Raw genomic sequence first — 57,671 nt, 5'->3', positions numbered from 1 at the left:
AACAATGGAGAAAGCGTACTGGATTAAAGACGGTAAAGTGAAGTCCGGAACATATGAAGAATTGCAAGAAAAACACATGATTGGTATGGAAGAATTCTTAAAGGGTGGCCGAGATTACTTTCCTCGTCCATATAATCCTTTCTTTGACAATACTTTAGAGGAAGTCGATCATCTTTCTGTGGCAGATAGATTAAAAGCAGTAAAACCATTGGTAAGTAAAGATGTCTATAGTATACTAGAATCTACTTGGAGTGAATATACTAGTACGGATGACTTGGATCAACCTGGCTTGGCGCAAGCTTATCGATGGGCTGCCCTCACAGGTCATGATATGAATCAGTTTCAAGACACGTTTGAATTATTTAGTATTGAAACCGGTACTAAATCGCTAATCGAATCTATCGCCAATGATAGTAAAGCAGACTTGCAACTATCTACTCCTGTATCAGTAATTGAAAAGACAGATAAGGGTTATAAAGTGACTACCAGAAATGGAAGCGATTTCACAGCCAAATCTGTGATTGTTGCAGTACCAGTAAATGTAATTAATAATATTGAATTTAAGCCAGCTTTACCGGCTGAATTACGCCAATTCTCATCCGAAAAACAATCAAGCAGAGGGATAAAAGTATGGGCAAAAGTACGTGGACTTACGAGTTCAGTGAAATTGAAAGCGGGCCCAGAATATCCAGTGAACAGTGCTCATGCAGAATATATAGACGGAGATGAAGCTATCCTAATGGGCTTCGGTAACGATTCAACTCTGAATATGGAAGATCCTAAAGAAGTTGAGAAAGCATTTCGTCATTGGCTACCTGATATTGAAGTAATTGAAAGTGCTGGACATAATTGGGTAAAGGATGAGTTTTCTCAAGGAACATGGGGAGTATTAAAGAAAAATCAGTTATCAAAATATGTTAAAGAAGTTCCTAACACGGAAAACGGATTGTTCTTGGCTGGATCAGATTTCGCCAAAGGCTGGGTTGGTTATATGGATGGAGCTATTGAGACTGGAATAACTACTAGTAAACGTGTAGAAAAATATCTGCAAGAACAGGAACTAGCTTTGGCAAAAAATTAAATTAGATTGTCATGTAATATTAACTAAGGGAGCAAATAAATGAAAACGGTTTTATTATTACCTACAATCAGAATAATTTGTCTCCCTATAACATTTTAAGATCCAAAAGGTCTACTAAACTCTAAGGTTTAGTAGACCTTTTGATATTGCAGTATAATCCATCTATTAATAGTGTAATCATAGTGATGTTATGTGATGACTATGAAAGTTTTTGATATTCATTAATTAATTCATCTAATTCCATGCTGGATTCAATGACCACTGTAGAATTCAAATCATTATAATCACTCAATGAAATCATTATCTCTCTATATTCTTCAATTTTTTCTAATAAAGCCTCTTTAACCACGATAATTTTCCCCCTATTTTATTCACTCACGACCTATTAAGTGTGAGTTAATTAAGCTATAATTAATATAACATATATATTAATTCAAAAAAACATTTTTTGTTAATCCCCAACTCATAGCATAACCGATACTGTTTATTCAGCTAGCTTCCATTTAATCATGGTGTTTGGAGATATGAAATTTGTTATTATATATGCAGTCAATGTGTTTTACATTAAGGGGGGAAATAATTGGAAGAATATTCTCAAATAGAGATTGGTAAAAAAATTAGAGATATGCGATTGAATAAAAGTATTTCTATTAACAAGGTAAGTAAAAAAACTGGATTAACTCCTAGTTTTATTAGTCAATTTGAAAGAGGACTCACAAATGCTTCCATCGATTCTATTATTAAATTAGTTGATGCAATTGATGTTAAATTGACTATGCTTTTTAGTGACAATGTTAATCAGGAGAGCCAAAGTAAAAAACCAGTCATTATTCGAAAAAGCGAAAGACCTTCTTTATCCTCTGGATCAACAAATAATATGCTAGAATATTTACTGACACACCCTGATAGCAAATTAGAGGTATACCTTTCTAAGCTAAACCCTGGTGCATCAACTTCTAGTAAGTTTTCTAACAATGGAGTGGATGAATTTTTATTAATTCTAGAAGGGAAATTGGAAATTGAAGTGGAGAATGTAAATTATGTTCTAAGTGAAGGAGATACCATGACAATGGATGGTTCGCTATCAAAATCTTGGGAAAATAGTAGTGATTCTGTAACAACAATTCTATGGATATATAACAGAGCGTAATCCGCATTTCCCTGACGATACCCCAAAAAAACAATATGTAAAAAGTAGCTGATAAAGACGGATTCGGTAAGTCCTTTAAAGAAGAGACAGAACAATTTGATAAGCATATTCAACAAAAAAAGGAAAAACAGAATAATAAAGAACAGAAGGTAGAAAAAGAGAGCAAAAAAGATAGAGGTCTTTCATTATAAGTATTCCTTCCAGAAATTTTACAACCACCAGTTCGGTGGTTTTTTCTTTATAAGGCCTTCTTTAGTGATTCAAAGCATTGATATGGTGCACGAGATACAACTTAGAAGAAACCAAAGTTTCTTAAATAAGTGATAAAAACCCATTAGTGGGAGTGTAAACTAAACTGTGTAAGTAGAGAGCGTACAATTCTTACTTACACAGTTAATATTACAATCTCACTTCTTCATAATTCTTTCGTGTAATACCGTAACTCCCATTTATCGTTATTTCCCCGCGAACTACTTGATCCATTGCGACAGAGAACGCTGAATTATTAATACCGACCAATACAAGCTGCCCTCCCCTTTTTAAGAGTTTCGCAGCATTTGCTGGCACACTAGGATGAGCGAAGCAATCATTCACTGCATCATAACCTGAAAATGCCTCATCATTTAAATTGTCTTCCGGACTCATAAAAGTCTTTTTTGCTCCAATTTCTAGAGCTAAATGCAGCCGCTCCGCATCCATACTCGTTCCCAAAATATCTGCTTGCTGATTCCCTTTTCCAATTAAAATAGCTAAGACACCTAAATCAATTGGTCCTGGACCAACAACTGATCCTTTTATTCTCGAGTTCTGGTATTTTAATGGCAGCAGTATAGCTCACCGCTAATGTTTCTGAAATTGCTGTCACTTCATCAGAAATAGCATCTTCAATAACAATACAATTATCTGCCTTTTCTATCATATATTTCGCTAATCCACCCGCTTCACGAAATCGATAGCGTAAAGATTCAATAGGTACTTTCACTATTTTGTATGAGCTATTATCACAGCGATTTGTCTCACCCTTTTTACAGAAGTCACAAACGCCACAGCTTATCTAAGGATCAATCACGATTCGCTTAGAAAGGAAATCTTCTGATACATCTTGTCCAACCTCAATAATCGTTCCTGTTACTTCATGCCCTAATACTAAAGGATATGTAACCCATTCATAGCCCTTAGCGCCTTCATACATATGCAAATCACTGCCACATATACCGACAGCATTGACTTTGATTACACATTCATCTGGCTTTAATTCAGGCAGCTCCTGTTCTACAAAAGAAACATCATGTTTCTGATCTGATTTTTTAACAAATGCAATATTCTTCAAGACTCTCGCTCCTCTGACATTTTCATCATTGTACTGAGCTTTATCAATAATTGAATTTTATTTTCTAAATATCTATCAACATCAATTGCTTTCCAATCATAAAAACCTCTACCTGTTTTTATTCCTACCGCTTCATCTGCAACATGATTTTTCAGTATTTCTAGAGGCTCTTCCGTATTCTCCAGTGTCGGGTAAACATATTAATTAATTGCAAGATGTGTGTCTAATCCATTGATATCTCGCTGCTCAACTGGACCTGTAAATGGCAAACGCATTCCAATACTCCATTTCGAGATTGTATCGACATCTGCTGGATATTTTAATTAGACCTAATAAATAGAACGTGTGATAAATTGCATGAGCCAAAATTGGTATTGGGAGCCACTTGCCATTTATAATTGTATATAAACAGCAATAGTGCGGAAGGAAAAGGTTAATTTATATCGAATACATTTAAGAAGGAGTGGAAAAAATGCAATCAGTTATTGGCAATCTATGTTGCGGAGTTTGCCACCAAATAATTAATTTTAATGAGAATGTAGTTATCGATGAACTTTATACAGTGGTACACCTAAAATGTTTCCATCTTACCAGTGAGCGTACAATAGATAGCGGTAAATACGGGTACATAGCAAATAAGTACCTTATTTAGCCAATCATTATTGGATCGTTAGAATTTAATTCTATTGTTTGGTTTACATGGTTAGGTTGGGATCGTTATGAAAATGCTTGGCGGGTGTTATTTGGGTTGAGCAATAAGAAGGAAAATGATTTTATTTTGTTGGGAAAAGGTCTTGTCCATTTTGATATGCTCCCCCTAAGGTAGACAGATTAAAATATAAAAATCTGTTTTCCTTGAGGGAGTTTTTTATTTCCAAAAGAATATAAAACTAAGGCTGCTTAAACATTTTAATTATTTCCCCTGTCTACTTGAAATGGGGAAATCCATAGCCAGCGAGGTCTTTTTGGTTTTTATTTTATAGTCATATGCAATCTATTTTTTAGATTTACAGTCACATTATATATTTCATAATATTTACTTGACTATTCTAAATTAACTACTACTGTAATATCTTCTACTAATTCCTTAATAGCAAAAGCAGGACCTTCTTTTCCTAGACCACTCTCTTTTACTCCTCCATATGGCATTTGATCTATACGATAGCAACATGTATCGTTAATAATCACACCACCAACTTCTAATAAATAAGGTATTTTATATGTTAGTGCTAGATCTTTCGTATATATTCCAGCTTGTAAACCATATTTTGAATCATTTACCATATCAATTGCTTCTTCAATCGTATCATAAGGAATAACGGAAACAACTGGGGCAAATGTTTCCTCACGTAATACTTTCATGTCACCTGTCACATTAGTGAGTACCGTTGGATAAAAAATGTTGCCTTCACGTTTTCCACCAATTTCAATATTTGCACCTTGTAATTCTGCCTCTTTAACCCACGATTCAATACGTGCAACTTCTTTTCCACTAATCATCGGTCCTACATTCGTTTCAGGATCTAGTGGATCACCAACTTTTAATAAAGATACTTGGTGTAAGAACATTTCTAGAAATCTTTCCCTAATGGATTCCTGTACATAGATTCTTTGGACAGAAATACAAATTTGACCTGCATTGGCAAAAGCCATCTTTGCTAATTTACTAGCAGCTGCTTCAATATCACCATCATGATGAACGATTGTTGCAGAATTAGCGCCAAGTTCCAATGTTGCTTTTCTAAACCCAATGGTTTTTTGAATATGTTTGCCAACTTCTGGTGAGCCAGTAAAAGTATAATGTGCTATTCTCTCATCTTGTAGTAACTGTTCACCAACAACACTTCCACTGCCGACTAAACAGTGTAGATAACCCTTTGGAACACCCGCTTCAACTAAAATTTCACTTAGTTTTATAGTAGTGGTGGCTGTATCAGATGCTGGCTTAATAATAACTGGATTACCTGCTGCTAAAGCAGGTGCTACCTTATGTGACACAAGATTCAGCGGAAAATTAAATGGAGTTATTGCTACAACTACTCCAACTGGTTTCTTAACAGTATAAATAAATCGTCCTTCTGCATTATAATTGGGAATGATCTCCCCTACTAGTCTCTTGCTTTCTTCAGCAGCCATTTGGAAGGTTGAAACAGATCTTCTAACCTCTGTCCTCGCTTCAGTAATAGGTTTTCCTCCCTCTTGGGCAATAATTTTAGCTATTTCTTCAAGCTTTTCAAGAAGCAGTTCAGCAGTTTTCATTAAAACCTTATAACGTTGCTGCGGTGGAAAATTCTCTTTTTTATATGCTTTAAAAGCCCCCTCCACTGCTTTATCTACCATTTTTTCGTCAGCTTTTGATATTTCGGTAAAAAGTTCATTTGTATATTTGTTATAAATTTTATGGGTTTGATCAGTATCAATCCATTCCCCATCTATTAATAGCTTTTCTTTTACAAGACTAACAGTCATTCTCATTCCTCCATTCAAGTATCCTTTTCGTGGTTGTTACAACTAATAGATTATCTAAATTTAGTAATGGAAAATCTTACACCTTCTTTAATAAAGCTTGCTTTACAGTTTTAACAATACTATTAGGAGAAATTTCATATTTTTCTAGCATAGCGTCATTAGGGCCCGATTCTGAATTTCGGTCCTTCACCCCAACCCGAAGCATTGGCACAGGCTTTTCTTCTACAAGCACTTCAGCAACAGCACTACCTAATCCACCATAGATACTATGTTCCTCGGCAGTGACAATTAATCCAGTTTCTTCTGCAGATTTAATAATTGCATCTTTATCTAAAGGTTTTATTGTTGGCATATGGACTACTCTTGCTGAAATTCCTTCTTTCTCTAAAAGCTCTGCTGCTTCTAAAGAGCGGGATGTTTGCGTACCAGTCGATATAATAGTTACATCGGAACCCTCTTTTACTCTAATTGCTTTTCCTAATTGGAATTCATAGTGTTCATCAAAAATAACTGGATATGAATCTCTCGCGATACGCATGTAAACTGGACCTTGGTACTGGTGGGCAAACTCCATCATCTTCTCTACTTCTGTACTATCTGCCGGGGCAAGAACCACCATATTAGCTAGTGTACGAAAAATAGCAATATCTTCTAGGGATTGGTGAGTTTTACCTGTCAGACCAGTGAGGAGGCCACTGTATCCTCCAACCATTTTCACATTAAGATTCGGTTGAGCAATTTGAACCTGGATTTGATCTAATGAACGCTTAGATAGAAATGCTGCAAAAGTCGAAGCCCAAGGCTGAATACCAGTTGATGCTAATCCTGCTGCAACACTCATCATATTTTGTTCCGCAATTCCCATTTGTAAAAACTTAGAAGAATTTCCTTTAGCGACTATATCCACCTTCGTTGAATTTGCTAAATCTCCATCTAACACATATACATTTTCATCCTTTAAGGATAACTCCAATAACTTCTCACCAAATATATCTCGCATAGACTTTTTGGCATTTGATAATACTGTGCTCATCATAAAGCCTCCTTTTCAAGTTCATTAATCGCTCGTTGTAACTCTTCATCTGTTGGTACCCTTGAATGCCATAGATAGTCATTTTCCATAAAGGAAACTCCCTTGCCTTTAACTGTATTCGCAATAATAATGGATGGTTGATTCTTTACCGACTTTATTTTTTCAAATGCCTGTGAAATCTCTTTATGACTATGTCCATCAATATAAACTACATTCCAACCAAATGCTCTCCAACGACCTTCAGGATTAAATATAGGAATCTCTCTTTCATTCCCTTTTCCAGGCCAGCCAAACTGTTGCAATTTATTATAATCAAGAATAGCTACAAGATTATCAAGTTTACATTTAGATGCAAGATCAGCAGCTTCCCAAACTTGACCTTCTTGGGATTCTCCATCACCAAGGACACAATAAGTTTTAAATGATTTTCCTTTTAGTTTTGCTCCTAAGGCTATACCAACCGCAGCGGAGATACCCATTCCAAGTGAACCTGTAGACATGTCTAATCCAGGTAAAGTTTTCATATCGGGGTGTCCCTGCAGCCTTGAGTTTAAAGCATCGAATGTCTTCAATTCATCAATTGGACAATACTCCCTTAAAGCCATAACAGAATACAGCGCTACTGCTGAATGACCTTTAGACAATACAAATCTATCTCGATCTTCTGCCTTTGGATCTTCGGCATTTACATTCATTTCATTAAAATATAAATTCACTAATATATCTACAGCAGACATCGGACCACCAATATGTCCTGCTCCTGCATGGTGAACGGTTTCCACTATTAACTTTCTTGCTTCAACTGATTTCTTTTGCAAAAAATCCAACTTTTCTTCTGTAAGTAAATTACTCATACTTTTTCCTCCTTTAGGTAAGCGCTTAACCAATGCGCAAAAAAATTTATTTTTATTATTTTGAGTTTGCCTTTTCATCGAAAAGGCAAACTCAATTTATTAAGCATTTACCAACCATCCCCCATCGACATACAATGTTTGTCCTGTCATAAACCGTGAAGCTTCAGAGGCCAGATAGATTGCCGCACCTTTTAAATCTTCTTCATTACCAGTTCTTTTCATTGGTGTCCGAATCATCATCCAATCCCGCTTTTTATCATCTTCAAAAACTGGAGTTGTCATCTTAGTGGAGAAATACCCAGGTCCAATTGCATTCACATTAATGCCATCTTCCGCAAATTCTACAGCCAATGCTTTTGTTAATTGAGAAACTCCACCCTTGCTTGCTGCATAAGCGGCCATATCTTTAAATCCTAATACACTTGAAAGGGAGGCAATATTGATAATTCTGCCAGATTTTTGTTTTTTCATGTAAGGAATGACAACTTGTGATGCTAACATCGTTCCTTTTAAGTTGACATTTATAACGTAGTCCCAATCATCTTCACTAAATTCTAAGAAAGAATTTCTTTTATTCAATCCCGCTGCGTTTACAAGAATATCAATTGAACCAAACTTATCATTTACTCTTTCAACAAATGATTTAAAGTCAGTTTGATTCTGAATATCAATAGCTTCGTAATAGCTTTCACTTGAGAAGCTTTCAATCTCCTTACAAGTCTCGATTAATTCTTTCTCATTTCTACTAGTAATCGAAACATTTGCCCCAGCTTCCGCTAATCCAAGAGCAATGAACTTCCCTAATCCACGTGCTCCTCCTGTTACAATTGCGTTTTTCCCATGTAAGTCAAAAAGTCTCATAATAACATTCTCCTTCTCTATTTATGCTAGTTGTAATATTGGTTTAAGCGTTTTCTGTGATAACGCATCTAAAAAAGCTTGACTTGCTTGGTTTAACGGATAAATACGTATAATTTTTGAAATTTCATTCTTGTATTGTTTAATCAATTCTAAAGAACGTCCATATTCATCACTTTTACAACTATACGTTGTTAATAGATTAACTTCATTTCTAACCAATATATTTAAGGGAAGATTAATATCCTTTTCATATAAAGCAACAAAAACAAATTTCCCACCTTTTTTTACACGCTGAATACCAGCTTCTACCCCTTTTTGGGAACCAGAACATTCAAAAAATACATCTACCTTTCTTTCTACAGGTGCTGATTCTGTTTCAACATACGTATCGAATTCAAATGATTCGGCATGTACTAGTCGATTTTCCTTATCTTGTGGAAGCCCAGCAATTGTTACCTTTGCTCCATTATGCTTGCAAATTAAACCTACTAAAAAACCTATTATCCCTGCACCTTGGATCCATACGTGATCCCCTTTTTTCACATGAGTGATTACTTCAACTGCATGTACGGCAACAGATACAGGTTCAGTTAAAGCGGCAAGTTCAGAAGGAACTTCCTCTACTACTGGTTGCAGAAGGTTTGCTTTACATCTAACAAACTGCGCCATTCCACCGTCCATATGAAGTCCAAGAACCTTAAAATTTTCACAAATATTCGATCGGTTGTTTTGGCAATTTTCACATTCCCCGCAGAAATTAATAGCTTCTGCTACTACACGTCTTTGAATTAGATGTTCATTTTCTTTTTCAAAAGTTTCTACTACTATTCCAACTACTTCATGTCCTAGAATGCGAGGCGCCTTTACGAATTCATATCCTTTTGAATTTTTATAAGCATGAAGGTCACTACCACAAACACCACAATACTCCACTTTTAACAAAACTTCCCCTGATGACAATTCTGGTGTTGGAACCTCTGCTACATTTAGATGCATTGTTTCCGATGTCTTAACAGCTGCTAACATCTACCTCTCTCCTCTTCTAGTGGTTAATAATTACTTCATTAGTTGCGGTAAGAATAAAGATAATTGAGGTACATAAGAAATAATTAGTAATACAATAAGTAAAGCTCCAATTATGGTAAATATATATTTAAACGTCTTCTCAAATGGTATATTGGCAACCTTACTGGCAATAAATAAGTTCATACCTAGAGGAGGTGTTACCAATCCTAAGCTTAAATTCACACTCATGATAACCCCGAAATGTACTGGGTCAATACCTACTTGTAATATAATTGGTAATAATAAAGGAACAAAGATAACAACCGCGGCAATCGTTTCCATAAACATTCCAACTATTAATAGGAAGATATTAATTAATAATAAGACAAAGATCGGATTATCTGTGATCCCTGTAATCGAATCTGCAATAAGTTGCGGAATTTGTTTCATTGATAACACTCTTCCAAAAAATGAAGCGGTACCAATGAATATTAGAATAGTACCCGATGTTAATGCCGATTTCATAAATACTTCAGGTAATTCCTTTATCTTTATTTCCTTATGTACAAACACCCCAATTATTAAACTATAAACTGCTGCTAGAACTGCTGCTTCAGTCGGAGTGACAATACCACCATAAATTCCACCTAAGATTAAAACCGGTGCAAATAAAGAATATTTTGCTCCATTCAAACCTTTCCAAAAACTAGGTTTATCACTGGTGCTTTCCTTAGCTACTTCACTAAATTTTTCCTTTTTTACTACTAAATAGTTCACGACTACAAGTGCAATAGCAATCACAAATCCTGGTAGTATACCAGCAATAAACAATTCACTAATAGAAACATTCGCCATTACACCGTATAAAATAAATACAATACTTGGAGGTATAATTGGTCCTAATGCTCCCGCACTTGCTGAAAGTGACGCTGCATAAGATGGTGCATACCCATTTTTAATCATATAGGGTATCATGATACCCCCAATAGCCGCAACCGTTGCTGCACCAGAACCTGATATCGCGGCAAAAATCAAACTAGCAAAAATGGTAATAATACCTAAACTTCCTTTAATACTATCAAACATTCCATTAAGGAATTCCACTAATTTTCTAGCAATTCCACCCGAACTCATCAAATCTCCCGCGAGTATAAAGAAAGGTATTGCTAATAATGGAAAGGAATCTGTCGATCCAAATAATGTCTGCGTAACAAATGACAATGGTATCGTACCATCAATCAACACTAATACTAGAGCCGATATAAATAGGGAAAATGCTAACGGTACATTTAGGAAAATGCATACTAGCAGAACCCCAATTATGATTAATGCTATTGATAGAGTTGACATGTTGAGGCCTCCTTATATAATAACATCATGGTTTTCTGCTTCTTCCTTTTTAAAGATATTAAAGATTAACCTTATAGACATCAATGCAAATCCTATAGGTATGCCTAAATAAAATATTCCAAGCAGGAATCCCGTTACTTGGGATCTATTCCCTTGATCCAGTAAATTTAGAGCGTAGTCAAGAGCTAAATACGTAACAAAGATATTAAAACCTAACCAAACTACGATACCGATTTTTTGTACAATTTTTCTAAATCCTTCTGGGTATATGGACATAATAGAATCAATTTTGATATGTGCCCTTTCAAATGCAGCATAACTTGCCGCTATATAAACAAACCATATAAATAAATATCTAGATAGTTCTTCTGTCCATACAAAAGAGTAATTAAAAAAGTATCTAGCAATTACTTCCATCGTTAAAAATACTAGCATCACAAATAGGAGTAGTCCGGAAAAATATGCTTCTAGTGGCTTTTTCCTTTTTTTCATTAATACCCCTCCTTTCTTTTAGGTAAATAGGCTTTCCAATAACGGGCAGCCTATTTACCTTTCTTGAAGATTATTTGTTTAAGAATTCAAGAACTTGTTGGTAGACCTCTTCATCCAATATATCCATGTTATTTTCTGCCACCGCTTTTGTTTGTTCACTAAACATGGCTATTTCCTCGTCACTTAGTTCATGTACTTCAACGCCTGCCTCTTTCATTGTATCGATAGCTACCTTTTCATCATCGATAGACAATTGTCTAGCAAATTTAATATGCTCCTCTGCCGCCTTGTCAACTGCTGCCTTTTGTTCATCTGTTAGTCCTTCATAGAATCCCTTATTTACCATTAACACGTGAGGTAATGCAACATGTCGTGTAACCGTTAAATAGTTTAATGGCTCATATAGTCGGTCACCATAAATTAAAGATGTAGTTGTTTGTAATCCATCGATTGTTCCTTGCTCTAAACCAGTATAAACTTCACCATAAGCTAATGGAGATGGGGTCGCACCTAAAGCTTCAACTGTATTTATATGAAGCTTTGCATTCATACTTCTTATTTTTAGTCCCTCTAAGTCTTCTGGTTTTTTAATTGGCTTAGAAGTATTTCCAATACTGAATGTTCCTAAATCAATAAATCCTAATACTTTTACATTTGTTTTTTCTTCAATTTGTTTAGCTAGATTATCACCAATTTCACTATCTAATACAGCATACATTTCTTCTAAACTAGGAAATAAGAATGGTACATCAAATAGATTTAAAGCATTTATTCCAGTAGCAGTGCTAACTGTACTTGTCGGTACACTTAGTACATGCGCTGTTCCATTCATAACTAGTTCCAATTGTTGGTCGTCAGAACTTGCTAATTGACCATTTGCATAAAGTTCTACTTTAACATCCTCATTTTCTTCCTCAATTACTTCTTTGAATTTTTCATAACCCTCATGGATTAAGGCACCATCTGCACTTAATGTAGACATTTTTAGAGTTACACCTCCAGATCCTGATGCCTCGTCTGAATCTCCACAAGCCGCTAATACGAACACCACCATTGCTAAAAATACGAAGTAATAAATCTTCTTCATTTCAAAACCCTCCCTTTATTGTTTGGAAACACCACTACTTTTAATGTGTTTTTTCTATCATTACTTACTTTATCCATTGCCTGTTGAATATCATCTAGGTCGTAACGATCCGTTATGATGCTTTGTACGGTCTGAATACTAGATTCCAATATACGAATCGCTAAAGGATACGTATTCGTATAGCGATATACAGTGTATAAGTCAATCTCGTTTTGGAGCATATACGTTATATCCAATGGAACTTGATCTTGAGCTGGGAAGCCGATGGAAACAATGTTCCCACCTCTTTTTACATATTTAATAGATGAACTTAAGGCATTTGTGTTTCCTGAAGTTTCGATTACCAAATCTACCCCTAAACAATCCGTGATTTCATTAAGTCTGGATTCAAGTTCTTCTTCTATAATATTGATAATCTCTGTTGCACCAAATTTTTTAGCTGTCTCTAATCTTAGTTCCTCCAAGTCACTTACAATAATGTGTTTAGCCCCGAATGATTTTGCGGCTAAAATTGCCATTAACCCTACTGGTCCCATCCCCGAGATGAATACAGTCTGACCTGGCTCCAAACTTCCACGCTTAAATGCATGAATACCAACAGACAAAGGTTCTGCTAAGGTTGCAACTTCATATGATAATTCGTCAGGTATTTGGAACAAGAAATCTTCCCTATGTTTTAAGTACTGAACAAAAGCTCCCTTTACAGGTGGTGTTGATAGGAATTGTACTTCTGGACATAGATTATATTTACCCAATTTGCACCATTCACAGGTATTACAAGGCACCCCTGGTTCGATTGCAACGCGGTCACCCACATTAAATCTTGTAACTTCTTCTCCAATAGCTACAATTTCACCCGCACATTCGTGACCTTGGATATGTGGGAATTGAACCATTCTTTTTCCAATGCTTCCATGATTAAAATAATGGGTATCCGAACCACAAATTCCTACAGCCATCATTTTAACGAGAACTTCTTTTCCTGAAACAGATGGTACTTTAATCTTTTCTACCTCTACTTCCTTCACTTGCTTTAAGTAAGCAGCCTTCATGGTATCGGGTATATGGGACGATTTTCCCTTTACATCAATCACTTCATTTACTGTCATTCTGTCTACTCCTTTCCTGCTCTCTTTTTAATCATAAGTTAAAAAAACTTTCCCACATTTTTTCTCTTCGCATAATTGAAATGCTTCTTCCCACTTGTCTAGAGGTAGAACATGCGTAATTATCGGTGTTAAATTTATTTTTTGCTGCTCTATTATTTGACTGACTCTATTCCAGGTTTGAATCGAATGAGCCAATGAGCCATAAAATTGAACCTGCTTATATAAAATTTGGTCAACATCTAACATTGATTGTGTCCCTACAATCCCTACTTGAATATGTTTACCTTTCTTTTTAACAACCTTCAAGCAGTTATTGATAGAGATACTATTTCCAGAACAGTCAACTGTTACGTCAACACCTTGACCATTTGTTTCAGCCATTATCACGGATTGTAAATCCTGTTCAAACACATTAACCAGAACGTCCGCTCCTAGTTCTTTCGCTAATTCTAATCGTATTGAATCTGCAGTAGTACCAGCGACAATTATTTTACAACCCTTAAGTGCTAACAAAGATAGGCAGATTAATCCAATTGGTCCAGGTCCCGATATCAATACGGTATCCCCTACTTTTATATCTGTTAACTCTTCTATCGCTTGTACTCCACATGCGAGTGGTTCAAACAATGCCGCTTCTTTCAATGACACTTTATCGGGGATTTTATACACCATATCTTCACGGCATGTTACATATTTAGTAAAACTACCGTCGACATGAATCCCCATCCCTTTTCTTTCCGGGCAGAAAATATAATATCCTGTTTTACAATAAGAACAGGTTCCACAGGTTTCTGCGTTCGAACCAAGAACAGCCACCCGATCTCCTACTTTTACCTCTTTAATATCATTTCCAATTTCGGTAACGATTCCGGAAAATTCATGACCTAGAATAACAGGTGGTTCATTGTTAAACGTATCATGATAGATGTGTAAATCCGTTCCACATATTCCAGCAAACTTCATTTCTATCCTAACTGCATCTCGCTCACACTTTGGTTCTGGGACATTTTCCAACCCAACATTGCCATGACCTGGAGCTGTTTTAATAAGTGCTTTCATTTTATATCTTCACCTCTATTTGGAGAAATCCCCTAAAAATTGTAAACGTATTCATTTATGTTAAGCGCTTTCCTAAAATTATAAAAAAATATATGTGTATAGTTTATAAATATGGTAATTAACCCCTTAACTTAAGCGCTTAACCAAATGTTAAAAACATTACTTAAATACATTGTATAAAAAATATTCTAATAAGTCAACAAGCAATTAAGCGCTTACCTAAATATTTTATCCATAATGAAAAGGTTTTGTAGACTGTCTCTCAACCAGCTCAGGTAAAAGTGTTAATCTAGTTTTTCCTTTATGTGCTGTCTTCAAGGAAGATATCATAAGGTCGATAACCTCTTCTCCCATTTCCTTAATTGGCTGTGCTATTGTGGTTAGTGGTGGATCTACTAGTGTGGCAATGATTGTATTATCAAAGCCAATAACAGATAAGTCTCTAGGGATTTTTAGGCCATTCCCTTTCGCTTCATTTACGGCACCAATTGCTAATAAATCATTACATGCAAAAATTGCAGATGGAATATTACCACTATCGATATATTTTTTAATGGCACGTTTCCCCAATTCAACATGGTTCTCTTTCATATTTTTGAGATACGAAAAATCATCCCGCAATTGGAGATTCCTTTGCTCATAGCCCTGTCTAAATCCTCTTATCCTTTCCCGATTACTCCATACATCTAATGCAATTACCCCAACATTCGTATGTCCCAAATTTATAAGATGTGTTGCAGCCAAGTACCCTCCCATAAAGTCATCAAGAGCTATTGCATTAATTGGAATCATAGGAAAATCACGGGCAACTATCGCTACAGGAAAATCCTCATTTATCAGTTCTTTAACAATTTTAAAATTCTCAAATCCAGAAGCCAGAATAAATCCATCCACTCTTTTTTGCTTTAATAACGCAATATATTTTTCTTCTTTTGCTTCTTGATAGTCCGTACTACACATTACAATATTATATCCGAATTCATGAGCGCGGTCCTCTATGCTCCGAGCTAACTCTGAGAAAAATGGATTGGCTAAATCGGGAATCAATAACCCAATTGTTTTTGTCTGTTTCCCCATTAATGCGGATGCAATAAGGTTGGGCTGATAGTTTAGCTTCTCCATTGCTTGCCGAACTTTTTTTACTGTCTCCTCACTTATTCTTCCTTTTTGATTAATAACTTTCGAAACTGTTGCAATCGAGACCTTTGCTTCCTTGGCAACATCATATATGGTTACTTTCATAGTTTATCCCTACTTTTGTATATTTCATTAAGTTTTTATCTGTATAGTATTCATTTGAGTAAGCGCTTTACTATGATTATACATTATTTTGGACAATATGAAAGTAATAATATTAAATTTTTCAGCATCTCTTATAAAAGCGGTAATTTTTACTACTTAGCTTGGGGAAATAGTAGCTGATACAATGTACTAACCTCGTCTTTAGTCGCTTTTCTAGGATTATTTGGAAAAGTACCTCTTTCATTCAGAGCATCTATTGTTAGGTTATCAATAGATTCCTTTGTAACTTTTATAGTCAAATAACTGAAATCCTTAGGTATATTTAGTTTTCTAGAAAATTCTTTTAAGCAATCAATCAATCTTTCTGCAGCCTGATAGCTAGGGAGTTGTCTAAGACTATCATCGAAAAGATAAGCAACCTCCGCATATTTCTCATAATTAGCAATTAGGTTAAACTCTATTACATATGGTAAAATAATCGCATTTGCTAATCCATGAGGAACTCCAAACCAGGCTGTTACTGGATGAGACATAGAATGTACTAGTGCAGTTCCCGACATTGAAAAAGATAACCCTGCAATGGTACTGGCAAGTAATACTTGAGCTTTTGCATCTTCATTTGAAGGATCCGCGTAAGAAACTGGTAAATTCCTCCTTAACATTTTAATCGCTTCTAATGCTAATGCGTCACTGATTGGTTGTGCCCGATTATTTACATAGGACTCTATCGAATGGACTAATGCATCCATACCAGTTGCAGCGATAAACTTCTGCGGTAATGAATAGGTTAATATCGGATCAATAAACGCACAGGTTGGATATAAATAAGGACTAGCGAGAACAAATTTTTTATTTCTTTCTGGATCACTAATAACTGCCACATTGGTCACTTCACTGCCAGTTCCAGCCGTTGTTGGAATCATGAATAAAGGTGGGATTGGTCCAGCAATTGACCTTTTGCCTCTACCATAATTATTAATATCTCCTTCATTTACAGTGGACACGGAAATTGCTTTTCCAGCATCTATACTACTCCCTCCACCTACAGCAACAACTGCCTCACACCTGCCATGTATATATATTTCTCTTCCCTTATGAACAGCTTGGGTTTCAGGATTTGGATTAACTTCCGTAAAGGTCACTACTTTGATTTCATTTTCTGTTAAGTTCTCTACGATATCATCGATAATACCTGTGCTTTTTAAACCAGCATCACTAACAAGCAAAACACTACGGATCGATAGACTTTTTAATTTATTTGCTAACTCCTCTTTAACGATGTTTTTTCCAAATACTACTTCCGTTGGTAATACAGACTGAAAGGATTTATTGATCAACTCCATCTCATTTCCCCTCTTTCTAAGAACTTTTCTCGTTTAATAAAGTGCTATTGATACAAACTTTCTTTCTAAATACTCATCAATACCATGACCGCCTTCCCTTCCAACTCCACTTTCTTTCACCCCACCAAAGGAGCCTTCAGTTGCAAATGGATAGGCATCATTGACCCCAACCATACCAAACTCAAGATTTTCCATAACTTCGTATGCTCGTGTTAAATTATTTGTAAAAAAGTATGCTGCAAGCCCAAAGTTAGTTGCATTTGCCTTTTGAATAACCTCTTCCTGTGTATAAAAGCGGAATATAGGAGCAATCGGTCCAAATGTCTCCTCACGGCTGATTTTCATTGTTTCATCTACATTTGTTAATAAAGTTGGTTGATAAAAAAAGCCATGATCATAATTGTCACCAGTCAAACGATTTCCACCCAGAACTAGATTCGCACCAAGCCCTACTGCATCTTTTACGTGTTCTTCCACTTTCTTGATTGCATTTTCACTAATTAATGGACCGACCTGACAAGCGTCCTCAATACCATTTCCAACTTTTAATTCGGTTATTTTTTCCTTATAACGTTCAATAAATTCATCATAGATTTTATCATGTACATAGAAGCGGTTTACCGATGTACATTGCTGGCCTGCACAGCCAAACTTAATAGTGATTGCTCCTTCTACCGCTTGATCTAAGTTTGCATCGTCGAACACGATATATGGCGCATGACCACCAAGCTCCATGGAAACACGCTTTAGTGTTGCCGCAGATTTACTTACTAATAATTTTCCAACTTCTGTAGAACCGGTAAATGAAATTTTACGTACAATCGGACTTTCCAGTATTGGATCTACTACTTCATCTGCAGAACCAATAAGTAAATTAACAACACCTTTGGGTAGATTGCACTCCTCAAATATTTTAAATAGTTCAATTGCACTCATGGGTGACGAATTTGATGGACGAAGAATAACAGTGCACCCTGCTGCTAAAGCCGGAGCCAGCTTTCTTGCACCCATAGATAGTGGAAAATTCCAAGGTGTAATAGCCGCTACTACCCCTACAGGTTGTTTTATTTCCATTAGTCTCTTATTTCTTTTTGCAGCCGGAATAGTTTCCCCATACGTTCGTCTTGCTTCCTCTGCGAACCATTTAAAGAACGAAGCTGTACTATCTACCTCATAGCGCGCATTTGTAATCGCCTTCCCCATTTCCAAAGTAATGGTTTTAGCTAATACTTCCTTTTTCTCTACGATTTTCCTTGCTATTTGTTCTAAGTAATTAGCCCTTTCAAATCCAGTTAATTGAGACCAGCTATCGAATGCTTTCTTTGCTGCTGAAATAGCTTTCTCTGAATCCGAGGCATCGCCTTGCGAAACTTGTTGATAAAGTTCGCTTGTTGCCGGATTGAACACATTAATTTTATTATTGGTTGTAACCCATTTTCCATTGATAAACATAAATATATCCCCTTTGTAAGTTTATTGGCTTAAAGTTAAAACAGGCTTCAATACTGTTTTTGCTATACCATCTTCAAAAGCTTTCTCAAATTCCTCAAATGGATACTCTTTTATCAAAGCGCTTATATCAATTTGCCGTTTGGATAAAAATTTTAAAGCTTGTTCATAATGCTTCCACTGAGATGTATAGCTCGTATGAATGGTTATATTCCGACGAACTAAAGATGTTAGATCAAGTTCTAATGTTCTCGGATAAATTCCAAAAAGAGTTAGGTGACCACCTCGTTTTAAAAGAGACATCCCGTCTTTTACAGCATGTATGGAACCTGATGCGTCAATAACAACATCTACTTCTTTTCCATCCCATATAGTTAACAGCTGCTGGTTAATGGACTCTTGATTAACATTAAACGTATCAAATCCCATTTCTTTTGCAATTGGTAACCTGATCTCTTCATCATTATCTGTTCCAACAATCGCTACTTTAGATGCACCTTTAATTCTTGCAGCCTGAGCGGCGCTTAAACCTTGGATCCCAGGACCAAATATAACGACATTATCACCTGTATTTAAATTACAGTTATCGAAGACCGCATTTAAACTAACTGAAATCGGCTGTGCAATAGCTCCAACGGAAAAAGGTAAATTATTTGGAAGATGATGTAAAGTGTAAGCTGGTACGGCAATATATTCTGCCATTGCTCCATTTACATGAAGCCCAGTCATTTGAGAATCCAGACATATGTCTGTTCTACCATTATTGCAATTATCACACTGCCCACAATATCGGTTAGATTCCCCTATAACTCTGTCTCCTACATGAAAATTAACAACTTTAGAACCTACTTCTGCGATATATCCGCTAAATTCATGACCAAGAATCAACGGTGTTTGAATAAAATCGTATCCAGCTGTAAATTCATATACATGTAAATCTGTGCCACATATTGCAACATTCACTACCTGGACAAGTACTTCATCATCTTGAATGATTGGTCTTTTCACATCTAGTCGTTCTAATGCGTTTTTCAACCTGGAAGTTTTAACCAGTGCTTTCATTGATGTCCCCTCCTTTAATAAAAATTCTTGTTTACTTATTTAAAAAATTAAGTTAAGCGCTTTACTTTAGGCTCAAAAAAATTACCTGCTAGATTTCCTTTATTGTAGATCGAGATATCTTTGATGAGCCGACTTAATGGCAACAATAACGGATTGCTGAGATGGAGCATGATAATTTTCTTTTATTTGCTTAATAATCGGCTCGATTCCATTAAACAGATTGCAACCCACGAGCAATCTATTAAAATAATCACTTGCCAGTCTAGTTACAAATGTTAATTCAACAGCCTGAATGATATGTGTCTCTTTATTCACCTCTAACACGATTCCCGAGTATTTATATTCCTCGTACATTGACGTTCCTTGCGGTGCTTTTGAATAGCCAGTAATTAAATAAGTATCCAAAACAATCACCTCTCTTTTTTACTTAGAAGATTAATATACTTTTAATCATTCCACAGGAATTTTAATTTTGCAACTTTAACAATTAGTTAAAATTTTCAACCGCAAGAGAGATTCCCTGTCCGACACCAATACACATGGTAGCTAATCCAAGTGTTACTTCTCTTCGATTCATTTCATGAATTAATGTGGTTAATATTCTTGCACCACTTGCTCCAAGAGGGTGTCCAAGTGCGATTGCACCACCATTTACATTCACAATGTTTGTATTCAATTCTAATTGCCTCATACATTCAATCGATTGGGAGGCGAATGCCTCATTTAGTTCCACTAAACCAAAGTCAGAAATACTTAGTGAAGCTCTATTTAATAGCTTTTGTGTAGAAGCAATTGGCCCAAGTCCCATTATTCTAGGGTCCACACCAGCAGTTGCTGATGCTACAAATTTTGCTAAAGGGGTTAACCCTAATGCTTTTGCCTTTTTTGAACTCATTAATATTAATGCAGAAGCTCCGTCATTTACACCAGTTGCATTACCTGCCGTTACGGTTCCTTCTGAGAATATCGGTTTTAACGTATTTAATTTCTCAATGGTAGTACTTGGTCTAGGGTGCTCATCTTCCTCCACGATTGTTTCATTACCTTTCTTGTCTTTTAATGTAACTGGGATAATTTCATTTTTAAATATTCCATTCTCCTGTGCTGCCTTTGCTTTTTGCTGACTAATATAAGCGAATGCATCTTGTTCTTCTCTGGAAATATTAAATTGTTTTGCTACGTTCTCTGCTGTTTGTGGCATCGTATCCACCCCGTACATTTCTTCTAACCTTGGATTAATAAACCTCCACCCAATGGTTGTATCAAATAATTCCATGTTCCCTCTAGGAAATTCTTTCTCCGGTTTAGCCATAACCATTGGAGCTCGAGACATGCTCTCCACGCCACCAGCAATAATAATTTCTCCTTCACCAGCTAGAATTGTACGAGCACCCATACTAACTGCATCTAGTCCGGATCCACAGAGTCGGTTAATTGTGGTACCACTTACCTTCTTTGGTAAACCTGCTAGCAACAAGGACATTCTGGCAACATTTCGATTTTCCTCTCCAGCACCATTGGCATTCCCGAAAATCACATCGTCCACTTCATTTCCTGGAAAGTTAGGGTTTCTTTCCATTAGAGCCTTAATTACCAATGCACCTAAATCATCTGGTCGAACACTTTTTAAAGCTCCTTTATAACTACCGATTGGCGTTCTGACAGCATCAATAATTACTACTTCACTCATCTAAATATCCTCCTTGAGGACTTTTTCATTTACAACATAAGACATAAACGTATTATTCTTAACCATTTCCAAGGTGGTATCTCCTACTAAGTCTACTAATTCAAAAAATTCCCCTTTCCAATTAAAAACAGCCATTTCCGTTACAATGACATCTACTTTTCTTTGAGAGGTTATTGGAAATAGACATTTTTCTACTAGTTTCGGTGTTCCATTCTTAGATACATGTGTTGTTGTAATAATTGTTTTCTTGGCGCCTTCTAGTAAATCCATCGCTCCACCAACGCCAATGATATCCCTCCCAGGTATGGCCCAGTTGGCAACCTGACCATATGAGTCGATTTGAAGGCCACCTAAGACTGCAATATCAATATGTCCCCCACGAATCATGCCAAAGGATTCCGCGCTATTAAAATAGGAAGCACCTACCGCTTCTCGAACAGGCATTTTACCTGCATTCACTAATAAAGGATCAATACTTTCATCCTCAATATTCGCAACACCTAAAAGGCCATTTTCCGTGTGTAAAAAGTATTCTTCTTGTTCTAAATACTTAGAGATAAGGGTTGGAATACCTATACCTAGATTAATAGTTAAATAACTTCCTGTTGCTTTAATTTCTTCAGCTGCCTTCTGAGCAATTAATTTTTTTATGTTTGTCATACACTCACCACTCCTTCGTTCGTAAGTACTAATTGACTTTTCACTACTGCATCAACAAATAAGTGAGGTGTAACAATTTCTTCGGGAGATAATTCTCCATACTCCACGATTTCATCAACTTCAACAACTACATATGTTGCAGCAGTTGCCATAATTGGATTGAAATTCCTAGCTGTTTTGTAGTAAACAAGATTTCCTAAGGTATCTGCTTTCCATGCCCTAATAAGTGCAACATCTGATTTAAGAGCTTTCTCAAATACATATTCTTCGCCATCAATCTCTTTTATTTCTTTTCCTTTAGCAAGATCAGTGCCTATAGATGATTTCGTATAGAAACCACCAATACCAGCTCCACCTGCACGTATTGCTTCCGAAAAGGTTCCTTGTGGCAATAACTCAACATCTAGTTTATCCGCGTTATAATATTTTGCTACATCTCTATTACTCGTAAAATAAGATCCTATCACCTTGCTTATTTTATCTTGCTGTAGTAATAATCCTAATCCTTTTCCAACTTCTCCAATGTTGTTACTTATAATTGTTAAGTCTTTAATATTCTTTTTTGTAAGATAGTTAATTAATGTCAGTGGACTGCCAACTAAGCCAAACCCACCTACCAGAATCGTATCTTCATTTTTTAACGGAAGCATAGCATTCTCTACTGTTTTTGCTTTATTGTATTTCATAATATCCTCCTTATTGGTTTTCATAAAAAGAAAAAAGCACGGCATTCTTGTAGACACCAAAATAAAGAATTTGTGGTGTTAACAAGAAAACCGTGCATTTTAAACTTATTTAGAGTTGGTGACTCTAAAATTTAAAATTGAGTTCCTTGGAATATTCAGATATTTAATTTTATTTTAATTAACAAAGAACTAAAAGTCAAGAGAGTTCTAAATTAGTATGGGTAAACCAACTAAGTCAGATCATTTTCTTGTCATAAATGGTTAAAAAAATCTACGTGCGTTGGGCAGTCCTGCTATAGATGACCAATAACTGCCTATTAAAACAAAATTACTCATACCTCGATTTGTTTTTTATAATATGTCCCATAAAATTCAACATGGTCATTGCGGCAACTCGGGATGTTGCTCCAGTTGGATCATATTGCGGGGCAACTTCTACAAGGTCAAAACAGATAACCTTCCCTTTCTCGGCAATTCCCACTAGGATATCGTTTAAAAAGTCAAAGGAAAAGCCGCCAGGAGATGGAGATCCTGTACCAGTTGCAAGAGAAATATCAAAACAGTCGATATCAATTGTTACGTAGTACTTGTCCGCCTTAGGAATGCGGTCAATAATCCCTTCCACACCTAATTTAGAAGCTTCCCTGGCTGAGATTAGCTGGCTATTATAAGCTTTAGCCGCATCAAAGTCTTCTTTTCGGCTGCTTCCCAGTCCGCGCAGTCCAATTTGCACCATGTCTTTAATATGCTCCATTTCGGACATCCTTCTCATTGGACTGCCATTTCCTAATGTTTGACCACCAGGAGCATCAGACCAGTCTAAATGAGCGTCCAATTGAATAACCGTAACATCGCCTTCATCTTTTAATCCGCGGGCTACCGGGATAGAAATCGAATGATCTCCTCCCATAATAGCGGGGATTACCCCTTGCTCGCGAATTTTCCTGACAGCATATTCAATCGCATCAAATGAATGCTCAATTTTACCATGTACAACATCTGCATCACCGACATCAACAATTTTCGCAGGGGCTCCTAACAATACCTCATCACTTTCAGGATCATAAAAACCAGCATCCCCCCGTGCATAATGGGTGGAAACTTCACGGATTCTTCTCGGACCAAAACGACAGCCTGATAAGAAGCCTACTCCTGTATCATAAGGTATACCCAATACGGCGATATCCGCATCAATTTTATCCCAGTCGGTCTCGATTGGATATTTCGCAAAAGAAGCAATTCCTGTAATTGGCATATTATATTTTTCCATTTGTAATACCTCCATTAGAAATTAAATTATTGACCCGCAAATAAATTAGCGAGAAAGACAAACAGCGGTACACCTACAACATCCGTTAACACTGTACCTGCGATTGGAATAATGATGAAAGCTTTTCTTGAAATGACACCATATTTTGTACAGATTGCATTCATTACAACCAGTCCATTTGGTGTCGCACCAAGACCATGTCCAATAAATCCTGAAGACATAACTGCCGCATCATAATCCCTGCCTAATACCCTGTACATGATGAATGCAGCAATTAGAACCGTAACGATTGTTTGCATGATGAGCAGAGCCATAAGTGGCAATGCCAATTCATACAGTTCCCATATTCGCAGTTTCATCATTGCCATTACTAAAAACATATTCAGAGAAACTGTTGAAATCATTTCCATTGCTTTGTTTGAATCTTTAACAAAGGAATGTTTTTCAAAAAGTGATCGGAAGATGATACCAAGAAATAAACTAAAAATATGACCTGGGATGGAGAAACCAGTTAACTCTGTAATCCAATTTGCGGTAGGTAAACCAATCGCAAGGATTACAAATATGGCAGCACCTGCGACTGTAACTGATCGAGCAGTAATTTTTTCACTCTCTTCTTCTTTTAACTCCTTAGAAAGCTCATCCAGGTTTCCTTTTTCTGTTGTTATTTTTAGCTGGTTTCTCTTAATGAGCCAGTTTCCAATGGGTCCTCCCAGTAAAGAACCTGCTATGAGACCATATGTAGAAGCTGCCATTCCAACAGTAAGAGCATTTTCTCCACCAAGCGATTCTATGAGTGGGGATAGTGAAGCAGCCATCCCATGACCACCTTGCATGGAAGCTTGCCCTGCCATCAAACCTATAAGCGGATCCAATCCCGTTAACGAGGAAACACCTATGCTTATTCCATTCTGCAGTAATGCTAATAACCAACAAACAAGCATATAAATAAGGAGCAATTTTCCACCTTTTTTTAATAAAGTTAAGCCACTTGTCAGTCCAATCGTTACGAAGAAAATAAACATAAATAAATCATAGAGCGTATTATCAAACTCAATTTCAAATAAACCAAGTTCATAGACAATCCACATCAAGATAGCAAAACCAAAGCCACCGATAACAGGACTGGGAATGGTATATTTCCAAAAGATCTTATATCGATTTACCACCCACTTCCCTATCATTAAAAGGATTGCTCCAATTGCAGCAAAGGTAATCATATCAACTTCAAGAATGAACATTCCAGCTGATTCTTCCAAACCTTTCACCCCCTCTAATTCAGTAAAGAAGACGCTTACTTATGTTGCAATTTTAAATGTTTAGATATATAATAACAAATACTATTTTCTTATAGATTAATAGCTTTAAGCTATAAAGGGGCAGCCTATGGATATTCGAACACTTAAGTATTTTCAAGTCGTCGCAAAGCATAAACAGTTTACACGTGCAGCTGAAGAATTGCATATTTCACAGCCTTCTTTAAGTAACGCAATTAAAGCTCTAGAAAAGGAGCTCGATTGTTTACTATTTGAAAGAAGCACAAGAAAGCTGATTCTAACAGAGCCCGGGAAAATTTTATATAGGCATGCTTGTAAGATATTAACTTATTTCGGCAGTATTTATAAAGAAATGAATGATGTAAAAAATGAGGGGGCAGGGAATTTAAGCATCGGAATGATTGAATCCTATCGTTATTTTATCACTCCGATCATTTATCATTTCAAAAAAGTCTATCCGAATATCCGAATAAAAATTCACGAAATGGGACCAAAAGAAATAGAGCAAGCATTGGAAAGTTATGACCTTCACATTGGCATTACCTCTAATATAAATAAAGAAAATGAACTTAAATATGAACCAATTTTCCAAGAGAAATATGTACTGATCACGCCTATTGATCACCCATTTGAACATCTAAGCAATAATATTGATATAACAGGTTTGAAGGATGAAATGATTATTCATAGTCTTGAGGGGTTTGAAGTTAGAAACACTTTTATTGATGTCTGCCAAAAAGCAGGATTTACACCTCATTATGAATACGAGGTAGAAAGTTTGGAAACAGCGCGCAGTATGGTAGAAGCCGGGCTCGGTCTAGCAGTGGTACCGGAAAATTTTATAACATCCAATTCATCCGATAAGATTAAATTAATCTATTTAAATAATCTTTTGCCTGAAAGAACGGTTTATTTTGCGTATCACTCTGAACGTTATCTATTACCTGCGATAGAAGCTTTTATGGAAATAGGAAGGACAGAGGGACATTCCATTTTTCGTTAGCTTAGTTATTAAGCTGAGCATGGAGTGTCCCCTTCCCTATTATTGCTTGCATCTTAACGCTCATTAACTCCGCAACCTGTTGCTAGACCAAAAATTGCACACATCGAATTGGGATTCTATATTAAAACGAGGTTCTGCTCGAGTGATATAGATATTGGTCGAGATTTTTCTAATTGGGGATATCCTGACATCGAAGTTTTACATATGGCAGTAACATACATTAGTCCACCTTCCAAAGATACCGCCCTCTGAAAGTTAGACTAACCTTCAAAGGACGGTACCCTAGTAAACTGTTTTATTGATAAAAAGATTATAAGACTTTCAGCGCAAGATCCAGCCCATCATCTTTCCTACATACCTAACTTCGCTATCTCAGTTCCAGCTTTCACTTCTCCTGTTTTAGTCAAGTTCAGTTCTTTTCCTTTTTCCTGTAGATTAGGGAAAACAAGCACAGAAATAATTTCTTTTCCTTTTTTCTCAATAAAAGTTAAATCAAATAAGCCAATCCGGTCATAGGCTTGTACCCTATCATCTAACTGAACTTGAATGTCAAAACCTTCCCCGACCAATTCAACAGTTTCTAGACCAAGATGCAATAGTAATTCTACGCCATCCTCTGTCATTAAACCAATAGCATGTTTAGTCGGGAATACTTGGGAAATTGTTCCGTTAATCGGAGCGTAAATTTCCCCATTTGTTGGAATAAATCCAATTCCATCTCCCATCATTTTTTGTGTAAAAAAAGGATCTGGTACACTTTCTAAATCAATAACTTCTCCATTCAATGGACTTTGTATTACGATAACATCAGTCTTTTTATTCTTTTTGAAAAACATACGAATCCTACCCTTCCCTTTCATTCCTGCTCCTATAATCCATATATCCGAATAATAATGCTTCCAATACTACAAAAAAGGAAGAAACAGACTGGGTCCACGAGTTTTGCGGAACAGAATTTAGTGTGCTGGAAGTATATAAATTAAAATCATGAGTAAATAGATAAACAATCAACGAAACTTTTTCGTTGATTGTTTATCTATTCATTAATAAGTAATTAGGTTGTCTAGATTGTTCTGATGTTCTTCTTACAAACTTAACAATAATTTCCCCAAACAACATATATTTCCTCTTCCGCCAGTGATTTGTTGTCATGATAATACTTACTCCGCAATGATTTCGTTTTTATGTCTTTCTTACTCGAACTACATATTATTCTTGGTCGAGAAACCTGTCAACATATCTCTGCCAGAGATTCCGTGATTGGTCATTTCGTATGGGTCTAGGATGACGTTTAGTTCTTCCTCGGTCAGGACGTTGTGCTGAATACATAGTTCCCGAACGGATTTGCCATCTATGATTGCCTCCCTTGCAATTTCCGTTGCAAGCTCGTAACCGATATGTGGGTTAATCGCCGTAATCGTTCCGACGCTGGAATCGACATAGTGCTGCATGCTTTCTTTATTAGCTTGAATACCTGTTACACAGTAATCCGTAAATACGCGAAAACCATTGTTCATAATACTAATCGATTGGAGTAGATTGAATACAAGTACTGGTTCCATCACATTTAATTCAAATTGTCCTGCTTCTGAGGCAAGGCAAATCGTGTTGTCATTCCCGATTACTTGAAAGGCGATTTGATTGATAACCTCAGCCATGACTGGATTCACCTTCCCTGGCATGATCGATGAACCGGGTTGTCTAGCTGGCAGTTTTAATTCATTAAGACCCGTACGTGGACCTGAAGCCATTAAGCGAATATCGTTGGCAATTTTGGACAAATTCATCATACATACTTTTAGCGATGCAGATACTTCCGTATAAATGTCTGTATTTTGCGTTGCATCTACTAAATGTTCCGCCGCAAATAGTGGGAAGCCACTAATTTCAGCTAATTGATTAACTGCTGTTAAAACATATGATGGATCAGCATTTAACCCTGTTCCAACAGCTGTTGCTCCCATATTCACTTCATAAAGATGCTCGCGTGATTGCGATATTCGTTTTATATCACGCCTGATCACACGGCTATACGCCTCAAATTCCTGACCCAATCTGATTGGCACAGCATCTTGCAGATGGGTACGACCTATTTTTATAATGGAGTCGTACTCTTTAGCTTTCGCTTTAAATGCGCGATACATGTCATTCATAGTCGCTAATAACTGTTCTGACATGGTCAGCACTGACAGATGAATCGCTGTCGGGAAAGCGTCATTTGTTGATTGCGCCATATTAACATGCGTATTTGGGCTTAGATATGAATAATCTCCTTTTTCTTTGCCAAGTATTTCCAGAGCTCGATTCGCGATAACCTCATTGGCATTCATATTAAGCGATGTTCCTGCACCACCTTGGATAGGATCAACGATAAAATGATCATGCCATAAGCCATCAATAATTTCATCTGCCGCTTGAACAATTGCCTTTTGTATATGCGGTTGTAAACGTCCTGTTTCCAAATTGGCAATGGCTGCCGCTTTCTTAACCATTGCGATTGCTTTAATTAATTCAGAGTGAATTTTATATCCTGTAATTGGAAAATTTTCAACTGCACGTAAGGTTTGAATCCCGTAATACGCACTTTCTGGAACCTCTTTTTCGCCTAAGAAATCTTTCTCGATTCTCACCTTGTTAGCTAACATCACGCCTACCTCCAATAATTATGCTACACGGCATACTTCATTCCTCCAATGGTTACATCCGACTAGGACCCTAAAACCCAAAAAATTTGTTTGGACAGTCCACTGTGCTTAACTAATATCCTACTTCCTATATAATTAAGAATAAGTATGTTCATTTTGTCTAACTACATTTGGAACAACAAGAATTCCGCTCGGATTTGAATCCACAATTTCTCCATCCTTCATCACTGTTCTGCCCCCAATGATCGTTCTGACAGGAACTCCCTTTACCTGCATGCCATCATAGGCTGTCACTTTACTTTTACTATGGAGATTCTCACGCTTCAACAGGACTTTTTTATCCATATCAACAAGCGTTATATCGGCATCAGAACCTACTTGAAGTGCTCCCTTCCGTGGATAAACCCCGAACTGTTTCGCCGGATTCCCTGACAGAAGCGATACAACCTGCTGAAGCGTAATTTTCCCGTCCGAAACGGCATTAAGCATTAAAGGTGTAAGTGTCTCGACACCACACATTCCCGCTGGTACCGTCCATAGATCATCTGCTTTTTCCTCTTGCGTATGTGGAGCGTGATCAGAGCATACAATTGTGATCACACCATCACGAATTCCTTCCCAAAGCTTATCCTGATCTTTTTGATATTTCACAAGCGGATATACTTTCATCTCAGGACCGATTCTGTCGTAATCTTTATTTGTCAAAAATAAATAATGTGGGCAGGTCTCTGCTGTAATTGGAAGTCCTTCATCCTGAGCGCGTCGGATTAATTCAACACCTTCTGCTGTACTGACATGCAAAATATGCAATCTTGCTCCTGTTTGTTTGGCCATGGCAATAGCCGTTTGAATCGTTAATTTCTCCGCAAGATTCGGTCGCGATGCCAAAAATGTTTCATAATCAGCTCTACCCGTTTGCTTCATCTCGTTCGTTAAATGACGAATCAAATCACTATTTTCCGCATGAATCGCAAAAGGCTTCCCCGTAAGCGCCATTTCCTTGAACATGCGATAAACCTCACCATCGTCACAAGGAGGGATGATATCTTTCATTCCATCCTCATAATTGTAAATTAGCTGAAACGTATTCTTATCAACGGCATATCCCCAAAAATATTTAAAACCAATAACACCGGATTGATCTAAGTCCCTAATTTCTTTCCGATTTAAATCTCCAAGCGTAATTCCCCATAATCCAAAGTTCACATACGCCTTTCTTTTTAAATTTTCCACTTGGATATTAAAATTTTCAGCATGATTAACAGGGGGATCGGTATTTGGCATTTCAAATATCGTTGTGATTCCACCTGCTGCAGCGGCCTGTGTGGAATGATAGAAATCCTCTTTATACGTCGCGCCGCCATCTCTTGAATGAACATGCGTGTCGATTAATCCTGGCAACACATATAACCCAGTAGCATCCGTAATTTCCGCTGCTTCACCATCTAAGGGATCCGCTGAAATCGAATGGATTTTACCATCTTTCATGTAAATATCTGCTTGGTAAACCGCTTCTTCTGTCACAACTGTTCCGTTTTTAATAATATGATCCCAATTCACGACTTTAGCTTCCTCCCTTCAATACGCTATCCGTACACCTTCATTTTCCTGAATCGGCAATTCCACTTTTCCAATCAAATCACGAATATCCTCTATCTCATAGGCAATCATATATTCCTTAATCCCTTCCAAAATTTCCATCATCGCCATTGGATTAATGAAACTTGATGTACCAACCTGGACGGCGCTTGCCCCGGCGAGAATCATTTCTATGGCATCCTCCCAAGTCATCACACCGCCACAGCCGATGATTGGCAAATTTGTCACGCCACGGACTTGATGAATCATACGGACGATGATCGGCTTAATCGCAGGACCTGACATACCACCTAGTACATTACCAATTTTCGGTTTCCTCGTATGAATATCAATCGCCATCGCAAGTATTGTATTCGCCACATTTAACCCATCGACACCAGCACTTTCACAAGCGAGGGCGATTTCTTGAATACTTGTCACATTCGGTGTCAGCTTTGCAATCAGCGGTTGATCGGTTGCTTCCCTTGCTTTTTTTACCACTTGGTAGGACAACTCCGCATCCATTCCGAATGCATTTCCATCCCCCTCTAAATTGGGACAGGATATATTCAGTTCGATCCCAGAAACGGTACTTTCCCGACCGATAATTTCTGCCATTTCAGCAAATTCATCCACGGAATCGGCCGAAATACTCGCAATTAACGGCGTATCGTATTTTTGATAATTTGGTATAAGCTCCTCTAAATAATACGCTAAGCCCTTACTTTGAATCCCGATCGAATTAATCATACCCCCAGTGATTTCACAAACGCGTGGAGTTGCGTTTCCACCGCGGGGATATTTGGTAATACTTTTCGGAACGATTGCACCTAAATCATTAAAATCAAAGAGGGATTCCATTTCATAGCCAAATGCACCAGACGCGGGCATAACTGGGTTTTTCAAATAAAGATTCCCAATTTGAACACCGAGCTTTAAATTTTGCACTATGCTAACACCACCTTTTCCAAATCAAACACTGGTCCTTCTTTACAAACACGAACCGATTTAATCTCATTATCCTCTTGAATATCACAAACACAGGCATAACAGACTCCCATGGCACAACCCATGTTTTCCTCAAGGGCGATTTGGGCTGGAATGTTATACATTCTTGTCATGTTCTGGAGTAATCGTGATAATCGTCGCGACCCGCATGTAAAGGCAGCGTTAATATCATTTGCGATTAGCAATTGCTCAATTAATTGTTGTACCTTATCCACATCACTTGTTCCATCCTCATCTGTGACCTCATATACCTCGGCCCCGAATTCCTTCAATGTTTGTGCTGCGAGCAAATCGTCATAGCTTCGGGCACTTAGGATCGCTATACATTTCATATGTTTCACAGCTGCTTCTTGAACGAGTGCAGCTAAAGTTGCGATTCCTACCCCTCTTGCAAGTAGTAAAACAGTATCCCAGTCATCATTTAATGTGAAGCCAACTCCGAGCGGTCCGAATATGTCAACCCTGTCCCCAGCACTTACGTCTGTTAGGCGAATTGTCCCCTGCCCTTTGACAAGGTAAAGGAACTCGATTGTCTTTTCCTGCTTATTAATCTGGTAAATACTAAACGGCCGACGTAAAAAAGGAGAATCATCATCCGCACATTTTATATTGAAAAATTGACCCGGTTCGATTTTCTCTCTGATTGGTGACGCATCTAATTTCATATGCCAATACCGACTACTCACTTGGACATTTGATAACACTTCTAATTGGTAAATATGCATCACTTTCACCTCACTATTTTTTCAGTAGCTTTTGACGCTTTCAATAGCTCCGCTTTTAAAACCTCCACGCCAACAGAAATTTGATCAAGCGATGTATATTCATCTGGATTATGACTCAAACCATCCTTTGATGGGATGAAAATTAAAGCCGTCGGACAAAGTGTCGCCATATTCATCGCATCATGACCTGCTCCACTTGTCATATACATATAGGAATACCCATACTTTTCACAAGTCTCCTGCAGACGACACATTACATCACGGTCCAATTTGACAGGTGATTGATCAATCAATTCCGTTTTCATAATTGTTAACTCACGCTTTCTTTCCGCTTCTCTGATAGCATATTCCAGCTCTTGCACAACACGTTTTTTTGATTCCTGAGAAACACTGCGAATATCTATTTCCATTTCGACCATTCCTGGAACAATATTCATCGCACCAGGTTTTACATCAAAAACACCAACCGTAGCGACTGTCCCGCTGGATGCTTCTCTGATTGCCACTTCTTCAAGTTTTAGGGCAATTTCTGCAGCACCTAAAAGCGCATCCCTGCGGTGATTCATCGGCGTTGTTCCCGAATGTGACGCCTTTCCGTACACCCCTAATTTAAACCGCGTCGGCCCCGCAATACCTGTTACGATGCCAATTTGCTTCCCTTCTCTTTCTAAAACAGGCCCCTGTTCAATATGAAGCTCAAGGAAGACTTCCAATTCGCCTTTCTCTCGTTTCGATTCCTGAAACTTTTCCAGCCGTAATCCACATTCCAAGAAAGACGTTTCCATTGATATTCCATTTTTGTCCTGTAAATTTGTTAGCTGCTCTTTTTCCAGAAGACCGGCCATTGCTTTACTACCAAGGGTTGAATACCCGAATCTGGCAGACTCCTCACAAGCGAAAATGATAATTTCTATCGGATGCTCGGTTTCAATCGCCTCATCGTTCAAACTACGAACGACTTCTAGAGCGGCAATTACTCCAACCGTCCCATCGTAATTCCCCGCTTCATAAACGCTATCAATATGTGATCCACAAGCAACTGCTGCTAGTTCTGGATTGTTACCAGGGCGCCTTGCAATCACATTTCCTACAGCGTCCATTCTTACGTCCATTCCCTCGCTTTCAAAGAGTTCCATTAGATAACGTGTAGCAGCAAGTTCCTCTACTGAATATGCTAGTCGGTTGATCCCTGTTTTAGAGTACCCAAATTGGTTTAAGGCTTCTAATGTAGATTCGAATCGTTTCCTATTCACTAGCTCCCTCCTCCTATTGCATTTGGTCCCGCTTTCATTATACGATTCATTGCGCTTGATTTTTTATGTCTAAAGCAACAAAAAACATAACCATTTTTATCACAATCGCTAACCAATTTTATACGTTACGCTCAAAACAAAATTATTCCCCAGCTGCTTCATGGTGTTTCACACCTTTTAATGGAACTCCTCGTAGGGTTAAAATGACTGTTAATGAAATAATGTATAGAATCGACAAGAAAGCCATTGCAGCTGTTAGACCGAATTGATCGAGCAAGAACCCAATGGCAATCGGAGATAATCCACCAAGTGCTCTACCCGTATTAAAAATCGCATTGTTAGCCGTACTTCTCACCTCTGTTGGGTAGAAACTACTAATTAATGCTCCGTAACCAGCATTCATTCCATTCGCAAAGAATCCGACAATCGTTCCACCAATCAATATCGTTATCGGACTTTGTGCAAATACGTACAGAAAGACAGATGCTGCAGATGCAATTAAAAAGATACTATAGGAAACCTTTGCACCGAAGCGATCTAAGATGCGACCGAACAAAAACATCCCAGCACACATCCCAAGTATCGTGCTGATCATCCAAAGTGAAGAGCCAGATACACTTAAACCGAGCTGTTGTTGTAATATAGACGGAATCCAGTTCATCAATCCGAAATAACCCGCCACCTGCACCGTTGACATAATTGTGAGCGCAATTGTTACATAAGCAGTTTTCGGTGAGTCAAAAAGCTTCACGAGTGGATTTCCTCTTTTTCCCTTCGCCTTCATCTCCACCTGTGTCTTTTTCCATTCTTCCGTTTCATCCAGATTCTTTCGTATATATAAAACAAGGAAAACAGGAAGAACTCCGACCGCAAATAATGCTCGCCAGCCAAACAGCGGAATGATAATAGCAGCGAGAATGGCAGCGGCAATTGCACCAGCTTGCCCTCCAATCGTTACCCAGGAAGTCATTTTTCCGAGCTTTTTTCTGGAATAGACTTCTGCAACGAGAGCCATCCCGATTCCATATTCTCCACCAGCACCAACCCCTGCCAAGAAGCGCAGGAAATAGATAACATAAATATTATTTGCGAACACCATTAATGCGGTTGCAACAGCAAAAAGTAGAATTGTGTAGCTAAACACTCGGATTCTACCGTATTTATCTGCTAGAATACCGAATATAACCCCTCCTAGAAGCATACCGATATTCGTAATCGAAGCAATCGAACCACCTGCCGCAGATGAAATGCCAAACTCAGCAATAATGGTGCTAAGTACAAATGATAGAAACATAATGTCCATGCTCTCTAAACCTAATCCGAGCATGGATGAACCAAGAATCTTCTTTCTATATTTACTATCTTCCTTTTGATAAACTTGCAAACTCTCCTGTTTTAACTCCACCGTTATCTCATCCCTTCATTTTATTTACGTCTCGTTTCATACAATCCTTAAAACTCTTCTACTCGACTTAGCCGATACAAGCATCCAGAACAATTTCTGCCGCTTTCTGATGAAAACCTTGATAATCCTCATCCGACACCCATTTTTGGTTCAAACGGTTAACATGGACAACGAGACAATTGGCTGCTGGGATTTGATAAAGCGATGCGAGTAAAAATAACACCGCCGTTTCCATATCCGCATTCGTAATATGTCTTTCTTGCCAATAAGGCATAAAATCATTGTTCAGTTTTGGCCCATTTTTGATCTTGTTTTCACGACCTTGACCGTGGTAGTAGCTTTGTGTCGTTATGCCAATGCCTGTATGCACCCTAAATCCACTACCTTCTGCCTGTCTTGTAATTTTTTGCAATAAATCGGGATCAGCTACAGCTGGGTATACATCACTAACATAATGGGAAAGCAATCCCGGATCGCGAACCATCGCATGATTAAGCATCAAATCTCCAGGCAAAAACTTTTCCTGCCATGCTCCGCACCCACCCAAGCGTACAAGCTTCTTCACACCACTTTGGATTAGTTCGATGATGGCAATTTCCGTCGATCCGACTCCAATACCAGTTGAACAAATGGAAACCGTCACCCCTTTCCATAATCCAGACATTAAAATAAACTCACGATTATTCGTTATAACTCTCGGATTCTCCCAATTTTCAGCAATCAATCTCACCCTAGCAGGATCCCCTACCAGTAGCGTAATCTCCCCTAAATCCTCTGGTTCGATCATGTTTAAATGGATATTATCCATTTTGTGCACCATCCTTTAAACAATAATTTCACACAATACTGAAAGCGCTTTATCTAATAATACATTTCAATATTCAAAAATCATATGTATGAAATCGACAAAAAATAAAAAATATATTGTCCATAGAGACAATATATTTTCAGGGAATTAATCCATATAGTCCTATCCGTAATGCTCATGTTGTGTATAAATAGTTGCAATCAATACAAATGGTTACGATGGACTTCTCTTAATTCCATTAAGAACGAAACAATAGTTTTTTAATCCTGCTGTCCATGTGCTCACTGTTTGTCGGAATACAAGAGACGATGTATCTTCAGACCTAAATAGAGATTCATTTTTCCTTCTGATTTTTTTAAATCATGCCCTGTTAGTTCTTCTATTCTTTTGATGCGATATTTTAATGTGTTCACATGAATAAACAGATCATTTGCGGTTAGTTTCAGAATTTCATCATTGTAAAAATAACTTGTTAAAGTGTTTAACAGTTCATTTCTCGTATCGTATGGAAGCAACCGCCCCACCGTTTCGTCGTAAAAGGCGAGGAGCTCATGATCATCCTTTAATTTACTAAGAAGGCGATATGATCCCAAGTCATCGTAATATAGAATTTCTTGTGTATGCATTACACTTATTCCTAAGCGCAATGCTTGCTCTGCTTGTACATAGCTTTGCTGAATGCCTTCCGGGCCTGTTTCTAATCGACCAACACCAAGATGGAGCTGAACAGTGGAGGCTACATCCTTTGAGAGCACTTCTAAAATTTTATGGCAGAGATGTTCTCTATCTTCAAGGGCTGGGAGAATGATACAAATCCCTTTGCTTATATGTCCAATCAGTACACCTGGAATAATCCTTTGAATGATGGCATCCATACGATATCCCTTTAATTCTACATTCATTTCTTCTGCAGAATTCCTATCCATGGCACGAATCAACAAACAGCGATAAGCATCTTGCCTCGTAATTCGGTATTTATCGCCCCATTCAATCAGATTTTTCGCTTTCATATTTTCACTAAATAATAGTTCTCGAATAAAATCATTTTTATACTGTTGTTCAACGTCATACTTGACCTTTAATTTCAAAAATTCCAAGGAAAGTAGACTTGATGCCCTCTCTAAAATAGCAAGATCGGTTGATAAATGTTTATTATTTACTTCCCAGCACGTAATGTTTCCATAATATTGCTTGTCAACGATAATCGGTGCAACAATACACGAAATAGCTTTCCTATCAATTTCCCGCTCATATTGCATCGGTCGTTGAATGACGGACAATTCATCAATTTGTCTCTCGCTTAAAGGAGTAATTGACTTTTCAAGGTCTGGTAGCTCAATAAATGGGAACTCACTTTCAATCGTAATCATATTTTTCGTAAGGTTACTAACATGCATTCTAAAATCATCTATACTTTGACTATGCAGTGAAATCTCATGCAATATCTTCGTTGCTTGATCAAGATCCTCCTGTAAAACAACCTTGTCATTAAAGACATGATGCATGACCGGTGAGAGAATGTCTAAATATTTCACATGATCCGGAATAATAATCACCGGAAATCCAAGCCTATTTGCTGTATTGATAATTTCATCCGGAATGGTTTGGATATATCTTGAGGTCTTAATTGCCAATCCAGATGCTCCTGAATTATGTAATTGTTGTACGAGCATATTTTGTGCATCTAAGTCATCCTTAATCGCAAACAAAGATGTTAAGATCAATTCCTTCCCCTTTAGCCATTGAATAATATCCGGAACTTCCATGATTGTAATATTTTCAATAATCCTCGCCAACCCCTGATGACCAGCAACAATCTCACACTCACTAAACTTCCCTAACTTCATTGCATTTCGTAATGAAAGACTCAAAAATCCACCACCTCTAAATATGAACATCATAACACACCAATTAATGTAAATAGTCTGATAGTTATGTTAACAATTTAACTATACATACAAAAATTCGTCAAGGTAAGGACATCGGGATAGGGAAAGTATTTACAACCCGAATTTGGATCAAAGACGTATAATGGTGCCCTTCGATAATTTAGTGAGGATATACAGTGAAACTCCTCATAAGAATGATATGGAAGCAATGAAACGTCTTGAAATTGCTTTTGAGAAAGGTATGATAGAAGTTTTAAAAGAGATTGCTTACACTGAACTCTTAAAGTAAAATAGAACTGATAATCTAAACTATAGTGACAATGCGTATACAAAATTGGACGATTCATTAAACAGTGCCCTAGAGCAATGCAGTACCAAAGAACAAGAAGATGCATTTTTTAATCTTGAACCAGCGCTCAACCGAATAACCGTACTTGAATCTGAAAAACATCTTATTGGCGGTTTTATTACAGGATACAAATTTTTGAAGGAGATTGGACATTAGGGCTATTAGTTTAAGAAAAAAACGTTGTATGCTGGAGGAGTGACAGGTAACTAATTACGTTACAGTTGCGTTAATGGATTCAATCATTCATCATGAATATATCTTGAGGTTTACTGAGAACAGTTATCGCATTACACGAGTATCAAATCATCAATCTAAATGTTTTTCTTAAATTCAACAATAATATTGACCTTCACAAATCGATTATAGAATTATTGCATATAGGTAATGAATTCATGTATAATAAGTTAAGAAGCAATATATAATAAAATAGACTGAGTGCTACTAACACCCAGCCAAAGCAACTACATGCCGCATGAAGAGCGGCTGACCAGAATAGTTGGTTAAGTTTTAAAAAGTAACCTATCCTAAACTTTGATCGGGCGAAGGACGGTTACTTTTTTCTTGTTTCTTTGACGATCTGCACAACTAGTGCTAGCACATTTACTAGAACTATACTCGATGTCAGTGCAATGATGATTGCTTCATATGTCGTCATTTTATACCACCTCCCCTCATGGGAGATGGTCAACCGTCCATCCGCTTTATGTGGTTGCTACAACTCTAATTATAGCAATATTCTTAAACAATATCTATCGAATCTATTGAAAGGTAATTCGTTCTCTTATTTTTTTAACATTAATTCACTCTGTAGATCACCTAAAGACATTTATAACCCTCCTCCAATACTAGTACTGAGAATTTTACCAAAAAGGCAAGGCAAAATAGTCATGTTTAACTTTAATTGTCAGCCAGATTTTCGTGAAGAGTTAGAACTTCCACTAACTTTCTTCTTTCTGAAGAGAAAAAAGGCTAACACTAATGGAACAACCATTAAACCAATTCCAATGAGATAAACAGGAACTACCGTACCTACTAGTATCAGGGAAGCTGCAAGAGGCAGGAGGAGTTTATTCCAGAAAAAGACCGCATTATAGACGCCCAGTGCCTCGTAAATACTAGATTCATTATTAGGATCAACAACCCGCACAAGAGAAAGCCCCTGTGGATTGGACCCCGTTGACATACCATAGCTCATCAAAGACTTTTCAAACCATTCAGGATTTTTAATTTTTCTATACCAGAAATGATTAAAAATGAAAGTAATACCACAAATAATAATTGTTAAGATTAACAGAGGAATGAAGAATTCGGTAATAATACTTAACTGAATAGAAGCGCAAGCTGTTAAAATAATAATTTCTAGAGAGAAATTACTTATTTCATTAATGGTCGGCTTATCAACGTACCCATCAAATTTCACCATTTTCATAAGCGGCCATAGAATAAGTGAACCGACAATACCATAAATCATCGTAGGGATATTGCTAAAAAACGGGATTAGCGTCCCAATACCTGATAAAAGTAGCTCACCAAATTTAAAACTGACAGCAAGAATACCTAGCTGGAAAGCGAGTGAAGTTACGTTACTCGGATTAACGGTAATTCTGCCTATCGGTTTACGGTCTTTTTCGGGCAGAGTACCGCGGAAGAAGCTCTTATTTTTATTCATAATATCCTTCGTAAAAGCACCCCATCCACGACGAATACCATAGTTAGCCAAAATGATCCCTGGTATGATAGCTATTAATACACCTAATGTAGCCATAACCATTCCCAAACTTTGAGCACCAAGCTCTCCAGTTGGATCAATGACACTGGAGACAATCGGAACACTTCCATGAGAGCCGAAGAACGCTGCAACAGCCATCAAGCCCCAACCATCAGGCAGACCCGGCCAGAATCGGAGAAGTATAATTCCGATTAAAACACCAAAAGCTAATTGGAATCCATACATCACCATGTTACCAAAGGCAAAATCCATATGTTGGACAATTTTCTTACCTGTAACGGTAATCCCCAAAGGAACACAAGTCATCAAGATATACATTGCATAGATAGGAATTGATTCAAACGATTCAGGAATCGTAATCCAACCTAGCACTTGTTGGCCAAGAATTAGTCCTAAAAATCCAGCAATTACACTGGACGGAATCAGAAACCGTTGAAAAAAAGGAACCGTTTCACGGATAGCTACTCCAGCAATCAATAACATACCGAATATCATCAACGTATCAAATATTTCTTCAACCATACACACCCACCCTTTTCAATGAATTGAAATTCAACATGATTCGATTACCATAGCTTTACTTTCTATTATTAAGAAGTAGATTTAAATCCCTTCGTTTTATAAAAATATTCGGAAAATAATTCCGAGGAAACTTTTGAAACGATGCACATCTTACAAAAATAAAGAAGTATTATTCATTTATCATTTAGGCAGCTCATTTGCCATTAATATTCCAAGCAGATTTGCAGTATCTACACCGCTACATTGCATAGATATCCTTGTAATTTTCTTTTTTAAAACTGGCCAGTTAATTAAGTATACTCCTGTAAAAAGGCAATTCTCAACTTAGTCTTTAATTCGAATTGTTTCAAGTGCTGTATGACAATTAAGGTTTTCGAATCCATCCTCAGTAATTAGATAGCAATTACCTATATTAGCACCTGAATTCAATGGATCAAGCCACTGAGCATGCAATACAAAGACCATTCCAGGCTCCATAATATCTGTATTGTGAGATGTGATGTTGAATTTGGGATTACCAGACATACCCACAGAATGTCCCAAATTTGGATTATGCGGTCCAGCTACTGCCGGATAAACGTGATTAAGTTTTCTCCCCTTATTTTCATAATCTACTTCTTGAACATATTCTATTGGAATTTCTCTAGCCGATAAATCATCATTTGGAGCCCAGTTATAAGGCATTGTAGCTGTTGTATCATCCTTGAGATATCCGTGCTCAACGTACACGGAAAATGCAGCTTCATGGAGGTCACAAAAACGTGCACCAGGACGCATCTTAACTTCTGCTCGGCGAACCGCCTCCGTACATACTTCAAGCGTTTCTTCTTGTTTCGCAGTGATATTGCCAACAGCAATCATCCGAGCAGCTTGAGCTGTGTATCCATGATATGGCAAAGCGGACATATATAAGTTGATGAGATCACCAGAATTCACCTTATGGCCATAAGGCTTCCCGCAGTGAGTACCAAATCGATTAATACCTATTTGATAACCATCCCCACTTTCACCACCTCGAGCCATCTGCGCAAATGTGAAAGCAGCGTAAATTTCAAAATCCGTTACCATGGGCTTTGTTACATGACTCGCAGCCTGGAATCCAATGTCCATGAGCTGAGCAGAAGCCCTAATCTGAGCCTGTTCGTTTTTTGATCGGATTGTCTGCATATCTATCATAATCTGAGTCTCATTGATTGTTTTTAATTTTGGTAGTTTCGCTCTAAGTCCTTCCCAATACTTCGAGGACGAATTATCACCAATCAATCCAATGCTTGTCGAACTATAACCCAAATCTGTTAAAATTTTAGCTACAGCTTCAATCAATTGAGCTTCAGACGTACCCGAACGTCCTGAGTATTCCTCACCTAGCGCTCCAACTTGCCAAAGCTTCTCAACTCCAATCGGCTCACCAGGAGGTGGAATAATCACAGATTGGGTAAAGAAAGAAACTAAGTGAATTTCTTTACTGCTGTCCGTAGGTATGATTAACACGCCCTCACGTGCCCAATCACACGCATATCTTAAAAACATATTTGTAGTTTTAAAGGTTTTAACACCATCTGCATGTATAAGCAGAACTTCGTGCCCTCGTTCTGCTGCTGATTGGCGCAAGCGCTCAATCCTATCGTGAAATTCCTCAGGCGGTATAGCCTTCGGGGCTACAAATTCAAATCCTGGTTCAAAATCCTTCAATAACTTTTCGTAATTTACGGATGACATTATTCGTGACAACTCCTCTATTAATGTTATAAACATTTTTTATTCATCATTTTAAATACAAACGGTGCAATATTACTTTCAAGCACATTATCTACATTGAAAATTTCAATCTCCCCTCAAGATGGACTCTTACGATTAGTTAAGTATTTACTTGACGCCAATTTTCGAAGCAAATCATAAAGGGTGAATGATAGTATTCTCTTACTTTACTAAATCGTCCATCCCTGAACCTTTAGGGAAGCGCTTCCATTAAGGTGTAAAGATCAGCTTCGAATAGTCTGTTTTAGAAAATAACTTAAAGGGTTAACCCAGTTGTAAATAAATTCTTCATGGTTTCATTATAGTTCGTCTTTAGATATAAAAAAAATATCCATTTAGAATGGATAACTATAACTGTTGGGAATATCTAAAATAAAGGACATAAAAAAGAACCAAACATTTCTCTTTTGGTTCCATTATTCCAGGTCTAACTTTTTAATAAAGTTGACAAAGGCGTTTACTGTATTCAGTTCGAGCGTTTCATTATGATAATACATCCATGTTTGTCTTAAAATCTGCTTGCCCTGTTCATCTCTAATGTCTATTTTTTTCACTTGTTCATCGTGTTCTAATATTAATCTCGGTAATATGGCATAGCCCAAACCATTGATGATCATTTCCCTGCACGTATCTACATTATCTACTCTTATCCCAATATGCGGCGGTCTGGAGTAGTTTTCCATCCACCAGTTGTCTAGTATTGTTTTAAATCCGTGTTCCGTATGATAATTTATCCGCGGCAATTCCGGGAGATCTTCCAGGTTAATATTGTCAACGGAAGCGATACATAAAGGCTCTTCAAATAACAAGTGGCTTTGTCCAGACCAATTGTAATTTCCACGAAGAAATCCAACATGTACCTCCCTGCAATAAACCAAATCGTAAATTTCCCGTGAACTCCCAGGTATTACTTGAAATTCCACATTTGGATTTTTCACTTTAAACATTTTCAAAATACCTGGAAGCTTTTGTTTCGTAGAGTAATTAGAGATTCCTATTCTTAAGGTTCCTGCGACTTGAGTATCCATATTTTGAACTTTCTCTTTGATTCTACGAAGATCTGAAAGGACATAATCTGCTGACTTGGCCAAAAATTCTCCTTGAGGAGTAAAATGAATACCCCTTCTCTCCCTTTTCACAATGGCAACAGCATACTCAGCTTCCATTTTACGAAGGCGTTTCGTGATAGAAGGCTGGGAGGTGAATAATTCCTGAGCTGTTTTTGTAATGTTTTTATGTTTATAAAGCAGCTGAAGTATTAGCCAATCATAATCCTCCATTGTACAAGTCCCCTTTATGTATGTCATGTATAAATAAAACTATATCACAACGAATCAAGTGGACAAGATAAAATAGCAACTTGTGATAAAAATATTATCAAAGTTTCCATTTTGGTTTCGGGTCGATAGCCAGCGATTACCCCATAACTAGGTTTCCCGTTTTTTACGTAACCTCACCATGCCTACTAACAACTCGATAAACCCCAACAATACAAACAGCAACCATAATTCCCAAAACATTGGCCACAATATCATACAATTCAGCACTTCTATTAAAATACATTTGAAGAAATTCTGTTAAAATAGCGTACGATATCGAAATTAAGATTGTCGTTCGTAATCGAACTTTTATATCTACAAGTAACAAGGTTAATCCAAAAAACATAAGGAAATGTGCAGCCACTTCAAACTCACTAATCTGCTCAATTGGATAAAGTAAAGTAAAATCTTGCCACGCTGGTTTTGGCTGGAATGTAAAAGATACACTGAATTCATGAATAAATGCGTGAACATCATTCGTACAAGTTGCTATGAAAATGAATACCATCCATAAGATTACTAGAAACACTATCAACACTCCCAAAGGTTTTTATCATTATCGACTGAATGTAGAGGATGTATTCTTGATAATAAAACAATGTATTTCTAATACAGTTCAAATCTTGGTGTATTGTCGATAGTGTATATAACATCATTTTTTATAAAAGACAAAAACTAACAAATTCTTTTCCAAAGGTTCGAAATAACAATAACACTTTCGTGAATGTTGTCTTGATTTCCGCGTAATTCGCTTTAAGACATTTGGTTGGCTTGCTACGTCGCTACGTTTTCCAATCATAGAATAGACTATATTTTAAACTTATTCTGAAAGGAGCTGGGCACTTTGAGTGGGATTTGTTCTACTCCACTCTACGAATTACTTAAACTCAAGTAGCTGTAAATAGATTTTTCATAATAGACTTTTCTGTAATTTCATAAACCATAGAACCTACTTCCCTTGAGGTATCAAAATCAACATCATATTCATTTAGTAAATCGGTTGCCTCCTTATGTGGATGTTTAAAGCCCTTGTGATTCCCAGCTGAAATAAACGCATATGATGGATGGAGTTTATTCATTAAAACCCTATCAGTACCCGTTCTACTCCCATGATGTGAAACTTTCAACAAATAATTATTTGTTTGTCCCTTGATAATACTATTGGTAATCGGAAATCCAGCATCTCCACTTAACAAAACCTTACTTTCTCCATATTCTAAATTTAATACAATTGAACTGTCATTTAAATCGCTACACACTATTTTATTACAGGTATCAGGCTTTGGGTTTAATACAGAAATTTTAACCTTCCCTTCATAAAAGCTATCTTGTTTATTGACATTTATATGTTTTGCAATTTTCCTGTTTGCAACATCTAAAAGCTCTTCTACTTTTTTACCTGAATGTACATAGTCGAAATTTATTATGAAATTTTCAAAAACAAATTCTCCACAGTCTATTATTTGTGCAGCACCTCTAATATGGTCTAGATGCTTGTGTGTAATTATTAAACCTTTTATATTCTTTGAATGTATCCCATTCGATTCTAGTATTCGAATTATTTTATTAATATAATCTGTAATTTCTCTCCCTGAATAAAAGTTAGTATCTATTATGTATACACTTTTGTTTGGTAATATTAAAAGCATTGAATCTCCTTGACCAACATTAAAACAATATAGTAATATTTTTTCTCGATCTCCATGTTCTGCATTATTCAATAAAGCTATCCCTTCATCATTTATATTATCTGTTAAGCTGTCTCTATAAGGGGAATCTAGCTTAGATTGATTTAAAAGAGTTTGAAAAGTCGGTGGTAAAATCTCAGGAAATCTGTAGTCTGTAAATGCATTCGTTCTAAGCGAATAATATTGACCCTCTACAATACTCTCGCTAAACTCAGAGTCACTTATATTCTCTAATGTTGGATACTTCCTTCTATAATAATTGTAATAATCACTAGAAAGAAAAGTTGCTGGAAATAATATTCTCCGTAAATGATATGGAGGAAAATAAGCTGAATTTATATCTGGTATCAATAAAGCACCAAATAAGTTATCACTCTTAAATTCTTCATTATTTTTGGTTATTTTTGGAACAGCATAAACCTCATCTACAAAAAAATTGAATGAATCTTTTCTAAGTAAATTATCCAAATAGTATTTCCCCTCTATCAAATAAAATTTTATACAAAGAAACTATTCTCATAAAGCTAAATAAAGTAATATGATTCTATTTTAAAAAGAGACCCCAGCCAAGCCAGAGTCCCTCTCAATTCAAATATTATTGTAATAACTGTAAAACACCTTGTGGTTGTTGATTGGCTTGCTTTGCCGCTATGTCTTTCGATCATAGAATAGACTATATCTTCACCCTTATATTCTTAAGGGGCTGGGCACTTCGAATGGAATTGATTCCACCCTACGAATCTCATTGCCATGAGTTTAACTGTTAGGCAGTGCATTCTAGTCGTTGAACCTTCGCCAGGTTTTCACCATAGGCGCTTGGCTGCTGATTATCCATTGTTTCATTGTTTTGTTTTTCAAACCTTCACGTCTGCCGTTTCCAGCTGCGTTGTGGTACAAAACACTTTAGGAAGTTCCAGCAATTCACCCAGTTATCCTCTAACCCGTTACCAGATTAGACGCCCTTCTCAACAATTACTGTAAGAGTTGTAATACTCCTTGAGGCATTTGTTGAGATTGAGCTAACATTGATTGTGCCGCTTGTGAAAGGATATTGTTCTTAGTGAACTCCATCATTTCTTTCGCCATATCAACGTCACGGATACGTGATTCCGCAGCAGTTAGGTTTTCTTGAGACGTTCCTAGATTGTTAATTGTGTGTTCTAAACGATTTTGCACTGCCCCTAAAGCAGAACGTTGTGTTGAAACGTCATTAATTGCCGTATCAATCTTTGCAATTTCACTATCGAAATCAAATGGAACTGCAGCAACAGGATTTCCATCTCCATCAGTTCCAGCTGGAGTACCAAGAACATTAACTGTATCCACACCCAATCCATTTGCACTCATATCCTCAATGTTAATACTTAGTTGTTGCTCTTTATTAGCACCGATTTGGAAGGTTAAAGATGCTGTGCCATTTTCAAAAGATCCATCTAATAAATCTTTTCCATTAAATTGAGTCCGATCTGAAATACCTTTACTGGTACCTGTTCCACCTATTTCTTCAATTAGTGAATCAATCTCAGCTTGAATAGCAGCTAAGTCTGTGTCACTATCTTGTGTAGCAGTGTTACCTGCTTGTACTGTTAATTCACGCATACGCTGAAGAATCGAATGAGTTTCATTGAGTGCACCTTCAGCAGTTTGAATAAGAGAAACACCATCCTGTGCATTCTTTCCAGCCATTTCAAGACCCCTAATTTGACCACGCATTTTCTCGGAAATCGCTAGACCTGCTGCATCATCTCCAGCCTTGTTAATTCGAAGGCCTGAAGAAAGTTTCTCTAATGAATTTTGCCCTGCTGCTTGGTTTGCTCCTAGTTGACGATGAGCATTAAGAGCAGAAATATTGTGATTAATAATCATGATTAATTACCTCCGTGTTATTTTATTTTACTAGCAAGACCTATCCTTTTGAAATGCTAGTTCATTAATTATAGTTCATAGTACTAAATTATTATTTTATAAATTAAAGCTCTAGTAAAGTCAAACTAGAGCCCTTAAAAAGTCTATTTTTATTGTAGTAATTGTAATACTCCTTGAGGCTGTTGGTTAGCTTGAGCTAGCATAGACTGAGCTGCTTGTGAAAGAATGTTATTTTTTGTGAATTCCATCATTTCTTTCGCCATGTCAACGTCACGAATACGTGATTCTGCTGCTGTTAGATTTTCTTGAGATGCTCCAAGATTGTTAATTGTATGATCAAGACGATTTTGAACTGCTCCCAACGAGGAACGTTGTGTAGATACTTGGTTTATAGCTTCATCAATGGCTGCTAATTGATTGTCGAAAGAAGTCGCTGGAGTTCCAAAAGCAGTAACATCGAGATCATTAATTTTTAGATCTGTAGCGCCTAAATCTTTAGCTGCCATGCTATCAATTGATATCGTTAACTGTTGTCCCTCATTTGCACCGATTTGTAAAGTTTGATTTGTAAAATTACCATCTAATAGATTTTTACCGTTAAATTGTGTACGATCTGAGATACCTTTACTTCCACTTTCTCCGCCTAATTCTTCAATCAATGAATCCATTTCAGCTTTGATAGCTGTTAAGTCCGTATCTGTATCTTGTGTAGCGGTGTTTCCAGCTTGTACAGTTAGTTCACGCATTCTTTGTAGAATTGAATGTGTTTCATTCAATGCACCTTCAGCCGTTTGAATCAGAGAAATACCATCCTGTGCATTCTTTCCAGCCATTTCCAACCCACGAATCTGACCACGCATTTTTTCAGAGATTGCTAGACCTGCAGCGTCATCTCCAGCTTTGTTAATACGAAGACCTGAAGAAAGCTTCTCCAATGAATTTTGTGTTGCACCTTGGTTTGCTCCTAATTGGCGATGTGCGTTAAGAGCAGAAATGTTGTGATTAATAATCATAATTTACTACCTCCGTGTTTTTGTTTTTTAGCAAGTCACATCCATTTGGCTTGCTGATTTATAATAACTCCAATTAGTTGGAACTACTACCGCTGTAAATTTCTCCACGAACAATTTGAAATTCTTGTGGAGCGCTAATCCGTAATTGTGTATAATTACTTAGCTTTTCTTCTCTTTTTACTACTTCAATTTCAATCTGTCGTCCCTGAGTATCTACAATATAGATTTTTTCACCAGGTTTTCTTCCTAACGTTAGGGCCATACCTATCATCCTCCACGATGATCTATTAGTTATATCGGATGACTTAAGAAATGTTTAATAGTTTTTATCAAAAATATTTTATTTCCAGTAACTATTTTTCGTTTCCTATCTAATTATTGATTTAGATGGTATTGGTATACTGCTATCAGGTAATAAATTGGAGAGTGACAAGTAACCTTCTTTAAAGTAATAGGACAAATTACCCTTTGCATACTCTGTTTAGGGGGGAATTTTATGGCCTACATCAGGATTACTGCAACACAGATAAAGGACGTTTTGATGCGAACAGAACTTGTGGAGGGAAAGAAAAGGCTGGAACCGTATTACAATTCATTCAATTGTCTTGAAGGTGCACCAGTTATAGAAAAGGTAAGTAAAAGTAAATTCAGACTGATTACCTACTATGAAAACTATGACTTCTATAAAAAGTTTCACCCTTACACACCATTTGAATGTCAATTAAAGGAATTTAATAGTGATACAGAGGGGTTATTAGAACTACTTAAACAGCTATTTCATGGAAAGGAACGTTCCTCAAGTAGTAAAAAATATATTATAATTAATCAACTGTATCAGACACTAACTGTTAACGAAATTGTAAAAACATTAGCCTCTTCCTCCAAAATATTGGAATACATCTATGAAGACGACGAATATAAAACATATCGCCCTCTAGAAATCCCGCTACAGTGTTGAGATTTAATCAAATCAAGTCTGTCCATTTCATAGCATCTATCAAATGAAAATTCAATAAACTTAGTTGCACATTGTATTAAACCTTCCGCATCTGATTGAGCATTAGTATCATCTGATATATCGTCTGATTTATTAATACATCATTTTACTTATGATACTCAAATATCTGTTCCATAAACTTTATAACAATGGGAGGCAAGTACCTTTTTTTGTCTACTACCAAATAAACATTCCGTTTGATATCTTGATCACTTACATATCTAACACAAAAACGGTTATTGCTAGCACGATTTACATACTTCTCAGGAATAATGGTTATACCCAATCCTTCTTCTACCAAGCGACAGGCGGTCTCGAATCTTTCAATTTCGTAATGTATATTAAGCTTACTGCTAGACCTGCGAAAAGCATTTTTAATATCATCCCGTGTTTGAAATCCCTCTTTACATAAAATGAACGGTTCATTATTTAAATCTACAATGGAAAGCCTTTCTTTGTTTCTCATTGGGTGATCATTTGGCATAAGAACTACCAAATGTTCCTCATAAAGGAATGTGGATTTTATTTCATCTGTATTAATATATTGATTGGTAATCGCAAAATGAATGCGATAGTTCAGTAATGCATTTTTAACCTCATCTAAGCTTAAAATATCCAATAACTGAATGTGAACATCTTCATAAGATTCTTTAATAATTTTTAGTACTTTAGGAAGCCAATGGTTTGCTGATTCAATCGTACCAATAGATAATTCCAATGGTCCTTCTTTTTTAAGCCGTTCCATTTCATCTTCTATATAGTCTAACTGATTCATAAGCCTTTTTGCTTCTAAATATAATATTCTGCCTTCCTTAGTTAAACTTAGTTTTCGTTTGCTTCTATCTAATAACATTAATCCCAAATGATTTTCTAACTTTTTTATTGCAATACTTAAGGATGGTTGGGAAACATGTAATATATCCGATGCATTCGTAAAAGTTTGTGCTTCTACAACCGTTATTAAATACTTTAACTGATTTATATCCAAGCTATCACCTCATAACTATAGTTTAGAACTATAAAACCATAAATTATCTATATTAGTAATTATATAACATGAAAATTATAATGAAACAATAATCCATACAAAAGGAAGGAATGAAAATTTTATGCATCAATATATTGATAAAAAACTTTGGACAGGCAGAGTTGACAGCAAAACAGATGTAAAGACTTTTCGCTTTCATCAGGTGGTTGATTGCCTTGCAGATATATATTCACTAAAAAAGGAAAACGCTTTCTGCATTATTGGTTTTGAATCTGACGAAGGTGTTAAAAGAAATAAAGGAAGAATCGGTGCAGCTAAAGCTCCAAATAAAATCCGCTCATTCTTATCTAATTTTCCTTCCTCCATTCTTAAAGGCCAACAATTAATTGATACAGGTAATATTACTTGTGAAGATAACAAACTGGAAAAAGCACAAGAAGATTTAGGTGCACATGTAAGCACGATTCTAGCCCATGATGCAACTCCAATTATTATTGGCGGCGGTCATGAAACTTTGTATGGTCATTATTTAGGAGCCAGAGAACATCTAGGAGAAAATGCTTCCCTTGGAATTATTAATATTGACGCACATTTTGATATGCGAAATGATGAGATACCATCATCTGGAACCATGTTCAGACAAATATTAGAATCAGATAAAAATGCTGGTTATTTATGCTTAGGCATTCAACCATTCGGTAATACCGAATCATTATTTCTGGAAGCAGATCGCTTAGGGTGTACCTATTTATTAGAAGAGGAAGTAACTGAGAATCAAAATGATCAAGTATATAAAGCGATTGATCGTTTTAGTAAAAGTCATGATGCTATCATCTTAACATTGTGTACGGATTCTATCGCTATAAGTGAAGCACCGGGAGTAAGTGCGCCTGGACCATTTGGATTAAGCTCAAAAGTAGTAAGGAAATTACTTAAATACATTGTCTCTCAAAAAAATACATTGAGTTTTGATATATCAGAAGTAAATCCACTTGTTGATGAGCATGATAAAACAACACGATTAGCCGCATATCTAGTCGCCGAAGTTTTACAAAACTTTAATCGAACTATTAAAAATGGAATGAAGGAGGATAATGAATGATAATTGAATTCAATCAGGTAACAACAATATTTTTAGCATTAGCTGTTTTTATGATTGGAACTGTCTTAAATAAACGAATTAAATTCTTAGATAGATTTTGTATACCAGCACCTGTAGTCGGTGGGCTATTATTTGCAGCAGTTATTACATTCCTTAAAGGCTTTGATATTGTCAATATCAATTTAGATACTTCCTTACAAGGACTATTTATGCTTACTTTCTTTACAACAGTCGGACTTGGTGCAAGTTTTAGCCTGATAAAATTAGGCGGTAAGCTTCTTGTTATATATTGGCTTGCATGTGGAATATTAGCATTAGTACAAAATGTTATTGGTATTTCCTTTGCTACATTATTTAATTTAGATCCTATATTAGGTGTAATGGTTGGTGCAACATCCATGGAGGGTGGACATGGTGCAGCAACCGCATTTGGTACGACCATAGAAGAAATGGGATTCGATGGCGCTTTAACGATTGGACTTGCTGCAGCAACAGTTGGGTTAGTTGCCGGTGGATTAGTTGGTGGACCAATTGTTAAATTCCTAATCAATAAATATAATTTAAAACCTGTGAAAACAGAAGAAACTGTAGTAGAAGCTCATAATGAAGTATCTGACGTCACTTCAACATCATTTATGATGCAAGTTTTCATTATTGCATTATGTATGGCAGTTGGTTCGTATTTAGGTACGTGGTTCACTGATTTAACTGGATTTGCACTGCCAGATTACGTAAGTGCAATGTTTGTAGCGGTTATTGTTCGCAATATTTTGGATAAATATAATAATAAAGTGGTTGAAATGAAAAGCATTAGTATCATCGGAGATATAACGTTAAGTATATTCCTCTCTATGGCATTAATGAGTATTAAATTATGGGAAGTCGTTGATCTAGCTCTTCCATTACTAGCGATCGTACTTATTCAAGTCTTGTTTGTAGTGTTATTCAGTACATTCATTTTATTTAGATGGCTCGGAAAGAACTATGATGCAGCTGTTATGGTTGGTGGATTTGCCGGTCACGGCCTAGGTGCAACTCCAAATGCCATGGCGAACATGGATGCAATTGTTTCCAAGTTCGGACCATCTCAAAAAGCTTTTCTAATCGTTCCACTTGTTGGAGCATTTCTAATTGATGTATTTGCTATGCCAATTATCATAATATCTATAAACTTATTTTCCTAAAAATAAAAAATCCGTATTTTAAAAAAACACAGACTCTAATGATAGAGCTGTGTTTTTTCTTGAATTTTATAATTCATGAGATTAAAGTCGATAGAATACTGTTCTGTATTTATTTTCAATGACCTTAGTTAGCTCAGAAAGGCTTACTTTATAGCGAATGCGACCATAGCTCCATCTCCAGCAATGTTAGTAACTGTTTCAAAACTGTCTTGAATCATAATTTGTTCAAATAAATTGGGAACTCCCCCAGAACCTGACTAATTTTGGGGGAAAATATCTTCTAGTACAGAAGTATGGTAACTGCCCGGTTATTTTTCTATAATAGGAGCTTTATAGCCTTTCCGTATAATTTCCTGTACCTGATGAACAGTAACATAAGCATTATCATCAATCTCTTTAATTAGCCTTTTGATCTTAATTAATTCTGTTCTGTTGATAACAATATATAGAACCTTTTTATCATCACCGGTATACCCTCCGTATCCATCTAAGATGGTAATTCCCCTAGACATTCTGTGTAAGATATTATTGGCGATTCTATCGGCATGGTTTGACATAATGAAGACAGCCACTTTTTCATCCATGCCATCTACGAAAAAGTCAATAACCTTTGCACCTATATATACGGAAATAAGTGTATACATTCCTTTGTCTACTCCAATAACAAATACAGAACCTAACACAACGATGATATCAATATATAGCATAGCTTTTCCTATTGTTAGCCCCAAATACTCATTAGCTATTCTGGCTAGTACGGTTGTACCACCATTAGTTCCGCCAGATCGAAATATTAATCCTAGACCAATTCCAACAAACAAACCAGCAAAAACAGCAGAAAGTAATGTGTCTTCTGTTAAAATCCAGCTTTGATTCTCCGTAAGAAACAAAAGTATGGAAGATGATAAAATGGAAAACAATGTATAGTACAACACTTTTCTTTCAAAAAATTTATAACCTATTAATAAAAGGGATAGATTTAAAACTAAATTTATTAATCCTGTCGACCATCCGAATAGATAATGAGCGATTACAGTTAGGCCGAGAATCCCTCCTTCTGAAAGAGAATTTGGGATAACAAAATAATTAACACCTATGGAGAAAATAAACCCTCCCACAACTATTAAAAGTAAATCAGTAGTCATTCTTTTCATTTCTCATCCCTTATCTTTCATGTTAAAAGTTTTGAATATCAACCATAAATAATTTATATTCTTTATTATTGATTAGCCTATTAACCTTTTCTTTGTCTTGCGTCCAATTGGAGAACATACTGCATAAAATATTTAGATTGTGATCGCCATCTCTTTTAGTCTTTATAAGAAACAATACTTTAATAATATCCTTATCCCAAATTATTGGTGTTTTAAGTACTGCAATATAGCAAATAGGCTTCCTACATATTTTATGCAGATCCTGGAGATGGACAATATTATTACCAATCTCATGTGATATAAAAAAAGGGGTATCAACCGAAATATGTGGTTCTATTATTTTTAAGCGTTTGAGATCCTCCACAATATTATATAGGATACTTTCCTTATCTTCTCCTTCTAACTGGAGATTGGAGTATTCCGGATTGAAATATTTATTGATATCCAATTTATAGAGATCAAGTTGATTAATGATCCTACGGATGTTTTTAATATAATTCCCCTTCTCTATAGCAACCTGTGGTATTGGTCGCGAAATCTTTATTTCATAGGAAGATACTAAAATGTCAATTCTATTAATATTTTCAATTGCATCATCTATTGAATCATAGTTAATTAGTTGATAGGCATCTTCTGGAAAATTTTCCTTCAACTCATGGATATACATAATCGTTTCCGCACGACCGCGCCCACTAACCAAACAAATGATAATTTTTTCCTTCTTCCTTAAATTTCGTAACGCTACATTAAAGTAAAGAACTAGGTAGCCAAATTCATCCAGATTAATTTTAATATCATAATAATCTTCAATAACCTTTGTGGCAGATATCGTAACCTTAGTGGCAAAAAGATACTTTTGAAGGTTTTCGTGTACGACGGGATTTCTTAATACCATTCTATTGTTAATTCTTCTTACCATTTGAAGAATATGAGGTGCAAGATTTTCATTTAAAATTGGATCCGATGAAATATCAATATCAAAGTTATTTTTGATTTCCATATAGATATTCTTTAGAACTTGATTTACTTCCTCTAATTTATCGTTTTTGACTCCTCTTTTATGCAAGAGTTGCTTACCCTCTAAATGCATTCCAATATAAGCAATATCACCATCATTTAACTTGGTATTAAAAATTAGATTGATTGTTATACATAGTTTTTTACTAGCTAAATAAATATCAGGATATTCACTCTTTAATTCTTGTTCGGCCTGTATTGATCCTTCAATCATATATCCAGACTTGCTTCTAATGATAGAGATTAAGACGTGTATTGCAATATTATTTAGAGAAAAATCAGATAAGATAATCTGATTTTGTTCACAAATCAATCGCAGTTGTTTTTCAATTACAGGAATGATAGCCTGATTTAAACCATAATCTTTTAGGTCAATTCCCTTACTGTTTTCAAAAGTTGTCTTGTTATGAAAGAAATGTTCGGCAATGCAAATTCTTTTATTTAGTTCATGTCCCTGAATAACGATTCCGTAATTAGCTTTTGAATCTAAATCTAATTGATAATTTGCAAGGATACGCTTTACTTCTGTCATATCCCCATTTAACGTAGAGCGACTAACAAACATTTTGCCTGCTAGTTCATCCAATTTTATATAGTTTTTACTTAATAATAGGGTTCTAATAATAAAAAATATTCGTTCATAGTTATTTCGTTTAAACAGATTCAATCTTTTTATGTCTACTTGCGAAATAAATTGTGAGAGATAATCTTTGGAGGAACTATTAGGATAAATTAACTGATAGCCTTTATTAGGTCCAGAATCTATAGTGATTTCATGTTTATTCAATTTTTTTCTTAGAATAGAAATATCATTTTTAACAGTCCTAACCGAAGCCTCTACAACTAAAGCTAGATTAGCTGCGGTTCTGATTTCTTGTTGAAAGAGTTCATTTAAAATTAATAGTTGCCTTCTGTTCAAATCTAACATGACAGAACCCTCCTAATAAAATTACTGTAATCAGTGGATTACAGTAATTTTATCACAGACTAAGCCTTTTTATTAGATGATACCCAATAAAGATCCACCAATACCAATTGCGATTGTTACAAGTAAAATGGTTGTTGGTTTCATACCCTTTTTTAATAAATAGTACATAAAGATGGTGTAAAGTAACGGTAATAATAATGGAAAAATTTGATCTAGATAATCTTGCATTGGAATTTTTTCTTCTCCGACTGAAAATACAAGTGACGATTCTAGTTTTACCATCGAGGCGGTCATAGCGCCTATTACCATCAAGCCCACTATGGTAGCTCCTTTTGATATCTTTTGCATGATTCCGGAGTTATTAGCTCTATCCATGATTTGCGTTCCGAATTTATACCCAAGCACTCCGCCATAGTAACGAATCAACATGTGGGGAATATTGAATAGTAATAAGAAAATAATTGGACCTAAAATACTGCCTTGTTGTGCTAAGGATAACCCAATACCAACCGCGATAATTCTTAGTGTTCCCCAAAATAGTGAATCACCGATTCCAGCAAATGGTCCCATTAACCCAACTTTTACATTATTGATGATGTTTTTATCAAATGAAGGGTTCTTACTTGCTTCTTTTTCAAGTGCTGTTGCAACCCCAGTTATAGTTGTCACCACATGAGGTGTTGTATTAAATATATTCATGTGACGTTCTAGTGCATCTGCTTGATCTTTTTTGTTCTTGTAATAGCGCTTAATGGCCGGCCACATACCGATTGAGAAGCCAAGTGCCTGCTGTCTTTCATAGTTGTAGGATGCTTCTAGCATGAAAGAACTCCAAAATATTTCTCGCATTAGTTTCTTTTCATCTTTGCTCATTTTCTTTTTCTCAGACATCGAATAGGTCCTCCTCATCTGTTGGTTTATTAGTGCCATTATTTCCTGCTACTTCTACTTCTTTATTTTTCATTTCGTAAACGATGATGAATGCAAGAACTACACCAAATAGGGTGATTCCTAAGATTGGTAGATTCATATAGGCAAATAAAGCAAAACCCAGTAGGAAGTATAGAATGTTTGTTTTCTTCATCATTGGTAATAGCAATAATGCAAAGCCAACAGCTGGCAATAGTCCACCTGCAACCTCTAACCCACTCATAATTGATTCAGGTATGTTATTGACAAATCCTTCAACTGCTGTAGAGCCGAATAGAATTGCTACAAAGCCAACAACAAAATACATTGCACATTGCAGTATAAGTCCAGCCATATTTAAGGTGACCAGTCCCTTAATATTTGCTGACCCAGCTAATCTCATTGCAAAGTTCATGAACCAGCTTCGTACAATAAATACGATAACTTTTAGAGACTGCGCTAATAATGCGATTGGCAATGCCAAGGCTAAAGCAACTTCAGTACCACTTCCACTCATAATTGCAAATGCTGTACCTAGACCTGCTCCAACTAGTACATCTGGTGGAACTGCGCCACCAACTTGTATGAATCCCATAAATATTAATTCTAATGATGCCCCTACTAAAATACCTGTTTGCAGATCACCTAAGGCCGCACCAATAATTGTTGAAACAACAATTGGCCTAATGACCATTGGTGTACCTAACATCTTTTCTATAAACCATAGAACTGCTAAGATTAAACCTACTAATAGTGCTGTTTGCATAAATGCTTCCCTCTTCTCTTAAGGTTTAAAATGATAGTTTATTTTTTAAAGTTGTATAGTTTTTTGACTTTTCATCTGGAACTTGACGTACTTCAATTTCAATACCTTTTTCCTGGATTTTATCTAAATATGAGATATCTTCTTTAGATACATATACAGCAGGTGATAGTAACACTTTGTCTTCTTGCTTTTGCATCCCACCAACATTTAGTACAGGTTTTTCATTAATTTTTTCAATAAATTCATAAGCTGCCTTTGGATTAGAAAATATAACGAAAACTTTCATTGCTTGAAGTTTTGGATTTTGAACTAGTTTTGCAGCATCTTCTATTGTTCGAATTGCAAGTCTTACCCCGTCCGGGTTACTCATCTTTAGTGCCATTTTTCTTACTTCATCATTTACTGCATTATCGTCAGCTATTACTATAGCTTCATAGGATAAAGCTGATTTCCAGCTGTATGCTACCTGTCCATGTAGTAAGCGATCATCAATTCTCATTTTTATAATC

At 36.5% G+C, this 57,671-nt stretch carries 52 protein-coding genes and 1 pseudogene (2 of these 53 cut by a window edge); 6 read left to right on the top strand and 47 right to left on the bottom strand.

Annotation, left to right across the window (positions count from 1 at the left end):
• Positions 1 to 1,081 carry the 3' portion of an NAD(P)/FAD-dependent oxidoreductase gene (locus NSQ77_RS15100; RefSeq protein ID WP_339226868.1) on the top strand. Its footprint begins 248 nt before the window's first position, so only the last 1,081 of its 1,329 coding nucleotides appear in the window; its start codon lies off the left edge, out of view; it ends in the stop codon at positions 1,079 to 1,081.
• A 199-nt stretch (positions 1,082 to 1,280) separates the two neighbouring features.
• On the opposite strand, the gene NSQ77_RS15095 is transcribed toward NSQ77_RS15100, so the two are convergent.
• Positions 1,281 to 1,430, bottom strand: a complete 150-nt coding sequence (locus NSQ77_RS15095; RefSeq protein WP_339226866.1) for an aspartyl-phosphate phosphatase Spo0E family protein — start codon at positions 1,428 to 1,430, stop codon at positions 1,281 to 1,283.
• A gap of 231 nt (positions 1,431 to 1,661) precedes the next feature.
• Between NSQ77_RS15095 and NSQ77_RS15090 the strand changes: the two genes are divergently transcribed.
• Positions 1,662 to 2,231, top strand: coding sequence for a helix-turn-helix domain-containing protein (locus tag NSQ77_RS15090; RefSeq protein WP_339226865.1), 570 nt, complete (start codon positions 1,662 to 1,664; stop codon positions 2,229 to 2,231).
• A 399-nt stretch (positions 2,232 to 2,630) separates the two neighbouring features.
• Here the strand turns inward: NSQ77_RS15090 and NSQ77_RS15085 are convergent, their stop codons facing one another.
• The 22 genes and pseudogenes from NSQ77_RS15085 to NSQ77_RS14980 form a co-directional block, all read right to left on the bottom strand.
• On the bottom strand, positions 2,631 to 2,999 hold the full coding sequence (locus tag NSQ77_RS15085; protein WP_339231025.1) for a zinc-binding dehydrogenase: 369 nt from the start codon (positions 2,997 to 2,999) through the stop codon (positions 2,631 to 2,633).
• Positions 2,995 to 3,561, bottom strand: a pseudogene (locus NSQ77_RS15080) (alcohol dehydrogenase catalytic domain-containing protein). The gene NSQ77_RS15085 and the pseudogene NSQ77_RS15080 overlap by 5 nt, the downstream one beginning before the upstream one ends.
• 1,044 nt (positions 3,562 to 4,605) lie before the next feature.
• Entirely contained in the window at positions 4,606 to 6,030 is a 1,425-nt protein-coding gene (locus NSQ77_RS15075) for an aldehyde dehydrogenase family protein (protein ID WP_339226864.1), read from the bottom strand.
• Positions 6,031 to 6,106: 76 nt separating this feature from the next.
• Positions 6,107 to 7,063, bottom strand: coding sequence for a transketolase family protein (locus NSQ77_RS15070; protein WP_339226862.1), 957 nt, complete (start codon positions 7,061 to 7,063; stop codon positions 6,107 to 6,109).
• Positions 7,063 to 7,917: a transketolase gene (locus tag NSQ77_RS15065; RefSeq protein ID WP_339226860.1), complete on the bottom strand. Its 855-nt coding sequence runs from the start codon at positions 7,915 to 7,917 to the stop codon at positions 7,063 to 7,065. The genes NSQ77_RS15070 and NSQ77_RS15065 overlap by 1 nt, the downstream gene beginning before the upstream one ends.
• Positions 7,918 to 8,016: 99 nt before the next feature.
• A complete protein-coding gene (locus NSQ77_RS15060; RefSeq protein ID WP_339226859.1) occupies positions 8,017 to 8,778 on the bottom strand; it encodes a glucose 1-dehydrogenase in 762 nt (253 codons plus the stop codon).
• 21 nt (positions 8,779 to 8,799) lie between these two features.
• Positions 8,800 to 9,804, bottom strand: coding sequence for an alcohol dehydrogenase catalytic domain-containing protein (locus NSQ77_RS15055; protein WP_339226858.1), 1,005 nt, complete (start codon positions 9,802 to 9,804; stop codon positions 8,800 to 8,802).
• A gap of 30 nt (positions 9,805 to 9,834) precedes the next feature.
• Positions 9,835 to 11,133 (bottom strand): TRAP transporter large permease, encoded by a 1,299-nt coding sequence (locus NSQ77_RS15050; RefSeq protein ID WP_339226857.1) that lies wholly within the window; start codon positions 11,131 to 11,133, stop codon positions 9,835 to 9,837.
• 12 nt (positions 11,134 to 11,145) lie between these two features.
• On the bottom strand, positions 11,146 to 11,625 hold the full coding sequence (locus NSQ77_RS15045; protein ID WP_339226856.1) for a TRAP transporter small permease: 480 nt from the start codon (positions 11,623 to 11,625) through the stop codon (positions 11,146 to 11,148).
• A gap of 70 nt (positions 11,626 to 11,695) precedes the next feature.
• On the bottom strand, positions 11,696 to 12,712 hold the full coding sequence (locus NSQ77_RS15040) for a TRAP transporter substrate-binding protein (protein ID WP_339226855.1): 1,017 nt from the start codon (positions 12,710 to 12,712) through the stop codon (positions 11,696 to 11,698).
• A complete protein-coding gene (locus NSQ77_RS15035; RefSeq protein WP_339226854.1) occupies positions 12,709 to 13,821 on the bottom strand; it encodes an NAD(P)-dependent alcohol dehydrogenase in 1,113 nt (370 codons plus the stop codon). Before NSQ77_RS15035 ends, NSQ77_RS15040 begins: the two co-directional genes overlap by 4 nt.
• Positions 13,822 to 13,848: 27 nt before the next feature.
• Entirely contained in the window at positions 13,849 to 14,880 is a 1,032-nt protein-coding gene (locus NSQ77_RS15030) for an alcohol dehydrogenase catalytic domain-containing protein (protein ID WP_339226853.1), read from the bottom strand.
• A 228-nt stretch (positions 14,881 to 15,108) separates the two neighbouring features.
• Positions 15,109 to 16,122: a LacI family DNA-binding transcriptional regulator gene (locus tag NSQ77_RS15025; RefSeq protein WP_339226852.1), complete on the bottom strand. Its 1,014-nt coding sequence runs from the start codon at positions 16,120 to 16,122 to the stop codon at positions 15,109 to 15,111.
• Positions 16,123 to 16,274: 152 nt separating this feature from the next.
• Positions 16,275 to 17,465, bottom strand: coding sequence for an iron-containing alcohol dehydrogenase (locus NSQ77_RS15020; RefSeq protein ID WP_339226851.1), 1,191 nt, complete (start codon positions 17,463 to 17,465; stop codon positions 16,275 to 16,277).
• Between the two features lie 33 nt (positions 17,466 to 17,498).
• A complete protein-coding gene (locus NSQ77_RS15015) occupies positions 17,499 to 18,917 on the bottom strand; it encodes an NAD-dependent succinate-semialdehyde dehydrogenase (RefSeq protein ID WP_339226850.1) in 1,419 nt (472 codons plus the stop codon).
• Positions 18,918 to 18,938: 21 nt separating this feature from the next.
• Positions 18,939 to 19,976, bottom strand: a complete 1,038-nt coding sequence (locus NSQ77_RS15010; RefSeq protein ID WP_339226849.1) for an alcohol dehydrogenase catalytic domain-containing protein — start codon at positions 19,974 to 19,976, stop codon at positions 18,939 to 18,941.
• 99 nt (positions 19,977 to 20,075) lie between these two features.
• Positions 20,076 to 20,390, bottom strand: a complete 315-nt coding sequence (locus NSQ77_RS15005) for a DUF3870 domain-containing protein (protein WP_339226848.1) — start codon at positions 20,388 to 20,390, stop codon at positions 20,076 to 20,078.
• A gap of 73 nt (positions 20,391 to 20,463) precedes the next feature.
• Positions 20,464 to 21,666, bottom strand: coding sequence for a 3-oxoadipyl-CoA thiolase (locus tag NSQ77_RS15000; RefSeq protein ID WP_339226847.1), 1,203 nt, complete (start codon positions 21,664 to 21,666; stop codon positions 20,464 to 20,466).
• The gene (locus tag NSQ77_RS14995; protein ID WP_339226846.1) at positions 21,667 to 22,326 is read right to left on the bottom strand and encodes a CoA-transferase; all 660 of its coding nucleotides are present in this window, start codon (positions 22,324 to 22,326) and stop codon (positions 21,667 to 21,669) included.
• On the bottom strand, positions 22,323 to 23,012 hold the full coding sequence (locus tag NSQ77_RS14990) for a 3-oxoacid CoA-transferase subunit A (RefSeq protein WP_339226845.1): 690 nt from the start codon (positions 23,010 to 23,012) through the stop codon (positions 22,323 to 22,325). Before NSQ77_RS14990 ends, NSQ77_RS14995 begins: the two co-directional genes overlap by 4 nt.
• Before the next feature lie 328 nt (positions 23,013 to 23,340).
• Complete coding sequence (locus tag NSQ77_RS14985; RefSeq protein ID WP_339226844.1) at positions 23,341 to 24,282, bottom strand: agmatinase; 942 nt, start codon at positions 24,280 to 24,282, stop codon at positions 23,341 to 23,343.
• 26 nt (positions 24,283 to 24,308) lie between these two features.
• The gene (locus tag NSQ77_RS14980) at positions 24,309 to 25,541 is read right to left on the bottom strand and encodes a sodium/glutamate symporter (RefSeq protein ID WP_339226843.1); all 1,233 of its coding nucleotides are present in this window, start codon (positions 25,539 to 25,541) and stop codon (positions 24,309 to 24,311) included.
• Positions 25,542 to 25,668: 127 nt separating this feature from the next.
• Here NSQ77_RS14980 and NSQ77_RS14975 point away from each other — a divergent pair, with 127 nt between their 5' ends.
• A complete protein-coding gene (locus NSQ77_RS14975; protein ID WP_339226841.1) occupies positions 25,669 to 26,562 on the top strand; it encodes a LysR family transcriptional regulator in 894 nt (297 codons plus the stop codon).
• Positions 26,563 to 26,912: 350 nt separating this feature from the next.
• Here NSQ77_RS14975 and NSQ77_RS14970 read toward each other — a convergent pair whose 3' ends face one another.
• The 18 genes from NSQ77_RS14970 to NSQ77_RS14885 all read right to left on the bottom strand — a co-directional run bounded on the left by NSQ77_RS14970 (position 26,913) and on the right by NSQ77_RS14885 (position 48,379).
• A complete protein-coding gene (locus NSQ77_RS14970; protein WP_339226840.1) occupies positions 26,913 to 27,398 on the bottom strand; it encodes a PTS glucose transporter subunit IIA in 486 nt (161 codons plus the stop codon).
• 366 nt (positions 27,399 to 27,764) lie between these two features.
• Positions 27,765 to 29,207: an aspartate ammonia-lyase gene (gene aspA / locus NSQ77_RS14965; RefSeq protein ID WP_339226839.1), complete on the bottom strand. Its 1,443-nt coding sequence runs from the start codon at positions 29,205 to 29,207 to the stop codon at positions 27,765 to 27,767.
• A 135-nt stretch (positions 29,208 to 29,342) separates the two neighbouring features.
• Complete coding sequence (allB, locus tag NSQ77_RS14960) at positions 29,343 to 30,767, bottom strand: allantoinase AllB (RefSeq protein ID WP_339226838.1); 1,425 nt, start codon at positions 30,765 to 30,767, stop codon at positions 29,343 to 29,345.
• 18 nt (positions 30,768 to 30,785) lie between these two features.
• Complete coding sequence (locus NSQ77_RS14955; RefSeq protein ID WP_339226837.1) at positions 30,786 to 31,733, bottom strand: dihydroorotate dehydrogenase; 948 nt, start codon at positions 31,731 to 31,733, stop codon at positions 30,786 to 30,788.
• Positions 31,733 to 32,518, bottom strand: a complete 786-nt coding sequence (locus NSQ77_RS14950; protein WP_339226836.1) for a dihydroorotate dehydrogenase electron transfer subunit — start codon at positions 32,516 to 32,518, stop codon at positions 31,733 to 31,735. Before NSQ77_RS14950 ends, NSQ77_RS14955 begins: the two co-directional genes overlap by 1 nt.
• Before the next feature lie 5 nt (positions 32,519 to 32,523).
• Complete coding sequence (locus NSQ77_RS14945; RefSeq protein ID WP_339226835.1) at positions 32,524 to 33,771, bottom strand: M20 family metallo-hydrolase; 1,248 nt, start codon at positions 33,769 to 33,771, stop codon at positions 32,524 to 32,526.
• Between the two features lie 142 nt (positions 33,772 to 33,913).
• Entirely contained in the window at positions 33,914 to 35,098 is a 1,185-nt protein-coding gene (locus NSQ77_RS14940; RefSeq protein ID WP_339231024.1) for an MFS transporter, read from the bottom strand.
• Between the two features lie 145 nt (positions 35,099 to 35,243).
• Positions 35,244 to 35,984 (bottom strand): nucleoside phosphorylase, encoded by a 741-nt coding sequence (locus tag NSQ77_RS14935; RefSeq protein ID WP_339226834.1) that lies wholly within the window; start codon positions 35,982 to 35,984, stop codon positions 35,244 to 35,246.
• 281 nt (positions 35,985 to 36,265) lie between these two features.
• Entirely contained in the window at positions 36,266 to 37,855 is a 1,590-nt protein-coding gene (locus NSQ77_RS14930) for a PucR family transcriptional regulator ligand-binding domain-containing protein (RefSeq protein ID WP_339226833.1), read from the bottom strand.
• A 917-nt stretch (positions 37,856 to 38,772) separates the two neighbouring features.
• Positions 38,773 to 38,877, bottom strand: a complete 105-nt coding sequence (locus tag NSQ77_RS14925; RefSeq protein WP_223116401.1) for a putative holin-like toxin — start codon at positions 38,875 to 38,877, stop codon at positions 38,773 to 38,775.
• 249 nt (positions 38,878 to 39,126) lie between these two features.
• On the bottom strand, positions 39,127 to 40,473 hold the full coding sequence (locus NSQ77_RS14920) for a sodium/glutamate symporter (protein WP_339226832.1): 1,347 nt from the start codon (positions 40,471 to 40,473) through the stop codon (positions 39,127 to 39,129).
• 324 nt (positions 40,474 to 40,797) lie between these two features.
• Positions 40,798 to 42,192: a M24 family metallopeptidase gene (locus tag NSQ77_RS14915; RefSeq protein ID WP_339226831.1), complete on the bottom strand. Its 1,395-nt coding sequence runs from the start codon at positions 42,190 to 42,192 to the stop codon at positions 40,798 to 40,800.
• A gap of 455 nt (positions 42,193 to 42,647) precedes the next feature.
• Complete coding sequence (locus NSQ77_RS14910; protein ID WP_339226830.1) at positions 42,648 to 43,511, bottom strand: LysR family transcriptional regulator; 864 nt, start codon at positions 43,509 to 43,511, stop codon at positions 42,648 to 42,650.
• A gap of 163 nt (positions 43,512 to 43,674) precedes the next feature.
• Entirely contained in the window at positions 43,675 to 44,079 is a 405-nt protein-coding gene (locus NSQ77_RS14905) for a VanZ family protein (RefSeq protein WP_339226829.1), read from the bottom strand.
• 358 nt (positions 44,080 to 44,437) lie between these two features.
• Positions 44,438 to 45,706, bottom strand: a complete 1,269-nt coding sequence (locus tag NSQ77_RS14900) for an MBL fold metallo-hydrolase (RefSeq protein WP_339226828.1) — start codon at positions 45,704 to 45,706, stop codon at positions 44,438 to 44,440.
• A 504-nt stretch (positions 45,707 to 46,210) separates the two neighbouring features.
• Entirely contained in the window at positions 46,211 to 47,104 is an 894-nt protein-coding gene (gene hag / locus NSQ77_RS14895) for a flagellin Hag (RefSeq protein ID WP_339226827.1), read from the bottom strand.
• Positions 47,105 to 47,253: 149 nt separating this feature from the next.
• Positions 47,254 to 48,117 (bottom strand): flagellin Hag, encoded by an 864-nt coding sequence (gene hag, locus NSQ77_RS14890; protein WP_339226826.1) that lies wholly within the window; start codon positions 48,115 to 48,117, stop codon positions 47,254 to 47,256.
• Between the two features lie 73 nt (positions 48,118 to 48,190).
• Positions 48,191 to 48,379 (bottom strand): carbon storage regulator, encoded by a 189-nt coding sequence (locus tag NSQ77_RS14885; protein WP_339226825.1) that lies wholly within the window; start codon positions 48,377 to 48,379, stop codon positions 48,191 to 48,193.
• 234 nt (positions 48,380 to 48,613) lie between these two features.
• On the opposite strand from NSQ77_RS14885, the gene NSQ77_RS14880 reads away from it, so the two are divergent.
• Positions 48,614 to 49,075, top strand: a complete 462-nt coding sequence (locus NSQ77_RS14880; protein ID WP_339226824.1) for a hypothetical protein — start codon at positions 48,614 to 48,616, stop codon at positions 49,073 to 49,075.
• A 145-nt stretch (positions 49,076 to 49,220) separates the two neighbouring features.
• Here NSQ77_RS14880 and NSQ77_RS14875 read toward each other — a convergent pair whose 3' ends face one another.
• Positions 49,221 to 50,102 carry a LysR family transcriptional regulator gene (locus tag NSQ77_RS14875; protein WP_339226823.1) on the bottom strand — a complete coding sequence of 294 codons (882 nt, stop codon included), beginning with the start codon at positions 50,100 to 50,102 and terminating at the stop codon, positions 49,221 to 49,223.
• 121 nt (positions 50,103 to 50,223) lie between these two features.
• Between NSQ77_RS14875 and hutG the strand changes: the two genes are divergently transcribed.
• Both hutG and gltS read left to right on the top strand, forming a co-directional pair.
• Entirely contained in the window at positions 50,224 to 51,204 is a 981-nt protein-coding gene (gene hutG / locus NSQ77_RS14870) for a formimidoylglutamase (RefSeq protein ID WP_339226822.1), read from the top strand.
• The gene (gltS, locus tag NSQ77_RS14865) at positions 51,201 to 52,388 is read left to right on the top strand and encodes a sodium/glutamate symporter (protein ID WP_339226821.1); all 1,188 of its coding nucleotides are present in this window, start codon (positions 51,201 to 51,203) and stop codon (positions 52,386 to 52,388) included. Before hutG ends, gltS begins: the two co-directional genes overlap by 4 nt.
• Before the next feature lie 308 nt (positions 52,389 to 52,696).
• Here the strand turns inward: gltS and NSQ77_RS14860 are convergent, their stop codons facing one another.
• From NSQ77_RS14860 to NSQ77_RS14840, 5 genes are all read right to left on the bottom strand, one after another.
• Positions 52,697 to 53,542 carry a YitT family protein gene (locus NSQ77_RS14860; protein WP_339226820.1) on the bottom strand — a complete coding sequence of 282 codons (846 nt, stop codon included), beginning with the start codon at positions 53,540 to 53,542 and terminating at the stop codon, positions 52,697 to 52,699.
• 22 nt (positions 53,543 to 53,564) lie between these two features.
• The gene (locus NSQ77_RS14855) at positions 53,565 to 55,487 is read right to left on the bottom strand and encodes a PRD domain-containing protein (RefSeq protein WP_339226819.1); all 1,923 of its coding nucleotides are present in this window, start codon (positions 55,485 to 55,487) and stop codon (positions 53,565 to 53,567) included.
• 72 nt (positions 55,488 to 55,559) lie between these two features.
• Positions 55,560 to 56,378, bottom strand: a complete 819-nt coding sequence (locus NSQ77_RS14850) for a PTS system mannose/fructose/sorbose family transporter subunit IID (protein WP_339226818.1) — start codon at positions 56,376 to 56,378, stop codon at positions 55,560 to 55,562.
• Positions 56,371 to 57,162 (bottom strand): PTS sugar transporter subunit IIC, encoded by a 792-nt coding sequence (locus NSQ77_RS14845; protein WP_339226817.1) that lies wholly within the window; start codon positions 57,160 to 57,162, stop codon positions 56,371 to 56,373. The genes NSQ77_RS14850 and NSQ77_RS14845 overlap by 8 nt, the downstream gene beginning before the upstream one ends.
• Before the next feature lie 25 nt (positions 57,163 to 57,187).
• A protein-coding gene (locus tag NSQ77_RS14840) for a PTS sugar transporter subunit IIB (protein WP_339226816.1) crosses the window boundary here: on the bottom strand, positions 57,188 to 57,671 show its 3' portion. The gene runs 2 nt beyond the window's last position; the window shows 484 of its 486 coding nt (coding positions 3-486); the start codon is cut by the window's right edge — 1 of its three bases falls inside, at position 57,671; its stop codon occupies positions 57,188 to 57,190.

It is taken from the genome of Oceanobacillus sp. FSL K6-2867 (genome assembly GCF_037963145.1).
GTDB lineage: Bacteria > Bacillota > Bacilli > Bacillales > Amphibacillaceae > Oceanobacillus.
This window is presented reverse-complemented; position numbering and strand designations above follow the sequence as displayed.

What these genes read in the sequence shown, in the direction of transcription:
- NSQ77_RS15075 (WP_339226864.1), bottom strand. Translation starts at nt 6,030, where the DNA reads ATGACTGTTAGTCTTGTAAAAGAAAAGCTATTAATAGATGGGGAATGG.
- NSQ77_RS15070 (WP_339226862.1), bottom strand. Translation starts at nt 7,063, where the DNA reads ATGAGCACAGTATTATCAAATGCCAAAAAGTCTATGCGAGATATATTT.
- NSQ77_RS15065 (WP_339226860.1), bottom strand. Translation starts at nt 7,917, where the DNA reads ATGAGTAATTTACTTACAGAAGAAAAGTTGGATTTTTTGCAAAAGAAA.
- NSQ77_RS15060 (WP_339226859.1), bottom strand. Translation starts at nt 8,778, where the DNA reads ATGAGACTTTTTGACTTACATGGGAAAAACGCAATTGTAACAGGAGGA.
- NSQ77_RS15055 (WP_339226858.1), bottom strand. Translation starts at nt 9,804, where the DNA reads ATGTTAGCAGCTGTTAAGACATCGGAAACAATGCATCTAAATGTAGCA.
- NSQ77_RS15050 (WP_339226857.1), bottom strand. Translation starts at nt 11,133, where the DNA reads ATGTCAACTCTATCAATAGCATTAATCATAATTGGGGTTCTGCTAGTA.
- NSQ77_RS15045 (WP_339226856.1), bottom strand. Translation starts at nt 11,625, where the DNA reads ATGAAAAAAAGGAAAAAGCCACTAGAAGCATATTTTTCCGGACTACTC.
- NSQ77_RS15040 (WP_339226855.1), bottom strand. Translation starts at nt 12,712, where the DNA reads ATGAAGAAGATTTATTACTTCGTATTTTTAGCAATGGTGGTGTTCGTA.
- NSQ77_RS15035 (WP_339226854.1), bottom strand. Translation starts at nt 13,821, where the DNA reads ATGACAGTAAATGAAGTGATTGATGTAAAGGGAAAATCGTCCCATATA.
- NSQ77_RS15030 (WP_339226853.1), bottom strand. Translation starts at nt 14,880, where the DNA reads ATGAAAGCACTTATTAAAACAGCTCCAGGTCATGGCAATGTTGGGTTG.
- NSQ77_RS15025 (WP_339226852.1), bottom strand. Translation starts at nt 16,122, where the DNA reads ATGAAAGTAACCATATATGATGTTGCCAAGGAAGCAAAGGTCTCGATT.
- NSQ77_RS15020 (WP_339226851.1), bottom strand. Translation starts at nt 17,465, where the DNA reads ATGGAGTTGATCAATAAATCCTTTCAGTCTGTATTACCAACGGAAGTA.
- NSQ77_RS15015 (WP_339226850.1), bottom strand. Translation starts at nt 18,917, where the DNA reads ATGTTTATCAATGGAAAATGGGTTACAACCAATAATAAAATTAATGTG.
- NSQ77_RS15010 (WP_339226849.1), bottom strand. Translation starts at nt 19,976, where the DNA reads ATGAAAGCACTGGTTAAAACTTCCAGGTTGAAAAACGCATTAGAACGA.
- NSQ77_RS15000 (WP_339226847.1), bottom strand. Translation starts at nt 21,666, where the DNA reads ATGAGTGAAGTAGTAATTATTGATGCTGTCAGAACGCCAATCGGTAGT.
- NSQ77_RS14995 (WP_339226846.1), bottom strand. Translation starts at nt 22,326, where the DNA reads ATGACAAACATAAAAAAATTAATTGCTCAGAAGGCAGCTGAAGAAATT.
- NSQ77_RS14990 (WP_339226845.1), bottom strand. Translation starts at nt 23,012, where the DNA reads ATGAAATACAATAAAGCAAAAACAGTAGAGAATGCTATGCTTCCGTTA.
- NSQ77_RS14985 (WP_339226844.1), bottom strand. Translation starts at nt 24,282, where the DNA reads ATGGAAAAATATAATATGCCAATTACAGGAATTGCTTCTTTTGCGAAA.
- NSQ77_RS14975 (WP_339226841.1), top strand. Translation starts at nt 25,669, where the DNA reads ATGGATATTCGAACACTTAAGTATTTTCAAGTCGTCGCAAAGCATAAA.
- NSQ77_RS14970 (WP_339226840.1), bottom strand. Translation starts at nt 27,398, where the DNA reads ATGTTTTTCAAAAAGAATAAAAAGACTGATGTTATCGTAATACAAAGT.
- aspA (WP_339226839.1), bottom strand. Translation starts at nt 29,207, where the DNA reads ATGTTAGCTAACAAGGTGAGAATCGAGAAAGATTTCTTAGGCGAAAAA.
- NSQ77_RS14950 (WP_339226836.1), bottom strand. Translation starts at nt 32,518, where the DNA reads ATGCATATTTACCAATTAGAAGTGTTATCAAATGTCCAAGTGAGTAGT.
- NSQ77_RS14940 (WP_339231024.1), bottom strand. Translation starts at nt 35,098, where the DNA reads ATGCTCGGATTAGGTTTAGAGAGCATGGACATTATGTTTCTATCATTT.
- NSQ77_RS14935 (WP_339226834.1), bottom strand. Translation starts at nt 35,984, where the DNA reads ATGGATAATATCCATTTAAACATGATCGAACCAGAGGATTTAGGGGAG.
- NSQ77_RS14925 (WP_223116401.1), bottom strand. Translation starts at nt 38,877, where the DNA reads ATGACGACATATGAAGCAATCATCATTGCACTGACATCGAGTATAGTT.
- NSQ77_RS14920 (WP_339226832.1), bottom strand. Translation starts at nt 40,473, where the DNA reads ATGGTTGAAGAAATATTTGATACGTTGATGATATTCGGTATGTTATTG.
- NSQ77_RS14915 (WP_339226831.1), bottom strand. Translation starts at nt 42,192, where the DNA reads ATGTCATCCGTAAATTACGAAAAGTTATTGAAGGATTTTGAACCAGGA.
- NSQ77_RS14910 (WP_339226830.1), bottom strand. Translation starts at nt 43,511, where the DNA reads ATGGAGGATTATGATTGGCTAATACTTCAGCTGCTTTATAAACATAAA.
- hag (WP_339226827.1), bottom strand. Translation starts at nt 47,104, where the DNA reads ATGATTATTAATCACAATATTTCTGCTCTTAATGCTCATCGTCAACTA.
- hag (WP_339226826.1), bottom strand. Translation starts at nt 48,117, where the DNA reads ATGATTATTAATCACAACATTTCTGCTCTTAACGCACATCGCCAATTA.
- NSQ77_RS14885 (WP_339226825.1), bottom strand. Translation starts at nt 48,379, where the DNA reads ATGGCCCTAACGTTAGGAAGAAAACCTGGTGAAAAAATCTATATTGTA.
- NSQ77_RS14880 (WP_339226824.1), top strand. Translation starts at nt 48,614, where the DNA reads ATGGCCTACATCAGGATTACTGCAACACAGATAAAGGACGTTTTGATG.
- hutG (WP_339226822.1), top strand. Translation starts at nt 50,224, where the DNA reads ATGCATCAATATATTGATAAAAAACTTTGGACAGGCAGAGTTGACAGC.
- gltS (WP_339226821.1), top strand. Translation starts at nt 51,201, where the DNA reads ATGATAATTGAATTCAATCAGGTAACAACAATATTTTTAGCATTAGCT.
- NSQ77_RS14860 (WP_339226820.1), bottom strand. Translation starts at nt 53,542, where the DNA reads ATGAAAAGAATGACTACTGATTTACTTTTAATAGTTGTGGGAGGGTTT.
- NSQ77_RS14855 (WP_339226819.1), bottom strand. Translation starts at nt 55,487, where the DNA reads ATGTTAGATTTGAACAGAAGGCAACTATTAATTTTAAATGAACTCTTT.
- NSQ77_RS14850 (WP_339226818.1), bottom strand. Translation starts at nt 56,378, where the DNA reads ATGTCTGAGAAAAAGAAAATGAGCAAAGATGAAAAGAAACTAATGCGA.
- NSQ77_RS14845 (WP_339226817.1), bottom strand. Translation starts at nt 57,162, where the DNA reads ATGCAAACAGCACTATTAGTAGGTTTAATCTTAGCAGTTCTATGGTTT.